This window comes from Pseudophaeobacter arcticus DSM 23566, assembly GCF_000473205.1.
GTDB classification, from domain to species: domain Bacteria; phylum Pseudomonadota; class Alphaproteobacteria; order Rhodobacterales; family Rhodobacteraceae; genus Pseudophaeobacter; species Pseudophaeobacter arcticus.
The window spans coordinates 1,205,216-1,261,119 of sequence record NZ_KI421507.1; the positions used below are offsets into that span (position 1 = coordinate 1,205,216).

Genomic DNA, 55,904 nt, shown 5'->3' on the forward strand with positions numbered 1-55,904 from the left:
CGATATCATGGTGCGCTCGGTGCTGCTGACGGGCTCGTTTACCACCTTTTTGTTTGTGGGGGCCAAATTTGGCGATGTCACCCTGGCCGCCAATCAGGTCTTGCTGCAATTTGTTGAAATCACCGCTTTTGCGCTGGATGGTTTTGCCTTTTCCGCCGAGGCCCTGGTGGGCGCAGCCATCGGGGCAAAACACCGGGGCAACCTGCGCCGGGCGGCCTGGATATCCTCCCAATGGGGGATGGGCTGCGCCGTGCTGCTGGCCCTTGGCTTTGCCCTTGGTGGGCCCTTTCTGATTGATCTGATGGCCAAGGCGCCCGAGGTCAGGGTCGCGGCGCGCAGCTATCTGATCTGGGCGGCCCTGCTGCCCATCATTTCGGTGGCCAGCTACATGTATGACGGCATCTATATCGGCGCCACCTGGACCGGCTATATGCGCCGCGCCATGGTGCAATCCGTGGCGCTATATGTGGTGGTGCTGATTGCCCTGGTGCCGATCTTTGGCAATCACGGGCTTTGGGCGGCGCTGGTCATTTTGAACCTGGCACGGGGCATGACGCTGGGGCTGCGCTACCCCCGGTTGGAAGCAGAGGTCGCCCCCTGATCAGATCAGCGCGTCAAGCGCCTCGGTTGGGCGGCCAATCACGGCCTCGTCGCCTTTGATTGCATCTTTTTTGATCGCAATGGGGCGTTCAATCAGGATGGGATGGGCCACCATGGCATCCAGCAGCTCGGCTTCGGGGCTGTCCTCATGCAGGTCCAGCTCCTTGAAAATCTTTTCGCCCCTGCGCATCATTTTGATTGCCGACAACCCAAGCGCGGCCTGCAGTGCTTTTAGCTCGTCGAGGCTTGGGCCGTCTTGCAGATAAAGCCGCACCTGGGGCGCCAGGCCCTTAGCCTCAAACAGCGCCAGGCCGGCGCGGGATTTTGAGCAACGTGGATTGTGCCAATAGGTGATCATAGCCAGTCTCCGCGTTTTGTCCCAACCGCAGCAGCAACGCTGTCAAACCCGTCGCGGGCCAGCAAGTGGTCCAGCTCCTGCGCGATCTCAGCCGCCAGCGACAGACCCCCATAGACCATGGCGGTATAAAGCTGCACTGCCGAAGCCCCGGCGCAGATCTTGGCATAGGCCTGCTCTGCGGTTGCGATGCCACCAACGCCAATCAGCGGCAATTTGCCCTCCAGCAGCTCAGAAAGCTGCGCCAGAACCCGGGTGGATTTTTCAAACAGCGGGGCGCCGGACAGCCCGCCGGCCTCATCGCGGTGGGCGCTTTGCAAGCCCTCGCGCGACAGGGTGGTATTGGTGGCAATCACCCCGTCAATGCCGGTTTCAACCGCAACAGCGGCAATATCTTCGATCCCGGCGCGATCCAGATCGGGCGCGATTTTCAGGAAGATCGGCACCCGGCGCTCCAGGCTGTCGCGGGTTTCAATGACGCCATTCAGCAGCGCCGACAGCGCCGCCTTGCCCTGAAGATCGCGCAGTTTTTCGGTATTGGGAGAGGACACATTGACGGTGGCAAAATCCAGGTAGGCACCACAATGGGCCAGCACCCGGGCAAAATCTTTTGCGCGATCATCGCTGTCCTTGTTGGCGCCCAGGTTCAATCCGATGACGGCCTGTTTGGGGCGTTTGGCCAGACGGGAGGCAATCACCTCCATGCCGTCGTTGTTAAAGCCAAAGCGGTTGATCGCGGCGCGGTCTTCGGTCAGGCGAAACAGGCGTGGCTTGGGGTTGCCGGGCTGGGGGCGCGGGGTGGCGGCGCCAACCTCGATAAAGCCAAACCCGGCCTGCGACAGCGGCGCCAGGGCCTCGGCATTTTTGTCAAAGCCAGCCGCCAGACCAACAGGGTTGGGCAGGGGGATACCGGCGATTTCACATGTCAGACGGGCAGAGGTCACAGGGCCAGGGGCTGGGGTCAATCCGGCGGTGAGCGCCTTGATCGACAGGCCATGGGCCACCTCTGGATCTACCCTGTGTAGGGCTTTCAGCGCCAGTTTCTCAGTCAGTTTCATCCAAAGGTCGCTCCGCTGTCGCCGGGTTTTGTGCGGATCAGCCGCGAGGTGGCAACGGCGGCCTGTCGGTGCACTACGGCTTTTTGATAGTCAGGATTGGTCACCATCGCCAAAAAGGCATGGGCGTCGGGGTAGCGGGCGACAAACACCTGGTCCCAGGCCTCATCCGAGGGGCCGATCAATGTGGTTTGAAATCCGCCGCGCCAGACGATCTTGCCCCCCAGCCCGGCAAAGATTGGGCCAGATTCGGCGCCGTAGTTCTTGTAGGCTTCAGCCCCGCTGAGACCTGCATTGGCCAGCGCGTGACCTTCGGGGTAGTCGGCCTGGGCCTTGAAACGCACCAGATTGAGCATCTCGATGGGAGCTCCGCGCTCCAGCGCTTTGAAGGCTGCAAACTGCGTAGGGGTCGGATCGACATAAGCGCTCATCCCCTCTCCTCTGGCCATCTCCTCGGGGAATTGATGCAGGCCCTGGACCAGCGGCAGCGGCTTGGCCCAAAGCACCTCTGAGAGCTGCATCTTGCGATAGAGATGCGGGAACTTGGCCCCCCCACGGGAGACCTCCCATTTCAGCGCCTCGCCCAGGGCCTCAGCCTGCAAGGCCAATAGCCACAGGCCGTCCACATTGGCAAAATGCTTGGCTGCGGTCTCGGCGGCCTGCGCGGCGGTGGAGAAATGAATAAACCCGTCACTCAGGTCGATGGGCGCGCCAAGGGTGTCGCCTTGGGACTGGAGGGCCGACCATTCGTCGGCGCGAAAGATTTTATAGATCAGCATATGGGTCTGATGCCTCGTTGCCGCGTTGGAATCAAGCCCGAAGCAGCGCCATCTGCTGCCGAATGCCAGGGCAGGTGGGCACAGCAGGCGCGGGGGGATGCTGAAATTGTGGCGCTGCACCTGATGTTTCCCCAGGGGAACCCGGCAGAGTTGTTTTTCCCCTTTGACTGGCACCGGCTTTGGTCGCACCATTGCGGGCAAAGAAAAGGCAAAATGGGAGTGATTATGATGTTTACGCGTTTCCTGACCTCGGTTGCGGCATTGGGGCTGACGGCTGGCATGGCGGCGGCTGATTTCAAGCTGACGATCCTGCACACCAATGATTTCCACGCGCGGTTTGAACCGATCAGCAAATATGACAGCGGCTGCCGCGACGGCGACAATGCCGAGGGCAAGTGTTTTGGCGGCTCTGCCCGTCTGGTGACGGCGCTGGCCGATGCCCGGGCGCGGGCTGAAAACTCCATTCTGGTCGATGGTGGCGACCAGTTCCAGGGCTCGCTGTTTTACACCTATTACAAGGGTAAAGTTGCGGCTGAGATGATGAACAAGCTCGGCTATGATGGCATGACCGTTGGCAACCACGAATTTGACGATGGCCCCGAGGTGCTGCGCGGCTTTATGGATGCGGTGGGCTTCCCGGTTCTGATGTCCAATGCCGATGTCTCGGGCGAGCCGCATCTGGCAGATGTGCTGCAAAAATCCACGGTGATTGAGCGCGGTGGCGAACAGATCGGCCTTATTGGTCTCACCCCCGAAGACACCCATGATCTGGCCAGCCCCGGCAAGAACATTTCCTTCTCTGATCCGGTAGCGGCCGTGCAGGGCGAGGTGGACCGGCTGACCGAGATGGGCGTCAACAAGATCGTGGTGCTGAGCCACTCGGGCTATGCGGTTGACAAGCGGGTGGCGGCAGAAACCACCGGCGTGGATGTGATCGTTGGCGGCCATTCCAACACCTACCTGTCGAATGTCTCTGACAAGGCGGCAGGTCCCTATCCCACTATGGTCAATGATGTGGCCATCGTGCAGGCCTATGCCTATGGCAAGTTCCTGGGGGAGCTGAATGTCACTTTTGACGATGCCGGCACTGTGACCATGGCCGCTGGTGAGCCGCTGATCATGGATGGCTCGGTGGCGGAGGACAGCGACACGGTTGCGCGTATCGCGGAACTGGCGCTGCCGCTGGATGAGATCCGCAACAAGGTGGTGGCCGAGGCCGCAAGCGCCGTAGACGGGGATCGCACGGTCTGCCGTATCCAGGAATGTGAGATGGGCAATCTGATTGCCGATGCCATGTTGTCGCGGGTCAAGGACCAGGGGGTGAGCATTGCCATCGCCAATTCCGGCGGCATTCGCGCCAGTTTTGAACCCGGTGCGGTCACCATGGGCGAGGTGCTGACGGTGCTGCCGTTCCAGAACACGCTCTCCACCTTTGAAATCACGGGCGAAGGCCTGGTTGCTGCGCTGGAAAATGGCGTCAGTCAGGTCGAAGAGGTCAAGGGGCGTTTCCCGCAGGTGGCGGGTCTGAAATTCACCTGGGATGGCACCGTGGCCGCCAATGAAGGCCGGGTGCAGCAGGTTCTGGTGCAGGAGGCTGACGGTTTTGCCCCGATCGACCCGGCCAAGACCTATCTGGTTGTGACCAACAACTACGTGCGCAATGGCGGTGACGGCTACAAGATCTTCGCCGGCGACGACAAAAACGCCTATGATTTTGGCCCGGATCTGGCCGATGTTCTGGCGGAATACCTGGCGGCTCAGGGGGCCTATCAGGCCTATACCGATGGGCGTATTGCGCAGAAATAGTGTTTCGCGCGCGAAACAGGTGACTGAAATCTTTAGGCCCCGCCCGCAGTGGTGGGGCTTTTTTGCGCGATGCCTGCCTCTCCGGTACTGGCCCCCCGATGCTTGCCCGCCCCCCAAAAATGCCCGACCAAGAAAAGACAAACCCCAAGGCCTCTGCCCCCAGATGGCATCTGGCTGGCGGTTGGCCGCCAAAACCGCTAGCCTGCCTGCATGTGTGGACGCTTTGCCCTGACCCTGCCCAATGACGCCATGGCGCATCTGTTTGCCGCCAGCCCGGCCAATGATCTGCCGGTGCTGCCCAACTATAATATCTGCCCCACCAACCCGGTGCATGTGATCAAGGCTGAAGGCGGGGGGCGCCAGCTCGTCGCCATGCGCTGGGGGTTTTTGCCGCAGTGGTACCAAAGTGAGACCGCCGGGCCGCTGTTGATCAATGCCCGCGCCGAAACCCTGGCGCAAAAGCCCGCCTTTGCCGAGGCCTGCCGGGCGCGTCGTTGTCTGATCCCGGCAACGGGGTTTTATGAGTGGGTCAAGGGGAGCGACGGCAATCGCCTGCCCTGGTATATCCATGCCACCGAGCCTGCACCGCTGGCCTTTGCCGGGATCTGGCAGAGCTGGGGGGGAGAGGCGCAGAAAACCTGTGCCATCGTCACCACCGCCGCCAATCAGACGATTTCTGCAATCCACCACCGGATGCCCTTGGTGCTGGAACCGCACCACTGGCCGCTGTGGCTGGGGGAGGCAGGCAAGGGCGCGGCGGCGCTGATGCAGCCAGGGCGCGAAGGACAGCTGCAGATGCACCGGGTTGCGCCGCAGGTGAACAGCAATCGCGCCGCGGGGCCAGAGCTGATCGAGCCCTTTTTTGAGGACCCAAGTCACGCGGATGCAGGAGCGGACGCTGCCCAGACCCAAGATTCGGCCTCGCCAGCAAAGACGATCCGCGCGCCCGAGCCCCGTCTGATCTGAACAGGTGATTTGCCCTCGCGGCACCGCCGGGGGCGCGGAGGTGAGATCTTTCTTTTATTCAGCGCTGGCGCAGAGTAAGCAAACCCTATGCCCAATCGCTATGAAACCCTGCATGACCTGATGGCCCATGGCTACGACACCGTCATAGATGTGCGCAGCCCCGCCGAATTTGCCGAAGACCACATCCCCGGTGCCATCAATCTGCCGGTTCTGAACAACGAAGAACGGGCCGAAGTCGGCACCATCTATGTGCAGGGCAGCCCTTTTAAGGCGCGCAAACTGGGCGCCGCGCTGGTGTTTCGCAATGCCGCCAACAATATTGAAACCAGCCTCAGCCACCATGAGGGCGGCTGGCGGCCCCTGGTCTATTGCTGGCGCGGCGGCCAGCGCTCTGGCAGTTTCTCCTGGATGCTGAGCCAGATCGGCTGGCGGGCTGGCCTGGTCGAGGGCGGCTATCAAAGCTACCGGCGGCTGGTGCATTCCTATCTTTACGATCAAAAGCTGCCGTTTCACCTGATGGCACTGGACGGCTATACCGGCAGCGCCAAGACCGAGCTGTTGCAGCGGGTGCGGGCCATGGGCGGGCAGGTGATTGATCTGGAGGCCTTGGCCAATCATCGCGGCTCGCTGCTGGGAGGGATGGCGCAACCGCAACCCTGCCAAAAGGGCTTTGAAAGCGCTTTGGCGCAGGCGCTGCTGCAGATGGATCCGGCCCGTCCGGTTCTGGTTGAGGCCGAGTCCAGCAAGGTGGGCGCGCGGATCCTGCCGCCCAGCCTGTGGCGGGCGATGAAACAGGCGCCCCGCATCGAGGTGCGCGCACCCGTCGCGGCGCGCTGTCGCTACCTGACGCAGGCCTATGACGATATCCTGTCCGATGGCGAGAGGCTGCGCCAGAAACTGGGCTATCTGCGCGGTCATCGCTCGAATGCGGTGATTGACCACTGGTTCGAACTGATCGCCACGGGCGATAAAGCGGCGCTGACCCTGGCTTTGATGCAGGATCACTACGATCCGTCCTATCAGAAATCCCGGCGTCTCAGCAGGGCTGCCGTGGGGGCTGGCGTGGTGGCCGAAATGGATCTGGGGCAGATGTCCGAGACGGATCTGGACCGGGTGGCGCAGCAGATCTTCGCTGTGCTGCAGGCCCCACAGGAGAAGCCGCTTTAGATCAGGCAAAGCTCCGCCGCGCCAGAGGTGAGGCTGCCAATTCTGGCCGCGTTGTAGCCCGCGCCCTGCAACTGTTTCAGCACCTCCTCCGCCGTCTCGGGCGCGACAGCCGCCAGCAGGCCGCCGGCGGTTTGCGGGTCAAACAGCAGATCTGCCTTGGACCCGCGCGGCAGCGCGGGCGCTATGGCGCGGTTTTCCTCAAACAGCGAGGAGCGGATGCCCCGCGCGCTGAGCTCCGCCGCCCCCTGCATCAGGGGCACCGCTGCAAGATCCAGCCGCGCGGCCAGACCAGAGGCCTCGCAGAGCCCCAGGAGATGCCCGGCCAGACCAAAGCCGGTGACATCGGTCATCGCATGGGCCGCGGCGAGAATACGGGCGGCCGCGCCCTGGGGCTGGCACATCTGGGTCAGGGCCGCCGCCACCCAGTCGCCTTTGGCCTCGCCGGCCATTTCTGCCGCCATGATCACGCCGGAGCCCAGCGGCTTGGTCAGGATCAGCACATCCCCCGGCTGCGCCCCAGCCAGGGTCACAGGCGCCGCGCTGCACAGCCCGGTGACGGTAAAGCCAATCGACAGCTCATCCCCGATCGAGGTGTGGCCGCCGACAATATCCGCCCCGGCGGCGTGAAAGATCTCGCCTGCGCTGGACATGATTTCAGCCAATGTCCGCTGTTGCAGGGCGGGGGACAGGCGGGGCAGGATCAGATTGGCTGTTGCCACCTGCGGGTCAGCCGCCATGGCCCAGATATCGCCCAGAGCATGCACCGCCGCAATGCGCGCCATCACCACCGGATCCAGGACCGAGCCGCGCAGATGATCGGTGGTGATCACCTGTTGCACCCCCCCCGTCTGCACCACTGCGGCGTCATCGCCGGGCAGGGCGGTGACGTCGTGGCGCTGCAGTGGCGCCATGGCAGAAAGCGCCGCCCGCAAAGCGCCGCGCCCGGCCTTGGCGCCACAGCCGCCGCACATGGGTTTGTCGCCCAGGGCCTCAGGCAGATCATAGGTATGTTCAGCGGGCAGTTTCATCTGCTCCATCTGGGGCAGGTGGCGGAACTGCTCCATAAAGGCCTGGTCAATCCGGTTCTTCCAGCCCCAGACCATGGCGCCGGAAAACTGCAGGCCAAAGCGATCCCCCAAAGCCTCTTTGCGGCCCATCGAGATCAGCTTGAGGTAGTCCTTTTGCGGCCTGTAGCGGCGCAGCGGATCGGCGGTCAGACGGGCGCGTAGGTTGTGATACAGGATCGGGGCCTGGCGCACCGCATAGACACCTGCCTTGGGGCGGGGGGAAAACCCGAGATGGGCGCAGTCGCCCACGGCAAAGACATTGGCGTCAGAGCTTTGCAGGGTCTCATCCACGGTGACAAAACCCTGATGCAGGCTGAGGCCAGAGCCGGCGATCCAGTCATGCGGGCGGGCGCCGGCGGCGCCGGTGGTGAAATCGGACAGTACCATACGCCCGTCCGCCAGATGGATCAGGCCCGGCTCGACCCGGTTGATGGCGGTATTTTCCACCAACGAGACCCGGTGTTCGCTAAAGGCGCGGCGCAGGCGTTTGGCGACCTCCGGGCTGGCCTGGCCCAGCACCGGGCCGCTGTCGATCAGGGTTGCCTGTCCCAATCGCCCCTGCTGCGACAGGGCATGGGCCATGGCCAGCACCAGCTCGGCACCGGCAACTCCGCCACCGATGACGGCGACATGCGCCGGCCCGCTGCCGCGGCGAAACACCTCCCAGGCGCTGGCAAAGGCCCCCAGCGGCTTGGCCGGGATGCCATGCGCGGCAAAGCCGGGAAGATCCGGCATTTCAGAGGTGATGCCAATGTCGATTGAGGCAAAATCATAGGCGATTGGTGCCCGGTCCGGCACATGGACCATGCGGGCCAGCGGATCAATCCCTTTGGCGGCCCCCAGCACCAGACGAGCACCCGAGAACCTTGCGAGTTTGACCAGATCAATATCAAGATCCTGGCGCTGGTAATGGCCGGCCACAAACCCTGGCAACATGCCGGAATAGGGCGCGGTGGGACCGGGGTTGATCAGGGTCAGCCGCGCCCCTGGCAGCGGGCGCATGCCCCATTTCAGCAAAACCAGCGCATGGGCATGGCCACCGCCTATCAGAACCACATCTTTGGTTGCCGGAAGAGGAGGGCTATACATGGGGCTGCGCCTTTGTGTCAGTCATTTTGTCAGTCCAGACCTTTTTAGGGTCGCCGGGGGGCAATGCCTTGAGCCAGAACAAAGTGACAGACCGTGGCTGGCGAAACAGCTGGTACACTGCGGGTAAAACCTGGCCAGATCAGACCAGAGGCGACCGGGGGTTGCCCCCCACTGCCGCCGCGCCAGGTCTCAGCCCTGTGCAGAATCTGCTTCGCTCTCGGTCTCGGGTTCGGTCACATCATGGGTGGCCCAGATACCATCTTCGCCAGCCTTTGGCAGGCTGGCCTTTGTTTCATGTCGGTGAATATGGACCTTGGCAATAAACAAGGCCGTGACCGGGGCGGTGAGAAACAAAAACAGGGTGATCATCAATTCGTGCAGCGACAGATGCCCCTCAACCACCGCGCCGTGCAACATCGAGGCCAGCAGCACACCACCAACGCCTAAGGTGGTGGCCTTGGTCGGGGCATGCAGCCGCGACATCGGATCGTTGAGCTTGAGCAGGCCATAGGAGCCGACAAAGCCAAAGATGCCCGACATGATCAAAAAGCCTGCAACCAGGTAGTCATATACCATCTCTCCGCCTCCCATCACTCGATAATATTGCCGCGCAGAATAAAGCGCGCATAGGCCACGGTTGAGACAAAGCCCAGCATGGCGATGATCAGCGAGGCTTCGAAATAGATCTCGCTGCCCAGAGCAAGCCCATAAAGCACCATCAGCGCCAGCCCATTGATGAACATGGAATCCAGCGCCAGGATCCTGTCGGCGATCTCGGCGGCAAAGATGATCTTCCACAGGTTCATCAGGATCGCGAGGGAAAAGCAGGTAAAGGCAAAGAGCGTGGCATAGGTAATAATCATTCAAAGATCTCCTTCAGGCGGCGCTCGTAACGCTGTTTGATCTCATCGCGAACCGCCCCCGGGTCTGGCGCATGCAGACAATGGACCAACAGGGCGTGCCCCTCGGCCGAGACATCCGCCGACACCGTCCCCGGCGTCATGGTGATGGTGCCGGCCAGAACCGAGATTGCCTCGGGGGTGAGCAGATCCAGCGGCACGGCGATCCAGGCGGGCTGGCGTTTGGCATTGGATTTAAACACCACGATGCGGGCCACAACCACGTTGGCAACAACGATATCATAGATCACAATCAGGATGTATTCGATGATCTTCAGCGGCTTTTTCAACCGCATCTGATGCGGCCAGTAGGGCTGAGTCAAAAAGGGGATCAGAAACCCCAGCAAAAAGCCAAAAACCAAAGAGTTCAGCGTCCAGGTGCTGGTCAGCAGCACCCAGACAAGTGTCAGCAGCAGGGTCAGGATCGGATGCGGCAGCAGCCGCCGTAGCAGTCTCATGGTGTGACCTTTCCGAGCACGGCTTTGATATAGATCTCGGGCGCAAAGAGCTGCGCGGCTGTCGCCTCGGCGTAGTGGCTGGCGGGGCCGGCAAAGACGGTCAGCAGGATCAGGCCGCTGAGCAGGGCAAAACAGGCGACAAAGGGCAGGGCCGCAGGGCGCTGGCTGGTGTTGTCGTCGTCCTGCTCGTTGGCCTCTTCCTCAAAGGGCTGGGGATCATCGGGGTGGTTTTGCGCGGTGATACTATGGCTCTTCCAGAACAACAGACTGCCGGCACGGGCCATGCCAAGGATGGTGATCAAAGATCCGATCAGGATTATGCCCCAGATCCACCAGACCAGATCGTGATCTCGCGCCGCATCCAGCACCAGCAGCTTGCCCAGGAAGCCGGACAAGGGCGGCATGCCCGCCATGGCAATGGCACCGGCAAAGAACAGCACCGCGATCAGCCCGCTTTGTGGCATCAGGCGCTGAGCGGTGATCTCGATCCCCTGGCGCTCGGCCACCAGATCGGCAACCAGAAACAGGAAGGCGGCGGCAAGGGTGGAATGAACCGTGTAATACAGCGCGGCGGCCACCCCGTCGGGGGAGAACAGCGCAATAGCCGTGAGCAGCGTGCCCATCGAAGTGATGGCGCCAAAGGCCACCAGGCGGCCAATGCGGTACGAGCCAAGGATACCCACGGCGCCAATCATCAGGGTGACCAGCGCGGCCGGCATCAGCCAGGCTCCGGCCAGCCCCTGGGTGATCGCCAGATCAGGACCAAAGACCAGCGTATACATCCGCAGGATGGCATAGGCGCCGACCTTGGTCATAATGGCAAAAAGCGCTGCAATGGGCAGCGGCGCATTGGCGTAAGAGGCCGGCAGCCAGAAATGCAGCGGAATGACAGCCGCCTTGATGGCAAAGACCAGCAAAAGCATCACCGCACCAACGCGCAGCAGGGCGGTGTCCGTCGCCGGGATCTCAGCCACCCGCAGCGCCAGATCCGCCATGTTGAGCGTGCCAGTGACGGAATAAAGCGTCCCCAGCGCAAACAGGAACAGGGTCGAGCCCAGGAGGTTATAGACCACATATTGCACCCCCGCCTGAAACCGGCGGGTGCCGCCCGAATGGATCATCAACCCGTAGGAGGCAATCAACAGAACCTCAAAGAAAACAAACAGATTAAAGGCGTCTCCGGTGAGGAAGGCGCCGATGATGCCCATCAGCTGAAACTGAAACAGAGCATGGAAATTGGCGCCGCGTTTGTCCCAGTCCGAGCCGATGACATAGAGGTTGATCACCAGCGCCAGCACCGAGGTCAGCAGCACCATCATCGCCGACAGGCGGTCCAGCACCAGCACGATACCAAAGGGCGCCGACCAGTTGCCCAGCTCATAGACCTGCACCTCTCCGGTGCTGGCCTGCGCCGCCAAGACCAGCGAGATGGCCACCAGCAAGACCGTGCTGGCCAGCGAGAAGATCCGCGCCAGATCCATATGGTGGCGCACCACCATGATGATGAAGGGGGCCACCAGCGCCGGCAGGACAACCGGTGCAATCAGGAAATGGTTCATGCGTCTTCCCCTTCGTCTTCGGGATGATGGGGCATATCAATCTTGTCATCGCGGGCCGACAGATAGGCGGCCAGGGCGATCATCACCACCACCGCCGTCATGCCAAAAGAAATCACGATGGCGGTCAGCACCAGCGCCTGTGGCAGCGGATCGGTATAGGGCACCTCGGCGTATTTATTCAGGATCGGCGGTGCATTGACCATCAGCCTGCCGGTGGCAAACAGAAAGATGTTCACCCCATAGGTCAGCAGCGACAGCCCCAGGATCACCGGAAAGGTGCGCCGCCGCAGGATCAGATAGATCCCCGCCGCAGTCAGCAGACCCACAGCTGAGGCCACCAGAAATTCGATATTCACAAACGCCATGGTCATGCCTCGCCTTTTGCTGTTGCCGGCTCACCTGCAGCCGCCTCAGCCGCGTGGTCGCGGGCCGGGTTGATATCCATCGCATGTTCCGAGGAAATCCCCGGCTGCCAGGCAAAGCGCGCCAGGCTTTCCAGCGCCAGCAGCACGGCACCAACCACAGCCAGGAAGACCCCGAGGTCAAACAGCGCAGCCGTTGCCCATTCGAACTCTTCCAGCGGTGCCCAGTGCAGATAGCCAAAGGCGCTGGTCAGGAAGGGCAGGCCACCAAACCAGGAGCCAAGCCCGGTGGCGGCGGCAATCAGCACCCCCGATCCGATGGTGCCGTGGTAGAACATCCGCTGGCGCTCGGAGGCCCAGCTAAAGCCAGAGGCCATATATTGCATCAACAGCGCGATGGCGGCGATCAGCCCGGCAATAAAGCCGCCGCCCGGCAGGTTGTGGCCGCGGAAAAAGATATAGGCCGCCACCATCAGCGCCAGCGGCATCATCACCCGGGTGGCGACAACCATCATCATCGGATGGGCATCGCCCGCCTGTGGCATATCGGGTTTGCGGTTCAGCAGATAGGCGCGCACCCGGGTTCCCAGCACCGCTTCGGTCAGGGCGTAGATCACCAGGGCGGCAATGCCCAGCACGATGATCTCGCCAAAGGTGTCATAGCCCCGGAAGTCCACCAGGATCACGTTGACCACATTGGTACCGCCGCCGCCTTTGTAGGAATTGGCCAGGTGGAACTCTGAAATGCTTGGCATCGCAAAGTCGCGCAGCATCAGCATATAGATCAGCGTCGCAGCCCCCAGCCCGGCAATCATCGCAATCCCGCCGTCGCGCAGCCGCACCCACAGCGGGGATTCGATGGGGCTGTCCTTGGGCATGAAGTTCAGCGCCAGCAGCAACAGCACCATGGTCACCACTTCAACCGACAGCTGGGTCAGTGCCAGATCCGGCGCCGAAAGATAGTTGAAGCCAAGCGAGACAACCAGGCCAACCACACCAATCAACACCAATGATAGCTGGCGCTGGCGGTGCTTTGCCACCACGGCAAGGGTGGCAACCATCAGGCTGAACCAGGCGATCACGGTGATCGGCCCGACGCCCTGCACCGCGCGGCTGGGGGCGCTCAGGGTGCCAGTTGCATAGGCATAGTAGCTGAGGCCGATGATGAAGAGCATCATCACAAAGGCATAGCGGGTTATGGCGCCATTATGCAGACCATCGGTGATCAGCTGTGACAGCCGGGTCAGGGCGCGCATCAGAGTGTCAAAAATCCGCTTGGCCTCGGGGCGTGGTGCCCGGTTCCAGGCGGCCATCAGCGGCGCGTGCAGTGTCAGCAAAAGCAAACCGCCGGCAACGGCCACCGCCGACATATACAGCGCCGGAGTCACACCGTGCCACAGCTTGAGCGAATAATGGGGCAGATCAGCGCCGCCAATGACCGCGCCAGCCGCAACCGCCACCAGCGGCCCGGCCAGATTGGCCGAAAACAGCCCGATCAGGATCACCAGCGTCATCAGCAGGCCCGGACCGGCCCACATGCCAAACCCCGGATCATGCGGCTGCGCCGGATAGTCTTCGCGGGGTTTGCCCAGAAACACATGGCCAATAAAGCGAAAGGAATAGGCGGCGGAGAACAGCGCCGCCAGCAGCGCCAGGCCCGGCACCACATAGTGTGAGCCACCCCAAAGCGTGTGCACGGTCTCTTCCAGCATCATCTCCTTGGACAGGAACCCGTTGAAGGGAGGAATGCCTGCCATCGACAGGGCCGCGACAATGGCAATGGTTGCGGTGACCGGCATCAGATGGCGCAGGCCCCCCAGACGTTTGATGTCGCGGGTATGGGCCTCGTGGTCGACAATGCCGGCCGACATGAACAGCGCCGCCTTGAATGTGGCGTGGTTGATGATGTGAAACACCGCCGTTACCGCCGCGATCTTGGTGCCAAAGCCCAGCAGCATGGTGATCAGCCCCAGATGCGACACGGTGGAAAAGGCCAAAAGCGCCTTTAAATCATCCTTGAACAGGGCAATCACCGCGCCCAGCAACATGGTGATCAGCCCGGTTGTCGCCACGATATAGAACCACTCGGGCGTGCCTGCCAGCACCGGCCAGAGCCGCGCCATCAGGAACAGCCCGGCTTTGACCATGGTGGCGGAATGCAGATAGGCCGAAACCGGCGTTGGTGCCGCCATGGCATGGGGCAGCCAGAAATGAAACGGGAACTGCGCCGATTTGGTGAAACAGCCCAAGAGGATCAGGATCAGGGCAGGCAGATAGAGCGGCGAGGCCTGTATCATGTCTTTGTGCTGCAAAATCACGCTCAGATCATAAGAGTCTGCGATATTGCCCAGGATCATCATGCCACCAATCATCGCCAGGCCACCAGACCCGGTGACCGCCAGGGCCATCCGCGCGCCCTGACGGCCCTCGGGCAGGTGCTTCCAATAGCCAATCAACAAAAAGGAAGACAGCGAGGTGAGCTCCCAGAAGACCAGCAAAAGCAATATGTTATCTGACAAAACGATGCCGACCATGGCGCCCTGAAACAGCAGCAGGTAGGTATAGAACTGCCCCATGGGATCTTCGCGTGACAGGTAAAACCGCGCATAAAGAATGATCAGCAATCCAATGCCAAGGATCATCGAGGCAAAAAGAAAGCCAAGCCCATCAAGAAAGAAATTGGCATTGAGGCCAAGGCCGGGCAGCCAGTCAACGCCGACCTGGATCACCTCGCCGCGAAACACCGCAGGGGCGTGCAGCAACAGGCCAACAAAGGCAAGAAATGTGGTGAGACCCGCAGCGGAGGCCGAGGCATTGCGCCCGGCACGGATCAAAAGAGCGGGGAAGACCGCCCCAAGAAACGGCAGGGCCGCAATCAAAAACAGGGACACGTGCAGTTCTCCTGGTTGGGCTTAGGCATGAGTCAAAGGCTTAGGCAATTTCTTGCAACTGTTCCAGCCCTGCGACCGCGTAAGTGTCTCATGAGTGAGGTTTTATTGTCGATTTGGGGGCATTTAGTCCTGCGGAGGCGCTTTTTGTAGGCCGGGGCCGCAATTTTTCGCCTGTGGCGTGTTTTTTCGACCCCGGTGGCGCAGGCGGTGGCTCAGGCGGCGGCTTTGCTTGGTGACGAGAAGTTGAAGAGCCGCAGCCAAGCCAGAGCTGAACAGCGCGGCAAAAAGCTGCTAAAAGCGATCAAGCCTGCTGTGGCACGACACCGGGGCAGCGCCACTTACCGTCACTCAGTTGCAGGGCAATATGGCACGACATGAACAGATGCAGGGAGCTCACCCTGAGGCAATGGGCGTTTCGCTGAGGTCACGGCGCCAGCTGCTGCTTGGCCTGGGGGGGATTGGCCTGGGGGGTATCGGGCTGGCTGCGGGCTTGGGCGCCTATTGGTGGCGCAGTCAACCAGTGGACCACGACCATCCGCGGCTGACACCTGCGGCGGCCTTTGCGGCAGCCAAGGCACAGGAGATCACTTTGATTGATATTCGCACGCCGCGCGAATGGCGCCAAACCGGTCTGCCGGTGGGGGCCATTGCAATCGACATGCGGCGCGATGATTTCTTGCAGGCTTTGAGTGTGGCGGTCGCCGGGGATCTTGCCAGGCCGGTTGCACTGATCTGCGCGCGGGGCGTGCGCTCGGCGCGGATGACGCGGGTGCTGGCGGCGGCGGGCTATAGCCGGATTATCGATGTGCCCGAGGGCATGTTGGGATCCGCAAGCGGCCCAGGCTGGATTGCAGCAGATCTGCCGGTGACCCAATGGCAGGGTTAGGGAGAGGGCTGGAGCTGGGGCGCAGGGTGGCCGGGCATTGCCGTTCAGCGCTGGCCCTGGCGACGCTGTCGCTGGGGGGGGCTCTCGGCGGCGTAGTGGGCGGCGTGCTGTCAGGCGTTCTGGTAGGCATACTGGGCGGTGCGCGCCCGGCTGAGGCGGGCTGTGGCCCGACCGTTGCGCAGGCCTGCGCCGTGTCGCAGGGCAGCTATCATATTGCACTGCCGGGGCCGGAACACAGGACGCCCATTGCGGCCGGCCAATCAGCGGCGATGCCCGCAGTGGTGTTTCTGCATGGCTACGGGGGATCAGGCCGTGCCGCGCTCAACCAGCGCGCCATGGTTCAGGGGCTGAAGGCGCGGGGCTATGCGGTGATCGCGCCAGATGCCTTGTCCCAGGACGGCGGTCCGCGCTCCTGGAACTTTTTTCCGGGCTGGCAGGGCCGCGACGAGGTTGAATTCCTGCAGGAGGTGGCGGCGGATGCGGCGGCGCGCTTTGACCTGGATCGCCAGACCATGATCCTGGCGGGGTTTTCTGCGGGTGGCTTTATGGTCAATTACCTGGCCTGCAGCGCGCCGGGGGCCTTTGCCGGCTATGCGCCCATTGCCGGTGGTTTCTGGCGCCCGCAGCCGGCGGCCTGCGCCGGAGAGATACGGCTGTTTCACAGCCACGGCTGGAACGATGGGGTGGTGCCGCTTGAAGGGCGTTTCCTGGGCGGTGGGAGGTTCCAGCAGGGCGATATTTTTGCCGGGCTGGAGCTGTGGCGCGCCACCAATCACTGTGCAGAAGAGGCCCCGGACAGGCGCTGGCAGGAGGGGGAGGTCTTGCGGCGTCGCTGGGACTGTGGTCCGGGAGCGGATATCGAGTTTCTGTTGTTCCCTCAAGGCCATCAGGTGCCGGACTGGTGGTCCGGCGCGGTGTTGGACTGGTTTGAAACGCCGCAACAGGAGGCCGGGTGAGGGGCGAAGTATGGCGCTGTGAGCTGCGCGGGTAATCCGCAGCGATCTGGCCTAGCGATCAGGCCCAGCGTGAAGGCCCAGCGTAAAGATCCAGATTGCGGGTCGGCCCTGCCGTCAGGGCAGGCAGGATGAGTGTCCTCAACGGTTTGCACAAAAACAGGGGGCGGGGCTCCCGCGCCTTTGCCTCTCATCTCAGATGAGAGACAAAGCCTTGGGCCGGGCCTCCGTCGCCCGGGGGGGCAACGGAGGCGGTTGCGCCTGTTTCACCTGCACAGAGCCAAGGGGAGGACGGCGCGAGGTTACTGCGCCGGATGTTGGTTGACCACATCGAGGTAGCGCTTTAGCTGCGCCCGGTAGCGGTGGGCGGCCTGGGTTATCTTGGGTTCCGAATAGACCACCGGGGTGGCCATCCAGCCGGCTTTTGATTTGCCCGCGCGCCGCCCGGAGAGCGCCGACAGGGGCACCGCGAGCACCAGTGACAGGGCAATGGGAACCAGCCAGAGCGACACCAGGCCGCTGCCAATCCCGCCCCACAGAGCCAGGCCGCTGAGGGTTTCAAGCGCGTGGCAGCTGAGCAGGGTTACAAGACCATATTGGCCGCCCGCCCGTGCCTGCGGCGACCAGCCGCGCTGCAAACCAAAGGTGGTGCGAAACACCGCGATCATCTGCTGCACCATGAGGATTGGCGCATATAGCACTGCCAGCAGGATCTCGACCCCTACGGAGGCGGCAAACCGCAGAGGCCCGCCATAGTCGGACAGACGTCCGCCGGTAAAGAACAGTGCCAGCACCGCCAGCAGCTTGGGCGCCAGAAGCATGGCATAGATCAACAGGATCACCAGCACATGGCGCGGCTCTGACATATCGGGCCAGGAGGGGCGCGAGGGGTTGGCGGCGCTGAAGTAATGGATCACCGAGCTCTCCTCGCCGCGGCCAATCAGCGCCCAGATCACCAGGAGCGCAAACCAGATCGGCGCCATCAGATAGCCAATGGCCCCGTGCAGCAGGTGAAACCGCGAGATGGCAAAAAAGCCGCGGGCGCCCAGCAGGTTGAGATGCTGCAGATTGCCCTGACACCAGCGCCGGTCGCGCAGAATGTGATCAATCAGCGTCGGTGGTGTTTCCTCGTAAGAGCCGCCCAGACGCGGCAGAAACCGCACCCGCCAACCGGCGCGGCGCAACAGGCCGGCCTCGACAAAATCATGGCTCATGATCAGCTTGTCACGGCCCCAAAAGCGCGACCGCAGCAGTGGCAGGCCGGCGCAGGCGGCAAAGGCCTGGGTCCGCATAATGGCATTGTGCCCCCAATAGTTGCCCTCAAACCCGGTCCAGCGGGCCAGACCTTCGGCCAGTGCCAGCCCATAGACGCCATTGGCAAACTGCTGCATGCGACCAAAAACAGATTGCGCACCAATGAGTTGCGGGAAGCTTTGGATCAGGCCGGCGCTGGGATCGCGCGACAGCGCATCCGTGAGCCGGGCGATGGCCCGTCCGGTCATCAGGCTGTCGGCATCCAGCACCAACATGGCCTCGTAGCCTGCGCCCCAGCGGCGCAGCCAGTCGCTGATATTGCCCACCTTGCGCCCGGTGTTCAAAGCGCGGCGGCGATAATACAGCGCCACGCCCGCAGGCAGGTCGGCGCGCAGGGCCTCGATGCTCAACCGCTCTTGGTCGGCGAGGGTCTCATCGCGGGTGTCGGACAGCACAAACATGTCATAGCTGTGCTGGCCGCCGCGCTGGTGCAGCTCTTCCAGCATGGATTGCACATTGCCCAGCACATACCAGGGGGTCTCATTATAGACCGGGACCAGCAGGGCAACCCGCATCGGCGCCGGCCTGGCTTCGGGGCGGTCGCGGTTGCGTTTGGACAGCGAATACAGCCCCAGGACCACTGTGGAGACCGAAAAGCAGATCCAGAAAAAGTTGAAGGCAATCAGCGCCAGCAGCACCAACTCCAGCGCCATAAAACCGCCCTTGGCAAACCAGCCCTGCATCACCCAGGTCAGCACCGCCGTGGCCAGCATGGCGGGGGAGAAGGCCAGCAGACGCCAGAGCGCGAGATGCTGTGGCGGCTCAAACCCCGGGGCGTTGTGGTCGTGAAACGGCCTGGCAAAATCCTGCTCGGGCATCTCCAGCGGTTGCAGCGGCGGCATCAGGGCTTCGCTGAGCGGCAGGGGCAGCGGCCGGGGAGGGGTCTGCAGCGGCGCCATCACGCGGTCCACCGATAAAGCCAGACTTCGCTGGCGGCGGCGCCATCCCGGCGCAGCTGCAAGCGCAGCTCAACATGGTTTTCCGCATTGGGGGCAAAGCTGAAGGCCAGCCGCAGCCCGCCGGTGGCGGGGTTGCGTTGCAGCACCCCTTCGCTGGTTTCCACATGGGGGGAGGAGAGATGCACTTCGATGTCTTCGGGATCGCCGTCCAGCAATGGGTGGGCCTCAAAATCCACCGTCATCAACCGGCCTGGTTCGCCAAAGATGCGCGCGCCTGCGGCGGTATCAATCACCCGTGCCAGATCCATCTGTGGGTCCTCGCCCCAGCTGAGCCGATAGGACAGCGGCAGTTCTGCGCCCGCAGGCAGGGTGTCCTGAGGCCGCCAATAGGCCACGATATTGTCGTAGATTTCCTTGTCGGCAGGGATTTCAACCAGGGTGACCGCGCCGTTGCCCCAATTGCCCTTTGGCTCCACCCAGAGACTGGGACGGCGGTGATAATTGGCCTCGAGGTCTTCAAAATCCTGCAGATCGCGCGAGCGCTGCATCAGGCCAAAGCCACGCGGGTTTTCATCCACAAAGGAGGAGACTTGCAAATGTACCGGGTTTGCCAGGGGCCGCCACAGCAGCTCGCCGTTGCCGTTGTGGATCAACAGCCCGTCACTGTCGTGCACATTGGGGCGGAAATCGTCAAACCGGTTGCGGTTGGTGCGGTCAAACAGGAACATCGAAGTGAGCGGGGCCAGCCCGGCGTGGGTCAGATCTTCGCGGGCAAACAGATGCGCCTCGACATCCATTACCGTGGTGGCGCCGGGGGTGACGGTAAAGCGGTAGGCGCCAGTGACCGAGGGCGAATCCATCAGCGCATGGACCACCATGCTGCGCTGATTGGGGCCGGGGGCTTCCAGCCAGAATTCAATAAAATCGGGGAATTCCTCGCCCATGGGGTCGCCGGTTTTCAGCGCCAGTCCGCGCGCCGACAGACCATAGGTCTGGCCGAGGCCGATGGCCCGGAAATAGCTGGCCCCCTGAAAGACGCAGAATTCGGTTTTCTTGTTCGGCAGATCCAACTGGGTGCGCAGGCGCAGGCCGCTATATCCCAATGCCCCCGTGGTGCTGAGAGGCGGCGCGATCTCGCCGCGATCAAACAGCGCCATGTCAAAGCCAAAGGCGCGGGTCATGCCGTCTTGAACGGTGTTCACCTGCACCGCATTGCGAAAATACAGGCCCGGCAGGAACAGATCGACGTTGTAGCTGCTATCGGTTTTGGACCAGATTGCATCCTCGGTGCGGAACCGGTGTGCCTTGTACTGATCATAAGACATATCCAACCAATCCTGTGGCACCTCTTGCCGTGGCTGGTAGTCCTGGCTGGCCAGGGCGCGGGCGCGGGCGATCACCTGGGCATGGTCAAAAGGCACAGGCTGAGGCGTATCTGCGGCGCGCGCCGGCAGCGTGGTGAGCAGGGTGCTGGAGAGCGCGGAAGCAACAAAGGCGCGGCGGCTGAGCGGGCTCATGCTTTGGCCCTCCAGGGGTGGGATTTGAACCAGCCTGCCGCATAGGCGCAGGCGATGATCAGGGCAAAGCCCAGGAGATTGGCCAGGGCGGTGATCGCGATACCGCGCTCGGTCTGATCCAGGGCAAACCCGATGAGCCGGGCCAGCGCCATGGAAAACACAAAGACGGCAAGGCTTTGCTGGCCGACCTTGGTGATGATCCCCAGCAGCCGTGCCCAGATCCGGGCGCCAAGGCTGTGACCAGAGGCAATCAGGCGCTTGCCACCCGTCCCGGCAATCAGCCAGCCAAGATAGGCCAGCGCCAGGAAATGCGCATAGCGCAGCAGGCCAAAATCGGTTTTTTCACGCCACTGGGCCGTGGTCTCCCACCAGGGGCGGATCATGTCGCCAAGATCGCCATTGGCCGCATCCACCCAGAGAAAGACCTTCCACGAGCCAAAGGGCGCCGACAGCACCAGAAAGGCAGCTGCGGCACCGCCCAGCATGGCCGAGACAGGCGGCCTGGGCAGCCAGCCCTTCATGAAGGCAAAGCCGGTAAAGAACAAAAGCTGCCAGCCAAAGGGGTTAAAGAACCATTCGCGCTGCGACCAGGGCTCCGCCGGGAGCGAGACACCATTGGGGCCAAGCCCGATCAGATAGGGGTTGGCGGCGAGCCAGATCAGCGCCGAGGTCAGCGCCACGGCCCAGAGGCCAATGCGTTCAACCCCCATCATCAGCGGCATCAGCGCCAGAACCACCAGATACATCGGCAGGATGTCAAAATAGTTCGGCACATAAGTCAGGGTGAACAGACCCACTATCTGTGGCGCGGGGTCGTTGAAGAAATGCTGCAGGTTCAAAGAGTTGATATATGACGTGTCAAAGCCGCCATAGGTATCCAACGCGGCCATGGTCATGGCGACAAAGAAGAACAGGCCGATGTGGGCCCAGAACACCTGCCAGCAGCGAAACACCACGCGCGCCGTGCCCAAAGCCCAGCCCTGCCGCGCGTAGGAACTGCCAAAGGCAATCGCCGAGGCCATGCCAGAGCAGAAGACAAAGATCTCGGTTGCGTCTGAAAAGCCAAACCGCGCCGGGATCCAGCCGGTCCAGCGGTTGCCGGGAATATGGGCCGCCAGAATGATGAACATGGCAATGCCGCGGTAAAAATCGAGCCGGGGATCGCGTTGACGCTTGGGGGGCGCTTGGTTCAGATCGGCAGAACCGGGGGAGGCCGTCTGGTTGGCCGCAGGACCCGGATCCTGGTGCAGCGTAGGGAAGGGCGAAATCTTCGCCATGGGGAATTCCTTATTGGTCTTTTGAAGCCAGTTCTGAAGCCGGTTTTGACCCCGATTCTAAATCGAAACTATGGGGTTTTGGGTCCAGCATCTGTCTGTGCTCTCTGAGCTGTTTTTCAGATCTTTACCAGCGGTTATTCTGCAGGCACGCTATGGGCATCCGGCGTGCCACGGGCCTGGGAAATCAAGCTGCGCCGGGCCAGGGCATAGTTGTCTTCGCCACCGGCGCGTTTGGCACGGCGATCATCCAGGATGGCTTCGACCGCGTCAAATTCTCCGGCCCGCAGACCGGCGTCGATGGTCATACGTTCAAATACATCGCGCTGGGCATGGCTGCCGCCCGCCAATTGCATGGTGCTGCGGGCGCGCGACAGATGGGTAAAGGCCTGGGCGTAATTGCCATCGCCAAAGGCCTCCAGCCCATTGGCAGCGTCGCAGCCCGGGGTGGCCATGCGGTCCTGAGCCTCGGTTTTGCGGGCCTTGGCATCGGCGTGAATGCGGCTGACCAGGCGGCGGGTTTCCGCCTGTCGGTTGTGACCGGCCAGGGCCAGCAGGTAGTGCAAATCGGCAAAGATCAGGCTGCCGTCCTCGGTGCGATTGGCGCAGAGCTCGGAGAGCTCTTCCCAGCGATTGCCAACGCAGACCCCTTCCAGTTCCAGCCGCATCAACAGCGAGGTGGCATTGGAGATGTCGCGGTAGTCGTCGGTCTTGTCCTTGCGCACCTCGGTGTCATAGAGCATCAAAGCCTGATCTATCTGGCCAAGATCCAGATGCATCAGCGCCTTGTGCCACCAGACGTGAAAGCGAAAGTTGTTGCAATGGGCCCAGGCCTCTTCGCGCCCTGTCAGCCATTCCAGCCCCTGGGCAGCATTGCCGGTCATTTCGTGCACATGGGCGACGGCATGCAGCCCCCAGGCATCATCGGGGGCCATCCACAGCGCCTGACGCCCGGCAATCCCTGCCTTCTCGTAAGACCCGGTTTCCTCCAGCGCAAAGGAGTGACAGCCCAACAGGTAGCCGCGCGCGGCGTGATCCGGCGCATAGGCGGGCATCACCCGCTCCACCGAGGCGCGCATGCCGGTACAGTCACCAAGGATAAAGCGGATCCCATGGCTGAGCTTCATCGCCAGGGCATCCGCAGGATCCACATCGAGGATCTGTTCCATCAGCGCCACCGCCCGCGAGGGACGCCCCGCCAGCCAGGCCTCAAGCGCATCGACATATTTGCGTTCACGCGGCAGGGCGGCCTCATATCCCAACTGGGCGGCCTGTTGGGCCTCCTGGGCCATGGGCAACAGCTCGGAGCGGCCCAGCATCAGCACCGACAGCCCCTTGATGGCCTGGGCCTGGGCAAAGTCCGGCGCGGCGGCAAGAACGGCGCCCAGGTGATCTGCGGTGGCTGCGGAATGGGCCAGAACCCCCATCTGTGCTGCGTCCCAGCTTGCTCGGGTGGTGGCACTGCTGAGGCTGGTGTCTTGTCCAAAAATATCTTGCGTCATTGAGAGTCCAATCGCTGCCGGTGTTCACAAAATCACTGTTGTTGCTCAAAGACTAAACCAGTGCGCAGGCGCGCGCGACGGCGCTCGCGGTTTGGTGATGACGCGTGTGGGCTTCGTGCGGAAAGGCGCGGATTCCAGCGCCTGAACAGGCGGTTTTTTGCGCCTTTTGACCATTGCGTGACCAATAGCAGGCCAGCCGCCGCCGGGGAAGCGGGGGCTGGCGAGGTTTTGTAACATAAATCCGTCAGCCGTTTGAGATCCGGTTTGAGAGGTCTGGACAGATCAGGCCAGGTTAAGCCAAGTCTGGACAGGTCAGATCAGGTCTCGGCAAAGGGATCTTCGGCCAGAAGAATTTCCTCCGTCGCCGCGCCGCATTGGGGCGGGGCGTGGCGATAGGTCACCGGAGTGCGGGAGAAATTCAGCGGATTGCCCAAGAGCTGCACCGGCCCTGCGGTAGACTGCATTTCAATCGCCATGTCGCGGGCGGCAACCTGATCGGAGGCAAAGACCCGGTCCAGGGTCTGCACCGGACCAGCAGGCACCTTGCGGGCTTCCATTCCGGCGATGACCGCATCCATGGTAAAGCGTTTCAGTGCCGGCTGCAGGATATCATTCAGCGCGCCGCGATGCTGCAGGCGGGCCGGATTGGTGGCAAAACGCGGATCCTCGGCCAATCCTTCCAGCCCGAGAAACTCCATAAAGCGGCGGAACTGGCTGTCATTGCCCACCGCCAGGATCACATGGGCATCGGAGGTTTCATACAGGCCATAGGGCACGATGCTGGGATGTTCATTGCCGCGTCGCTGGGGCAGCTCGCCGGTATTGAGATAGGCAACGCCCTCGTTGATCAGCCAGGCCACCTGGGCATCCACCAGCGCCAGATCAATCTGCTGGCCTTCGCCGGTCAGGGTCTTGTGGTGCAGGGCGGCAAGAACGCCGATGGTGGCATACATGCCGCACATCACATCGGCGATGCCAACGCCGGCTTTCACCGGCTGGCCCTGTGGTTCTCCGGTCAGGGACATCAGGCCGCCATAGCCCTGGGCCATCAGGTCATAGCCGGGTTTCGAGCTGTTGGGGCCGGTCTGGCCATAGCCGGAAATGGAGCAATAGATCAGGCCGGGAAACTCGGCGCGCAGGCTGGCGTAATCCAGCCCGTATTTGGCCAGCCCGCCGGGTTTGAAATTTTCCACCAGAATATCGGCCTCTGCCGCAAGGCGACGGATCACGGCCTGACCTTCGGGGCTGGCGATATCCAGGGCAATGGAGCGCTTGTTGCGGTTGGCGGCCATAAAATAGGCCGACAGATCAGAGCGTTTGCCCGCCTCGTCTACCACATAGGGGGGGCCCCATTGGCGGGTGTCATCACCGCCTGTCTTGGGGTTTTCCACCTTGACCACGATGGCGCCGAGATCGCCCAGCATCTGGGTGCAGGTGGGGCCTGCCAGAATGCGGGACAGGTCCAGCACCTTGATGCCTTTCAGGGCGCCATGGGTGAGGCAGCTCTGGGGCGAGCTTGACTGTGGTTTACTTGGCTGTGGTTTGCTCGACTGTGGTTTAGATGCGTCCATCATATCCTCCGGGGGTGATTTCGGCAGAAATGACAGTGAAGCGCTCCGAGGCCAAGGCCTGTTGCAGGGCCTGGTTCAATTCCGTGCGGTTCCGCACCGTTACGCCATTGCCACCAAAGGCGCGGCCGATGGCGGCAAAATCATGGCGGCCCAGATCAACACCGACATTGGCCAGCTGGCGGCCCCGCTGTTTCAGCTCGATCAGCGCCAGGCTGGCATCGACAAAGACCACAAAGATCGGCGCAACGCCCAGCTCGGCGGCGGTGGCCAGGTCCCCGGCAACCATCAAAAAGCCGGCATCCCCGGAGAAGCTGACAACCGGACGATCGGGCTCTGCCAGTTTGCGGCCAATGGCCATGGGCAGGGCGCAGCCCATGGTGCACAGGCCAGAGGATTGGATCAGGGCGCGCGGCGCGCTGCAGGTCCACATCTGGCTGAGCAAAATGCGATGGGCACCGCTGTCTGCGCAGGCCAGGGTGGTTTGGGGCAGGGTGGCGCGGCATTCGGCAATCACGCCGGCAGGCCCCCAGTCATCGCTGGTGGGAAAGGCCGCTGCAAGATCTTGGCGCACCTGCGCCGGGGTGGCGCAGGGCCATTTGGGCAGGTCTTTGGTTTCCCCTGACGGGAGCAGCGCCGCAAGCGTGGGTTTCAGGGCTGCGACCAGCGCCAGGCTGGCCTGGTGCATATAGTGGCTATTGGGTTCAGGCGTGATGTCGATCATCCGCTGCACCGCAGGATCCCAGATATTGCGCCAGCCCGGGCGCATCTCGATCGGGTCATAGCCCAGGGCCAGGATCAGATCGGATTGTTGCACCAGGGGCAGCAGGTATGTGTCCGCCAGTGGTGACAGCCCGGCGGCGCCCAGACACAGCGGGTGGGTTTCCGGCAGAATGCCCTTGGCCTTGTAGGTGGTGACAAAGGGGATCTGGTGTTGCTCGAGGAAGGTCTTGATCTCGGGGGCGGCTTGTTCTTGCAGGGCGTCGAGACCGATGATGGCGATGGGACGCTCGGCGGCGCTGAGCCAGGACAGCGCCTGCGCCAGCGTGGCATCTTCTGGCCGGGTCAGGGCTGCAGGCGCGCGGCGGGAGCCGCGATCTCTGGCGGGGGCGTCTGCAACCGAGATCGGCACGTCAATATGCACCGGACCATTGCGCGGCTGGGTGGCGATGGCGATGGCCTTGTCGGCGATCAGGTCCGCAGCCTCGGCATTCAGCCGGAAGGTGGCCTTGGTTATCGGGGAAAATACCGCCCGGTGATCCAGAACCTGATGGGTATAGCTTTGTTCCTCGGCGGCATCGACGCAGCCGGTGAGCACCAGCATCGGCACCCGGTCCTGATGCGCATTGGCCACCACATTGACACCGTTGAGCGCGCCGGGGCCGAGGGTGGCAACCAGAATGACCGGGGCGCCGTCGCTGTGGTGCAGGCCTTCGCCCATAAAGCCGGCGGCGTTTTCATGTTTGGCCAGGTGAAAGGCGATGCCGGCCTTGACCAGCGCATCCACCAGGGTCAGCACCTCGCCACCGGGCATGCCAAAGGCGTGACGGCAGCCAGCCTCGTAGAGGCGGCGGGCCAGGACGTCTGCGGCGCGAAGGGTCTGTGTCATGTTTTGATTTCCCACTATGTCGGTGGCTAGAATTCGCGGGTTGCGCGCCTGGGCGCAAGCCATATCACGGCTCTGTGACGGGCTGTGAGGCGATGAATGACCCCGGCAGCGCCAAAGGACACCGAGACCACGGTCCGTGTGGGATTGTCCATGTGGGATGATCCAAGTGTTGCACCGCCTAGCGCAGGGCCTTGCGCGCAATGGCGGCAAAGCGGCGGTCCAGTTCGGCAGAGATCCGCAGCAGCGGACCGCCGCCTTCGTTGACATAGGGGGCAAAGACAAAGCTTGGCCTCTTATAGGCGAGATGTGAGTGATCTGCGCCTGCCTCGGTAACATAGAAGCGGATCGGAGCCTCGATCATTGCGGCGGTGGAGAGGGCCAGAACGCGCACTGCGTAGTCGTTGTTGAAGACCCCCACCACCCGGTTGCCGGGGATGGAAATGCCGCGGGCGGCTGCTGCCTGTGTTGGGCCGGCCTGGGTCACCACCACAAGCCCCTCGGCCTTTACTGCAGTGCTCAGATCCCGCAGCAGGGTTTCATATGATTTCTCGCTTTCAAAGATCACCCAGCCTTCGCGTTTGCCAATTTCGGTAGCCCGGGCGGGCTGGGGCAAAGAACTGAAGATGAGGATCACGGCCAGAATCACAGCCGGTGTCAAAGCCAGTGTCACGGCCAAGCGGGCGGCCATCAACGAGGCTGGGGAAATAGCCTGTGACAGCGAGAGGCGCAGGGGCTTGCGTATCCGGGACAAGGGAGAGCGTGATTGGCACAGAGCGCGCATATGAAAGACCACCTGGAAAGACCCCCTGGATTAAACTGGCCGCAGATTAGCAGAGATCTGCAGACCATCTTTTCACATTGCAGTGTATTTTTTTGGGCCGTCAAGTTGGGCCGTCAAGGGGGCCATCAGGTGGGGCGGGAGTGGGCGGCAGGATGGCGCCGCGAGGACAGGCAGATCAGGCCCGGAAAGGATCCGGGCCTGTCTCTTGCAACCTGTGTCTTGCAGCCTATGCGGTTGCAGCCTGTGCAGTTGCCGCTTGTAGCGGGATCTAACGGTAGACGATCCGGCTATACAGCAATCCGGCCACCGCCTGTTTTGGTGACCACAACCACCGAGGGACGTGGTGGCATCTTTGGATCAAAGTCGGGCCAGCGGGTGGCCGGATCTTCGAAAGTAGAGGCGCGCTCAAACCCTTTGAGCGCCTTGGTGCCATCGGTGCCGGGGTGTTGCACCGCAAGGAAGAGCGTTTCGCTATCCTCGGTGAAATATGGCCCGCAGAGTTCCCCACCGACGGGGCAGCGGAAGAACAGTTTTGAGTGGCCCCGCAGCTCCCCTTCGGTTTCCAGCGCATAGAGCCCGTCGGATTTGCCGGTCTTGTCCCATTTGCTGCCCTGATCAGTGGAGATCCACAGGCGGCCATCGGCGTCAAAGGCGCAGTTGTCGGGCGAGCCAAACCAGCCGTTTTTGCTGGTCTCGGGGTTCCACTGGGCGCCAACTGCGGAAATCTCTGGATCGCCGCATTTCACCAGGATCGACCAGCTGCCCGTGGTGGCCGCATGATCGCCTGCCTCTTCCTTGATTTCGATGATATGACCAAAGTTGGATTTGGCACGCGGGTTTGCCGCGTTGACCTGCTCGTCCTTGCGCTTGGAGTTGTTGGTCAACATGATGTAGGCGGTGCCGTCGCCGCGTGGCTGGGCATCCTCGGGGCGGTCCATTGGTGTGGCGCCAAGCGCATCTGCCGCCAGACGGGTATCAATCAGCACGTCAGCCTGGCTGGCAAAACCGTTTGCAGCGGTCAGCGGCCCCTCGCCATGCACCAGTGGCAGCCAGTGCACGGTGCCATCGGCATCAAAGCGGGCAACATAGAGGATACCGTCGCTCAGCAGGGTGGAATTGGCACCATTGGTGTCGGAGACAGACCCGTTGGAGACATATTTATACTGATAATCAAAGCGGTTATCATCCCCCATATAGACAACCAGCTTCCCGGCGGAGGAAACTGTGGTTTCGCAGCCCTCATGGCGGAAACGGCCCAGGGCAGTGTGTTTCACCGGCTTGGCCTCGGGATTGCGGGGGTCGACCTCAACCACCCAGCCAAAGCGGTTTGGCTCGTTGGGTTCCTTGTCGATGTTGAACCGGTCATAGTGCTGCCCCCAGGCGTACCAGCCGCCGGGCACGCCATAGCGTTTCTTGCTGGCGGCATCCTCGTGGGCGGTGAGATCCGGATTGCCGTCGCTGTCCTGCACATCGGTCCAGAAATAGCCGTGGAAGTTCTCTTCGGCCATCAACCAGGTGCCCCAGGGGGTCATGCCGCCGGCACAGTTGTTGAGCGTGCCGATTACGGCTTTGCCGGAAGGGTCGGCCTTGGTCTGCATCCGGCGATGGCCTGCTGCGGCACCGTCAATGGTCATCTCGGTGTTCAGTGGTGTGATGCGGCGGTTAAAGGCACCATCGCGGACAACGGCCCATTTGCCGCTGGCGTCGCGCATGATCTCAACCACGGTGCCGCCATGAGCGGCCATCTCGATGTCGATCAGCTCTTTGGTCATGCCGGCAAAGCCCTGATTGTCCTGGCGGCCAAGGCCGGGGAACATGACTTCTTCGTTGGTATATTCGTGGTTCACACAGAGCAGCCCACGGGTGCCTTCGGCATTCAGGGGGGTGAAGCCGACATAGTCGTTGTTGTAGCCAAACTGCTGCAGCTGAGCCTGGGCGCTTTGGTTCATCACGTCAAATTCGGGGGCCTCTGCGGTGATCGGGTCGCCCCAGCGCAGCAGCACATCGGCCTCGTAGCCCTTGGCGATGTGATGGGTCTCATCATTGCCCCAGGTCAGTTCATCAAAGCGATAGCGGCTTTCGGTCTGGCGCGCCGCTGTGGCGCGGTTGGGGGCGATCAGGGCAGAGGTGCCAAACAGGCTGGCCGCAGCCGAGACCCCCAGCATGCCGCGCAGCATATCGCGGCGGCCATAGCGGGTATTGATCACATCACCAATGGTCGCTTCCAGATTGGGGTTTGTCGGGATGTCGTCAAAGGCCTCATAGGCTTCGGCCTTGTTGCCGATTTCTGGATCGTTGATGATTTGCTTGCGGTCCATGGCTTGCTCTCTTTGTCAAAACGGTCTGCGCAGGAAACATCTGGCAGTTGCCCGCAGATTGGGGCAGGTTTGTAACAGCTAGGTTATGATTGGTCGCGCATTATTCAAATGTCACAAAGCCTTTGATCGGCGCCGGGCAATTTGACTGGCGCTGGGCTAAGCGGGGGAGTGGCGGGGCCTGACCCCGGGCTAGGCGGCGCTGCGAAAGCCTTCGATCAATTGGCGCAGCCCCAGGGCGGCTCCGGCAAAGATCGCCAGAAAGGTCACCGGCGCAGAAAGCGACAGCAGGGAAAAGGCGCTGAGCCCTTGGCCCACGGTGCAGCCCATGGCGATGACGGCGCCGGCCCCCATGATGGCGGCCCCAAAGATCTGGCGCCGCAGCTCCCGAGGGTCGTCGCAGGCCTCCCAGCGAAAATGGCCCTTGATCAGCGAGCCAATAAAGGCGCCCAGCCAGACCCCGGTGATCGACCCCACCGCAAACGAGAGCGGTCGCAGGCTGCCGGTCATGGTCCAGAGGATGGTTTCCCCCAGGGGGGCGGAAAAGGAATGCGACACCACCGGCAGGGCTTCAAAGCCATGGGTGTTGATATAGCTGGTCCCCGCCCATCCCGACACCACTGCCAGCCCCACGACACAGGACCAGAACAGGCTTTTGCCATCGCGACGGAATTCAATATCCCAAAGGCTGACGACAGTCAGCACAGCCCCGGCAAGGATGCCGATGCCGGAAAGCGGCAAAGTGGTCAGCGCCGCCAGATGATGGGCCAGCCCCGGCGGCAGTTCGCTGGTGACATCCTGCTGCTCAAACACCAGGTTGCGCAGCGGCGCCAGGGGGCCAGAGAGCACCACATAGGTGGAGATCCCCATCACCAGGACAATGACAAAACTGCGCAGATCCCCACCGCCAAGCCGGGCAATGGCGCCGTAGCCACAGTTGCCGCTCAGCGCCATGCCATAGCCGAACATCAGACCGCCGATGATCGAGGCCATGGGCATCCAGCGCACCGAAAGATAAAAGGATTGCGAGGCATCAAACAGCCCCAACCCGATGAGGGCGAAACTGCCCATGATCGCGGTGCCAATGGCCAGCCCCCACATGCGCATCCGGTGGGAAGAGCCGCCATAGAGCAGATCTTCGATGGCGCCCAGGGTACAGAACCGACCCAACCGGGCCGCCAGTCCCAGCAATATGCCGCCGAATAGCCCGATGCCGGTGACCAACTGGTGATCGCTGAACAGATCAAACATGGGCAACTCTCCTCCTGGGCTGGCGATGGGGGGCGATCTGCAGCGCGGCGCAGCTCCGTTGGAGCCGCTGGCCTCCGCTGCGCTGGCCTCCGCTGCGGCAGCGCCGCTGATGCCTCGGTGGGCTCAGTGAAGCGTCATTGGAGGACCCATTGCAATGGGTTTTGCATCCATGCCAGCGCGCTGGGCGTCAATTTCAGGTGATGTGGCCCTAGCTGGCGTCGTCGGCGCAGAACAGATCGTAGACCACTTCGAGAATGCGGCGTGGGCGGTCATCCGCAAGACGGTAATAAATCGCCTTGCCGTCCCGGCGTGGCACCACCAGCCCTTCGAGCCGCAACCGCGACAGCTGCTGCGAGACCGCCGCCTGACGTGCGGCCAGCAGGTCTTCCAGCTCGGTGACCGATTTTTCACCGGTGACCAGGTGGCACAGGATCATCAATCGCCCCTCATGGCTGATCGCCTTGAGGAAGTTTGATGCCTTGGTGGCATTGTCCACCATGTTGTCCAGCTCTTCCGGGGCCATATCGGCCGAAAATTGCGGTAGTGCCATAGTTTTGTCTCCTGTGGTGGCGGCGCAACCCAGCGCCGCAACTCCCAATTCGGTCTTGTGTCGGCTAGCTCTCGGGCAGGTCAGCCCCTTCGGCGGGTAACCCCAGATGCCGGCTCATCAGCTGGGCGATCAGAGGCCAGAAAAAGTCTTCCCCTGGATAGCCTTCCAGCCGGGCCATCTCATGACCGTCGTTCACAATCAAGAAGGTCGGGGTGAAAGTGACCCGACGTGTGACCTTCAGGTCATCCGGTATCGCCCGCAGGTCCACCCGGCGCAGGGGGGCAAAAGCGCCCTCGCGGGTCTTGGGGTAGATGGGGCCGATTTCATCGTTCCAGCGTTTGCACCATTCACAGCCGGCCTGTTCGACCATGATCAGCTCGCGGCCCGTAGCGGCCTCTGTTACAGTCCCCCCGGCAAGCGCGGGCTGCGGCGCGGCGAGGGCCAGGCCAACAGAGACCAGGCCAACAGAGACGAGGCCCACAGCGACCAGGCCTGCGGTGAACAGGCCTGCCACGCCGGACCAAACCGTGGCTGCAATACTGCGGCGCGTTGCAAAAGGCGAAACGTGATTATTCATGACCTCAACCGTTGACGGCATCCGCAATTTGCGGCTTGATACTACATAATTTGAATATGTGAATAACACAAGTCTTGCGCCAAGACAGCCTGAGGCGCGGAGGATCATAAAACCGTGATGCTGGAAATTTCATACCTAGGCGCTGCCTTTGCCGGATTGTTGAGCTTTTTCACCCCCTGTATCCTGCCGATGGTGCCGTTTTACCTGTCCTATCTGGGGGGGCTCTCGATGGCTGAACTGCGCAGCGACGGCGAGATAGCTGCGGGGGCGCAGCGGCGCATGGTCCTGGCCGCCCTGTGCTTTGCTGCCGGGGTGACCTCGGTCTTTATGCTGATGGGCATGGGGGCCACGGCGCTGGGGCAGCTGTTCGGGCAGTATATGGAGATCCTGTCCTACGCGGCGGCGGCGATTCTGGTGGTCTTTGGCCTGCACTTTCTGGGGGTGATTCGTATCGCTTTGTTGTACCGTGAGGCACGGGTGGAAAGTTCCGCCGATCCATCGAGCCTGGCCGGGGCCTATCTGATGGGGCTGGCCTTTGGCTTTGGCTGGACGCCCTGCGTGGGGCCGGCCCTGGCCTCGATCCTGATGGTGGCCTCGGGGCTGGGCGATATCTGGCGCGGCGGCGCCTTGTTGTTTGTCTATGGCGCGGCCATGACCTTTCCCTTTGTGGTGGCGGCGCTGTTTGCCAAGCCGTTTTTGGCCTGGGTGGCGCGTCACCGGGCGGCCTTTCACTGGGTCGAAAAGATCATGGGCGCCATGCTGATCCTGTTTGCCTTCCTGATCGTTACCGGAGGCGTGCGCTGGATTGCCGAAGTGATGATCCGCTGGATGCCAAGCTTTGCCACAATTGGATAGTGACCAAGACTGAATGCGAGATTTTGGGAGAGAAACATGAAGAACTGGATGTTGAAACTTGCCGCTCTGGCGCTGGCGCTGCCGCTGGTTGCAACGGATGTTGCGGCGGTGGAGCTGGGCGATGACGGGCTGCATAAAACGCCCTGGATGCGCGAGACCTTCAAGGATCTGCGCGAGGATCTGGCAGAGGCCAACAGCGAAGGCAAGCGTCTGGTGCTGTTCTTTGAGCAGCGTGGCTGCATCTACTGCACCAAGATGCACACCGAAGTTTTCCCCCGTCCCGAGGTGAGCGGCTATATTGCCGAGCACTACTTTGTGGTGCAGATGAACCTCTACGGCGATGTGGAGGTCACCGATTTTGATGGCGAGGTGTTGTCGGAAAAGGACATGGCACGCAAATGGGGCGTCTTGTTCACTCCGACGATTCTGTTCCTGCCAGAAGAGGTAGAGCAGGGGCAGACGGCGCCCCAGGCTGCGGTGGCGACAATGCCCGGCGCCTTTGGTCCGGGAACAACACTGGACATGTTCACCTGGGTGAACGAAAAGCGGTATCTTCTTGACAATGGGGAAGATTTTCAACGTTATCACGCGCGCCGTATCTCGGAGCGCAACAATGGGTCCGCAGACTGAACGCAGGTGAACAGCTATAATAATTCACACTATTGAATTTGTTGTTGCGTTTTGCGGGGCGGGTGCCCTACGGTATACAACAGCTAAGCCCGCGCAGCACGCGGGTGGCAGCCAACGGGAGGAACCATGAAGAGACTATCTCTGACACTGGCCGTGAGCCTGATCGGGAGTGCAACCCTGGCGGCAGAGGTCGCGCCAAAGGATGTGCAATTTGACGAGGATGGCGCCGTTGCGACCTCCTTGACCGGCAAACCAGGTGATGCGGCAAGCGGTGCTGTCATCGCAGGCACCAAATCGCTGGGTAACTGTGTTGCCTGTCATCAGCTGACAGCCCTTGCGGATGTGCCGTTTCACGGCGAAATCGGCCCCTCGCTGGATGGCGCCGGGGATCGCTGGACCGAAGCAGAGCTTCGCGGCTTGATGACCAATGCCAAAATGACTTTTGAAGGCACGATGATGCCGGCCTTTTACAAGGTCGACGGCTTTCTGCGTCCTGGTGATGCCTATACCGGCAAGGCTCCAACCGAGGCGCTGACGCCCATCCTGTCTGCACAGGAAATCGAAGATGTGATCGCGTTTATCGCGACCCTAAAAGAAGAGTAAAGCGCGGGCGACAGCCCAGCCGCTTTGCGAAACGTCAAAGGAGACATATGATGGAGTTCTCACGCCGTGAGACCCTGGGCCTGGCCCTGGGTGCTGCTGTGATGACGGTGCTGCCGCTGCGGGTCAGCGCCAGCGCCGAGGATCGGATTGCCGAATTTACGGGTGGTGCCGACATGGCCGACACCGGAATTGAACTGATTGCGCCGGAGATTGCTGAAAACGGCAATACCGTGCCAATCGAAGTGAACGCCCCGGGCGCCACTGCGATCATGGTTCTGGCCACTGGTAACCCAACGCCGGGTGTTGCAACCTTCACCTTTGGCCCCCTGGCCGGCAGCCAGGCTGCTGCGACCCGGATCCGCCTTGCGGGGACCCAGGATGTTGTGGCCATCGCCAAATTGGCCGACGGCAGCTTTGCCAAGGCCAGCGCATCTGTAAAAGTGACCATCGGCGGTTGCGGCGGCTAAGCATTCTGCCCCGCTGATACCCGATTGCGGCCTGCAATATGGCCTGAATACGAAGGAGTTAAAGACATGGCATCCGGTGTAAAACCCCGCGTCAAAGTCCCCAAGACGGCAAGTGCTGGTGAGGCGATCACCATCAAGACCCTGATCAGCCACCAGATGGAAAGCGGTCAGCGCAAGGATAAAGAGGGCAACGTCATTCCGCGCTCGATCATCAATCGCTTTACCTGTGAATTCAACGGCCAGCTGGTCGTGGATGTTGCGATTGAACCTGCGGTTTCAACCAACCCCTATTTCCAGTTCGAGGCTCTGGTGCCAGAGGCCGGCGACTTTGCCTTTACCTGGTATGACGACGATGGCTCCGTTTATGAGACATCCAAATCGATCGCTATCGCCTGATCCCTTCCGGATCTCAAAGGCACGGCATCCTGGCCGCATATGTGGCCAGGGTGGATACCCAAGGGAGGACAAGGAATGAACTATAAGGCGCTTACCGCCATTGCTGTCGCACTAAGCCTGCCGCTTTCCGCCAATGCGGATGCGGATAACGACACGCTGGTGCTCAACGATGAACAAACTCTGGTGACCAAGACCGCGGCACCGGCCCATGTGGCCGATGTTCTGGACGAGGTGATGTCAGGGTGGCACTTCCGTTCGGATGAGACCCAGGCCCTGCAGATGGACGATTTTGAAAATCCCGCCATGGTCTTTGTCGATAAGGCCTTTGATGCCTGGAACACCGTCGATGGCTCTGAGGGCAAATCCTGCGCCTCCTGTCATGACGACGTGGAGGAAAGCATGGCAGGGGTGCGTGCGGTCTATCCTAAATGGAACGAAGAGGCCGGCGAAGTCCGTACTCTGGCGATGCAGATCAATGACTGCCGCGAGAACCAGATGGGCGCCAAGGCGTGGAAATACACCGGCGGCGATATGACCGCGATGGAGGCGCTGATTTCGGTGCAATCGCGCGGTATGCCGGTCAATGTTGCCATCGACGGCCCGGTCCAGTCGGTTTGGGAGCAGGGCAAAGAGATGTATTATGCCCGCACTGGCCAGCTGGAACTGTCCTGTGCAAATTGCCACGAGGACAGCTATGGCAAGATGATCCGCGCGGATCACCTGAGCCAGGGCCACATCAACGGCTTTCCGACCTACCGTCTGAAAAACGCCAAGCTCAACAACGTGCAGGCCCGCTTCAAAGGCTGCGTGCGCGATACCCGCGCCGAGACCTACAAGCCCGGCTCGTCCGAGTTTGTCGCGCTTGAGCTCTATGTCGCGTCGCGCGGCAATGGCCTGTCCGTCGAAGGTCCCTCGGTCCGTAACTAATCAAACCAACACCCCGCGTCTTTGCAGGCGCGGGGTGTTTTGCTTCAAATAAATTCATAGATGCGAATATGAATCATATTTGCCGCTCATGATCGCACAGGATGACAGATAGACATGATCTCGCGCCGTGACTTTTTGCAGGTATCGATGGCCGCTTCCGCCCTGGTTGGCGCATCCGGTTTTGGCAACTGGGGCCGTCTGGCCGCGCAGCAAAGCCTGACCCAGGATCAGCTGCTGCAGTTTGACACCTTTGGCAATATCAGCCTGATCCACATCACCGATATTCACGCGCAGCTGAAACCGATCTATTTCCGCGAGCCTTCGATCAATCTTGGGGTTGGGGGCAACAAGGGCCATGTGCCCCATATCACCGGCGCTGACTTTCGCCGCGCCTATGGCATCACCGATGGCAGCCCTATGGCCTATGCGCTGACCCATGATGACTTTTCTTCACTGGCGCAGGGCTATGGCCGGGTTGGCGGCATGGACCGGGTGGCCACGGTGATCAATGCCATCCGGGCTGATCGCCCCGATGCGCTGTTGCTGGACGGTGGCGACACCTGGCATGGCTCCTACACCTGTCACCACACCGCCGGGCAAGATATGGTCAATGTGATGAACGCGCTCAAGCCCGATGCGATGACCTTCCACTGGGAGTTCACCCTGGGCTCTGACCGGGTGAATGAGATCGTCGAGGGCCTGCCGTTTGCGGCGCTTGGCCAGAACATCTTTGATTCCGAGTGGGACGAGCCGGCGGAACTGTTCAAACCTTACAAATTCTTTGACCGTGGCGGCGCCAAGGTGGCGGTGATTGGTCAGGCCTTCCCCTATATGCCCATTGCCAACCCCGGCTGGATGTTCCCCGAGTATTCCTTTGGGATCCGCGATGAACACATGCAGGAAATGGTCGATGAGGTCCGCGCCGCCGGGGCTGATCTGGTTGTTTTGCTGTCGCACAATGGCTTTGACGTGGATAAAAAGATGGCCAGCGTTGTCACCGGCATTGATGTGATCCTGTCGGGCCACACCCATGATGCGCTGCCAGAGCCGGTTTTGGTTGGCAAAACCCATATCATCGCCTCCGGCTCCAACGGTAAATTTGTCAGCCGCATTGATCTGGATGTGCGCGACGGCCAGATGATGGGCATCCGCCACAAGCTGATCCCGATCTTCTCGGATGTGATTGCGCCGGATCCGGTGATTACCCAGCTGATCGACGCGCAGCGCGCGCCCTATGCGGATCAGCTGTCAGAGGTGATCGGCAAGACCGACTCGCTGCTGTATCGGCGCGGCAATTTTAACGGCACCTGGGATGATCTGATCTGCGATGCGCTGCTCAGCGAGCGTGAGGCGGATATCGCCATGTCGCCCGGTGTGCGCTGGGGGCCGTCGCTGGTGCCTGGGGATGACATCACCCGCGAAGACATCTGGAATGTCACCTCGATGAGCTACGGCGCTGCCTACCGGTCGGAAATGACAGGGGAATTCATCAAGGTGATCCTGGAAGATGTGGCCGATAACATCTTTAACCCCGATCCCTATTACCAGCAGGGCGGCGACATGGTGCGCATTGGTGGCATGGGCTACCGGATTGATATCACCAAGCCACAGGGCGAACGCATCAGCGAAATGACCCTGTTGAAGACCGGTGAGACAATCGAGGCCAGCAAATCCTACATGGTTTCCGGCTGGGCCAGCGTCAACGAGGGCACCGAAGGTCCAATGATCTGGGATGTGGTCGAAGATCACATCCGCAAACAGGGGACGGTCTCCGTCACCCCCAACACATCGGTCAATGTGGTCGGCGCCTAGGCCCGATCTGGAGGTGCTGCCGGAGATCCCCCTCTCGCAGCATCTCTTCCTGATCAAAAATTTTTGCGCTGATGAATTCATTAACATGAATTTATCGATGTAAGGAGAAAAGAAAATGAGCGATAAAGCAGATGATTTTGCGCCATCGCGCCGCCAGTTTCTGGCCGGTGCAGCCGCAACCGGAGTAGGGGCTGCCGCCGTTGCCGCCGGACAGGTGGCCCAGGCCGCGACGCCGGATCCCCTGATCACCGAAGTGCAGGACTGGGCCAGCGGATTGGGCGATGGTGTTGATGCCACCCCCTATGGGTTGCCGATCCAGTTTGAACAGGACGTGGTGCGCCGCAATGTGGAATGGCTGACGGCGGATACAATTTCCTCGATCAACTTCACGCCAATTCACGCGCTGGATGGCACCATCACCCCGCAGGGCTGCGCCTTTGAGCGTCACCACTCGGGGGCGATTGAGTTGCGCAAGGAAGATTACCGGCTGATGATCAACGGGCTGGTGGATACACCGCTGGTGTTCTCTTACGCCGATCTGGAGCGCTTCCCGCGCGAAAACCGGGTGTATTTCTGCGAATGCGCCGCAAATTCGGGGATGGAATGGGCGGGCGCCCAGCTGAATGGTGCCCAGTTCACCCATGGCATGATCCACAACATGGAATATTCTGGCGTCTCGCTACGCACCTTGCTGCAAGAGGCGGGCCTGGGGGCCGCAGGCGATTTCAAGGATAAATGGGTCTATGTCGAAGGCGCTGATGCCTCGTCGAATGGCCGCTCGATCCCGCTGGAAAAGGCGCTGGACGATGTGCTGGTGGCCTTCAAGGCCAATGGCGAGGCCCTGCGCAAAGAGCACGGCTATCCGGTGCGTCTGGTTGTGCCCGGCTGGGAAGGCAACATGTGGATCAAGTGGCTGCGCCGCATCGAGGTCATGGATGGCCCGGTGGAAAGCCGCGAAGAGACCTCAAAATACACCGACACCATGGCAGATGGCTCGGCCCGGAAATGGACCTGGGAGATGGATGCGAAATCCGTCGTCACCAGCCCCAGCCCGCAGTCGCCCATCACCCATGGCACCGGTCCGCTGGTGATCACCGGTCTGGCCTGGTCGGGGCGTGGCGCCATCACCGGGGTGGATGTCTCGGTTGATGGCGGCAAGAACTGGAGCAAGGCCCGTCTGGGCGCGCCGGGTGTCGATAAGGCGCTGACGCGGTTTTACCTCGATATCAACTGGGACGGCTCGGAAATGCTGTTGCAGTCCCGTGCGCGGGACAGCTCGGGCTATGTGCAGCCGACAAAGACAGAGCTGCGCGCAGTGCGCGGTCTGAACTCGATCTATCACAACAACGCCATCCAGACCTGGTGGGTCAAAGCCGATGGGGAGGCAGAAAATGTCGAAGTTTCCTAAAGTTATCGCCGGAGCGGCGATCGCATTCGCGCTCACCCTGCCGGCCTATGCCGGGACATATGGCCTGGGTCGTGTGGCCCTGCCGGAAGAAATTGCCGCCTGGGATCATGACGTGTCACCAGATGGCACCGGCTTGCCCGTGGGATCGGGCGATGTGCTGGCTGGCGAGGAAATCTTTGCCGAAAAATGCGCCGTCTGCCACGGCGATTTTGCCGAGGGCGTCGACAACTGGCCCAAACTGGCCGGGGGGCAGGGCACCCTGGACCATGAGGATCCGCTGAAAACAGTGGGCTCTTACTGGCCCTATCTGTCGACCACCTGGGACTATGTGAACCGCTCGATGCCCTTTGGCGCGGCGCAGACGCTGGAACCAGATGAGGTCTATGCCATCGTGGCCTATATTCTCTATTCCAACGATCTGGTGGATGACGATTTTGTGCTCTCGAACGAGACATTCACCGATGTCACCCTGCCCAATGCCGAAGGCTTTTTTGTCGATGACCGGCTACAGAGCGAGGCCCATTTCTGGAAAGCTGAGCCTTGCATGTCCGACTGCAAAGACAGCGTCGAAATCACCATGCGGGCGCGGGTTCTGGATGTGACACCCGAAGAGACTGCGACCGCTGAGGCCACTGTTGAAGAAGCCGCTGCGGAGCCTGATGCTGCGGAACCTGTTGCGGCAGAGCCTGTTGTAGCAGAGGCAGCCGAGCCCGTGGTTGAAGAGGTGGCGCTGGACCCGGAACTGGTGGCCCAAGGCGCCAAGGTGTTCAAAAAGTGCAAAGCCTGTCACAAAATCGGCGAGGGGGCCAAGAACAGCACGGGCCCCATCCTGAACGGTATCTTTGGCTCCACGGCAGGCATGGTGGAGGGGTTCAAATACTCCAAGCCGATGCTGGCCGCGCGCGAAGAGGGGCTGGTCTGGAACGAAGAGGCCCTGGCAGCCTTTCTGACCAAGCCCAGGGCGTTCATGAAGGGCACCAAGATGTCATTTGCCGGGCTGCGCAAGGAAGGCGATATCGAAGCGGTTGTGGCCTACCTCAGAAGCTTTGACTAACCTCCCTGGGATCATGACCTGAACAGGCGGGGACAAAACCCGCCAATATGCGAACAGCCCACCAAAATGGGAACACCCCACCAAAATGGGAACAGGGGGCGGATCAGTCCGCCCCTTTGCTGTTGTCCGCCGCCGCTGTTGTCCGCTGCGGACCCTCTACGCTGGATGGGGGCAAGGCGGGGAGTCGTGAGGGAATTTCCACCTATCAAAGCGCCGGTTCGGGGCGGGTTTGGCCCCGAACCAACGACATAGGGCGCGGTGTTTTGCCTCCTCGGCGCCGGTGCAGGAGATCTGGAAAAATTGAATAGAAATGTCGCGAGCTTAACCTCTTGATCACCAATTTTGGACAGGTTGCCCAGACGCGCCCGTTCCAAGCAGACCAAGAGGTAGTATATGAGCGACTGGACTTCCGGCTATGTAGCCGAGGTTGACTATACACATGATTTTTTTCATGAAATGACACCGGCAGTCATGGCCCTGGCTGCAACTTCAAAGGGTCAGAAACACAATCTGGCGCAGACAGATCTCAGCTATTGCGAACTGGGCTGTGGTCAGGGGTTCACCGCCAATCTCTTGGCAGCCGCCAACCCGCATATTCAGTTTCACGCAATGGATTTCAACCCGGCCCATATTGCAGGCGCCCGGGATCTGGCTGCTGAGACTGATTTGGACAATGTTCATTTCTACGAGCGCTCCTTTGCTGATTTTGAGCAAGAAGAGAGCCTGCCCAAGCAGTTTGACATCATTGCCCTGCACGGGGTGATGAGCTGGGTCTCGCAGGAAAACCAGCAGCATATCGTTGCCTTTATCCGCCGCCGTTTGAAACCTGGCGGCATGGTCTATGTCAGCTACAATTCCCTGTCGGGCTGGGCCGCGATGATGCCGCTGCGGCGTATTCTGCTGGACCGCGCCACCCAGGGCACTGGTCCCCTGGAGGACAGGATTGCAGAGGCGCTGCGCTTTGCCGGGCAGCTGGAAGGGGCAGGAGCCAGGTTTTTTAAAGCCAATCCCATCGCTGGCAGCCGATTGGAAAAATCCAGAAAAATGTCCCGCAACTATCTGGCGCATGAGATGTTCAATGCCGACTGGACACCGTTTCATTTTGCCGATCTTGCCGGTGATCTGTCAGCGGCCAAGCTGAACTTCCTTAGCTCGACCAGTCTTCTGGACCATGTCGACGACATTTGCCTGACGCCGCAACAACGCGCGATGCTGGAGGCCGAAAGCGACCCGGTGCACCGCGAAAGCCTGCGGGATGTTTTGGTGAATGAGCAGTTTCGCTCGGATTTGTTTGTAAAGGGCGGGCGCAGCCATACCGAACGCGGTGCCATTGGGGCCTGGTTTGCGACCCCGCTGGCGCTGACGCAGCGCTATAATGGCGGCGCTTTGAGGCTCAGCTGGCGCTTGGGGGAGATCGCTTTGGACCCGGCGCAATATGGGCCCATTCTGGAGGCCCTGCAGGCGGGGCCAGCCACTGTGCGCCGCCTTTTGGACCAAGGCGCCTTTGGCCAGATGACCTGGGGCGAAATCTCGCGGCTGCTGCGGCTGCTGATCGGGTCGGGAACCCTGTCACCCTGTCTGCCACTGGAGGGCATCAAGGCGCGCGAGGCGCGCTGTCAGGCCTTTAATCTGGCGGTCTGCAAACGGGCCGAAGACAGCGACACACTGCGTTTTCTGGCCTCTCCGGTCACCGGTGGCGGGCTGGAACTTGACCGGTTCGAACAGCTGTTCCTATTGGCCTATAGCGAAGGCAAGGCGGCGCCGGTTGACTGGGCTGCCCTGGCCTGGAGCATCCTCTCTGCGCAGGGGCAGCGGCTGCATCATGACGGGCAGGTGCTGGAGCAGGCGGAGGAAAACCTGGCGGTATTGCAGGCCCGCGCCAGTGCCTTTGCGGCACGGCGGCTGCCCCTGTGTAAAGCGCTGGGGCTGATCCCGGCGTCGGCTGAGGGGGCAATTGCCGCAACCACAGCAGAGCCAACCCGTGAGGCCGCCGCCTAGCGCTGGAGGCCACTATGGGATAACAGGCTGAATGGGATAACAGGCTGAATATGCAAAAACCGCAGCGAACAGGCTGCGGTTTTTTGCGTTTTGCGCTCTGGCCAAGAGGCCTGCGACTTAGGGTCCTGACCCTAGCTCCAGCCCTTGCGGAAAAAATGCGGCGAGGCGCCAAATTTTCGTTTGAACTGGCGCGAGAAATGCGTCGAGCTGTTAAAGCCAGAGGCCAGCGCTATTTCGGTGACGCTCATCGAGGTTTCGTTCATCAGGGCAAAGGCATGGGCAAGGCGCATGTCGAAATAGACATGCATCGGGCTTTGATCCAGATAGCGCGAGAACAGGCGTTCGAGCTGGCGCCGCGAGATGTCGAGCTGTGTACAAAGTTCACCAATGGACAGCGGGTCCTCGATGGCGGATTGCATCAGTTGCAGCGCATTCAAAAGCCGTTGGTTGCGGCTGCCGATGGCCACGGCATAGTTGGATTTCTGCGGTGTGGCCAGACCACCAGAGCGCACATGCAGGCACATGTCAGCAACGATGATCGCCAGCTGTTTGCCATGGCGCGCTTCGATCAGGTTGAGCATCAGATCGGTGGCCGCATTGCCGCCGCCACATGTCATCAGGGGGCCGCTGATCTCAAAGCTGTTGGCCGAGGGGGTCAGGTCGGGAAAACTCTCCTGAAACCCCGGTTGGTTTTCCCAGTGCAGGGTAAAGGCCTGATCGCGGATCAATCCGGCCTGGGCCAGGGCAAAGGCGCCGGTGCAGATGCCGCCGATCGAGCGGCCAAACCGGCTCTCGCGGCGCAGCCAGTTCAGGGTGGCATCGCCTGCGGTCGACTGCGGCTCGACCCCGGCACAGACAAACCCCAAAGCATCCGAGGGCAGCGGCTGGAGCGCCATATCCGGTGTCACCATCATCCCGTTGGAACAGCGGATTGGGGTGCCGTCCTCGGTGAGGATAAACCAGCGATACAGTTTGGAATTGGTGACCTGATTGGCGATGCGCAGAGGTTCGATTGCAGCGGCAACCGGCAGCATTGTGGCCTTGGGCAACAACAGGAAATAAAAATCCTGCGGCGCGCCGGAATGGGGAACTGCCAGAGTGGCCGAGGCACCTTTTTGAACAAAATTATCTTCTGTCATGGCTATGTCCTGGTTCAAAAGGCGGAAAGACCCGTTACGGCAACAGGGGATCTGGTAAAAGCATCTCCAGGCTGCGCGATTTGCGACATCTGCGTCATCGTGGAAGGATCCCGGCTTTCACCTGTCCTGCATTGCGTTTACTGTGCCTTTGCGCCTGTCTGCCCTGAAATTGCGACTGCGTTCCGATGTTTTGCGACGCCTGTGCCACAGGTCCCGCCTCATTGGGGGGCGGAGAGGGGATAGGGGGGTAAAAACAAAAGCCACCTCTTGCAGGCCCAAGAGGGCGATACTAAGACTCAGGTAATACTCTGTCTGGTATGGTGCCGGACAATACACAACGCAGGCAGGTTCGCATGATTGATCCCAGAGAAACTTATATGAATACCCTCGTGCCCATGGTGGTCGAGCAGACCAGTCGGGGTGAGCGGGCCTATGATATCTTTTCCCGCCTGCTGAAAGAGCGGATTATCTTTCTGAATGGTCCGGTCCATGATGGCATGTCCTCGCTGATCGTGGCGCAGCTCTTGCACCTTGAGGCCGAGAATCCTTCCAAGGAAATCTCGATGTACATCAACTCCCCCGGCGGTGTTGTGACCTCGGGGCTGTCGATCTACGACACAATGCAGTATATCAAACCCAAGGTTTCGACTTTGGTCATCGGTCAGGCGGCCTCGATGGGGTCGCTGCTGCTGACCGCTGGTGAGGCTGGCATGCGGTTCTCGCTGCCCAACTCCCGCGTTATGGTGCACCAGCCCTCGGGTGGGTTCCAGGGCCAGGCCACCGACATCATGATCCATGCCGAAGAGACCCTGAAGCTGAAGCGTCGTCTGAACGAGATCTACGTCAAGCACACCGGCCAGGAGCTGGCAAAGGTGGAAGCGGCGCTGGAGCGTGACAACTTTATGGACCCCGAAGAGGCCAAGGCCTTTGGCTTGATCGACGAGATCGTCGAAAACCGCGCCAAGGATGACGACGAAGAAAGCTAAGGCGCGCCGTTACGAGACAACATGTGCCCCGGTTTTTGTGGGGCACATATTTTGACATTGTGGCCGCCGAAGGGCTGTCATAAGCTGACTGATAGGCGCGGCACCCGGAGAAACCGGCGCTGCGAGCGGACTGAAAGGTAGACCATGGCGACGAATTCGAGTGGCGACAGCAAGAACACGCTTTACTGCAGCTTCTGTGGCAAAAGCCAACATGAGGTACGTAAACTGATTGCGGGTCCCACCGTGTTCATCTGCGACGAATGCGTTGAGCTGTGCATGGATATCATCCGTGAAGAAACCAAGGCCTCTGGCCTGAAGGCCACCGATGGTGTGCCCAGCCCCAAAGATATCTGCGAAGTTCTGGATGACTATGTGATTGGTCAGGCGATGGCAAAAAAGGTTCTGTCGGTGGCGGTGCATAACCACTACAAGCGTCTGAACCATGCGCAAAAGGCCGGCAATGATATCGAGCTGGCAAAATCCAACATCCTGCTGATCGGCCCCACCGGCTGCGGCAAGACGCTGCTGGCCCAGACCCTGGCGCGGATCCTGGATGTGCCCTTTACCATGGCGGATGCCACCACATTGACCGAAGCCGGTTATGTGGGTGAGGACGTCGAGAACATCATCCTGAAGCTGTTGCAGTCCTCTGAATACAATGTGGAACGCGCCCAGCGTGGCATCGTCTATATTGACGAAGTCGACAAGATTACCCGCAAGTCGGAAAACCCGTCGATCACCCGCGATGTGAGTGGTGAAGGCGTGCAGCAGGCGCTGCTGAAGCTGATGGAAGGCACGGTGGCCTCGGTGCCGCCGCAGGGCGGGCGCAAGCATCCACAGCAGGAATTCCTGCAGGTGGATACCACCAATATCCTGTTCATCTGCGGTGGCGCCTTTGCCGGTCTTGACCGGATCATCGCGCAGCGCGGCAAGGGCTCTGCCATGGGCTTTGGCGCTGATGTGCGCAACAATGATGACCGCGGCGTTGGTGAGATCTTCCAGGAGCTGGAGCCAGAAGATCTGCTGAAATTTGGTCTGATCCCGGAATTTGTCGGCCGTCTGCCGGTTCTGGCGACGCTGGAAGATCTGGATGAAGACGCGCTTGTCACCATCCTGACCAAGCCAAAAAATGCTTTGGTGAAACAATATCAGCGTCTGTTCGAGCTGGAAGATACCGAGCTGGACTTTACCGATGAGGCGCTCAGCGCCATCGCCAAACGTGCGATTCAACGTAAAACCGGTGCCCGTGGTCTGCGCTCTATCCTGGAAGATCTGCTGCTGGAAACCATGTTCGAGCTGCCCGGGATGGATAGCGTTACCAAGGTGGTGGTCAATGAGGAGGCTGTGACCTCTGATGCGCAGCCTTTGATGATCCATACGGATGCTGAAAAAGAGCCGGCCTCGGCGAGTTAAGCAATTGAGACCGGGGTGTTGATGCAGCCCAATTGGAATGGCCGATGTTTAACGACATTGGCCATTTTTATTTTGTAGAGTGTGGATGAGAAGGGGCTTTGCCCCCTCGTGCCCGATGGGCACTCACCCCCAGGATATTTTGGGCCAAATGAAAGGATCACAGATGGCTAGGATTACGCGAATTTCGTCCGGTGGCGAATTTGAAAAGACGGTTGGCTATTGCCGCGCCGTGGTTGCGGGCGGATTTGTGCATGTGGCCGGCACCGTGGGCCAGGGCGAGGATGTGGTGAGCCAGTGTCGCTCGGCCCTGGAGATTATCCGCAAGGCTCTGGGCGAGGCGGGGGCCGGGTTTGCCGATGTGGTACGGGTGAATTATTACCTGCCGGACCGGCAGGAGTTTGAGGCCTGCTGGCCGATACTGGCAGAGGCTTTTGGCGCCAACCCGCCTGCGGCCACCATGATTGAGGCTGGGTTGATTGATCCAAAATACCGGATCGAGATCGAGCTGACCGCTTTGGCGCCAGCGGCGTGATGTAGCCCTGCCCGTTCTGACTGGGTGAACATACCCAAATTACGACAGAACAAGCCTTTCTACACAGGGAAGACCCTGAGGGAAGGCGCGCTGATATCTGGTTCTCGCGTTGCACAAGAACAGGCGCAATGCGCGACTTGAGCGATGCCAAGGTGATGGCAAGGTCTCTGCCAGCAGTTTTCCCCAGGGCCGGTCGCTGGAGCTTGTGGCCCGGCACTGTGATCAGCCCGGTGATCCGGTGATCCGGGGCTTTGATGCGGTCAAGGCCGATGAATTCCATATCGATCATCTTGCTCACCCGCTTTGCAAACCGGCTGACCTGATGCGAGCAGCGGGCCGAGGCTACCAAACCTTAAGGCATAGGCTGTAGTTCTGCTAAAACCCGCCGGGGCCGCGGCATGCCGCGCGCAAGCCACTGGACCTTGGCGGGAAACTGCGTCATACGGTTAGGGAAATCTTCGGAGGCATTCATGGGAATTCTGAACACTCTTTTACGCGCTGTGACCTGGTGGAATGGTCAGACGCTGAATACCCAGATCTTTACCGCCCGCAAGGGGATCAAGGTGGGAGAGGATGACCAGGGCAATGTGTTCTACCACAACGCCGATGACAGCCGTCGCTGGGTCATCTTCAACGGCGAAATCGAAGCCTCGCGCATTGGTGCGGATTGGCATGGCTGGCTGCACCGTACCTTTGACGAGTTGCCCAGCAAAAAACCTCTGGTTCACAAGGTCTGGGAAAAGCCGCATCAGGAAAACCTGACAGGCACCCTGAAGGCCTATGCGCCGGTGGGCTCGATCCGCAGTGGGACCAGCCCAGAGCCGCGCAGCGACTACGAGGCCTGGGCCCCGGAATAGGACCTGACCGCAGGACCACAGGGCGCATATATCACTGGACCCAAGGGCGGAATGCTCTTTGGTCCTTTCCTCTTTTTGACCCATAGATCTAGGCAGACACGCAATGTCGCATAACACAACTGAAGTTCTGACAGGCGGGCTGGTTCTGGCTGCGGCCATCGGATTTGCCGTCTATGCCGGGCAGGTCGCCGGGCTGTCGACAGCCCGCAGCGGCTATGAGCTCACGGCGTCTTTCCGGTCCCTGGAAGGCGTGGGCGTCGGCACCGATGTCCGCCTTGCCGGGGTCAAGATCGGGACCGTCACCGGGGTGGATCTGAACGCGGAAACCTTCCGGGCGGATACCCGATTTTCGGTTCTTGAGGGCATTCAGGTGCCAGATGACAGTTCGGTGATCATCTCATCCGAAGGTCTGTTGGGCGGGAATTTTGTCGAGGTGATGCCCGGGGGATCACCGTTCAATTTTGAACCAGGAGACGAGGTTCTGGACACCCAGGGGGCAGTCAGTCTGATTTCGCTCTTGGTTAAGTTTGTCTCCGGCAGCGGGGGTGACTCGTGATGTCTTGGCGTGGGGGTTCCGGCCTGCCTGGCAGCCTGTCTCGCGGCCTGCCTGGCAGCCTGCGGGCCATGGCCCTGGGTGTCGTCGCCCTTGGCCTGAGCGCCGCTGTGGCCCCGCAGCCGCTCTTTGCGCAGGAGCCTGCGGAACGCGGAGTGGCAGCAATTCTGCGCGGGCTGGATAAGGTCAACGGGCATCATACCGACGTTGAAATCCAAGTTGGTGGCAGCGCCGAGATCTACGGGTTGATCGTCACTCTGAGGGAGTGCCGCTATCCGGTGTCCAACCCGACCGGGGATGCCTATGCCTATTTGACCATCCGGGATCCGTTGAGTGGTGAAGTGTTTTTTGACGGCTGGATGATTGCCTCCAGTCCGGCGCTGTCGGCGCTGGATCACGCCCGCTATGACGTCTGGGCCATCCGCTGCAACAGCAGCGCGGGCGAGGGCAGCTGAGGCGCGGTGAAATCCGCCTCTTTCTCTAACGCCTGTTGCAAGCGCGCCTTATAGGCGGCGCGGCTGATTTCGATGGCCCCCAGCGAGGCAAGGTGCGGCGTCAGGAACTGGGTGTCGCAGAGCTGAAACCCGGCTTGGCGCAGCCGGTCGATCAGATAGGCCAGGGCAATTTTGGACGTATCGCGCTGGCGCGAGAACATGCTTTCGCCAAAAAATCCCGCCCCCAAAGAGACGCCATAGACCCCGCCGACCAGCCTGTCCTGATCCCAGACCTCAAGCGAATGTGCATGTCCCAGGGCATGAAGGTCCTGATAACGTGCATATATCTCATCGTTGATCCAGGTCTCCTCGCGGTCGGCGCAGGCCGCGACCACGTCGCCAAAGGCACGGTTCACCGATATCTCATAGGCGCCCTGACGGATGGTCTTTGCCAGAGAGCGCGAGATGTGGAAACCATCAATGGGAAAGATGCCACGACGTTTGGGGTCAACCCAAAACACCTCGTCATCTTCGCGGTGCTCGGCCATCGGGAAAACTCCGATGGAATAGGCATGCAGCAAGAGTTCCGGGGTTAGGCGCATCAATTTTCCTAAAAAAGGAAAGGGGAGGTGGGGTCCCTGGTCATTGCATCAGGAGGGCGCGCCAGGGGGGAATTGCAAAGGGGGCGCTCCGGTAAGAACGCCCCCATCCACCGGGGGTTAGCCCCCGAGGTTTTCTTCCAGCCAGCGTTCCAGCCAGTGAATGCCATAGTTGCCCGACTGTATATCAGGCTCTTGCAGCAGGGCGTCGAACAGCGGCACGGTGGTGTCGATACCATCGACGATCAGCTCCCCCAGGGCGCGGCTGAGCCGTGCCAGGGCTTCGGGGCGGTCGCGGCCATGCACGATCAGCTTGCCAATCAGGCTGTCGTAATAGGGCGGGATCGAATAGCCGTCATAAAGCGCCGAATCCATCCGCACCCCCAGCCCGCCTGGCGCATGAAAGGCGGTGATCTTACCGGGGCAGGGAGAGAAGTTTGGCAGTTTTTCCGCGTTGATGCGGACCTCGATGGCATGGCCGTTGATCTGCAGCTCGTCCTGGGTGAAGGAGAGCGGCAGCCCTTCGGCAACGCGGATTTGTTCGCGCACCAGATCAACACCAAAGATCGCCTCGGTCACCGGGTGTTCCACCTGCAGGCGGGTGTTCATCTCGATGAAATAGAACTCGCCGTCCTCATAGAGGAATTCGATGGTGCCAGCACCGGAATAGCCCATCTTGCCGATGGCATCGGCGCAGATCCCGCCGATGCGGGCGCGTTCTTCGGCGCTGATGCAGGGGCCGGGGGCCTCCTCAAACACCTTTTGGTGGCGGCGTTGCAGCGAACAGTCGCGTTCGGCCAGATGCACACCGTTGCCCTGACCATCGCCAAAAACCTGAATTTCGATGTGACGCGGCTTCTGGAGGTATTTCTCCATATAGACTTCGTCATTGCCAAAGGCGGCCTTGGATTCAGAGCGCGCGGTCTGGAACGCCTGCACCAGATCAGCAGCGGTTTCGGCAACTTTCATGCCGCGACCGCCGCCACCAGCTGTGGCCTTGATGATCACCGGATAGCCCATGTCGGCGGCAACCGTCTTGGCGGTTTCCACGTCGGGCACACCACCGGCAGAACCGGGCACGCAGGGGATGCCTAGCATCTTTGCGGTGTCCTTGGCGGTGATCTTGTCGCCCATCTGGCGGATGTGTTCCGCCGAAGGACCGATAAAGGTGATACCGTGGTCTTCCAGAATTTGCACAAAATTGGCGTTTTCCGACAGGAAGCCATAGCCCGGGTGGATTGCCTGAGCGCCGGTGATCTCGCAGGCCGAGATAATGGCCGGGATCGACAGGTAGCTTTGAGCGCCCGAGGGCGGGCCGATACAGACGGATTCGTCAGCCATACGCACATGCATCGCATCGGCATCTGCGGTGGAATGCACCGCAACCGATTTGATGCCCATCTCGCGGCAGGCCCGGATCACGCGCAGCGCAATCTCTCCGCGGTTGGCAATCAGGATCTTGTCAAACATGGGCTGCCCTTACTCGATGATGGCCAGCGGAGATCCGAATTCGACGGCGGCGCCATCTTCAACCAGGATGCGCTTGACGGTACCGGATTTTGGCGCCGGGATATGGTTCATGGTTTTCATCGCTTCGACGATCAAAAGGGTATCGCCCTCATTGACCTGTTTGCCAACAGCGATAAAGGCCGGCGCACCGGGCTCGGCCTGCAAATATACGGTGCCAACCATGGGGGAGGTGACGGCGCCGGGGTGGCTGGCCGGATCATCTGCCGGGGCTGCGGCGGCGGGAGCTGCTGCTGCAGCAACCGGTGCGGCGGCCACAGGCGCGGCCACCTGTACAGGGGCTGCGGCTGCGACGATGGCCTGGCGCGATACGCGCACATTCAGGCTGTCGTCTTCGCTATAGTCGCGCTTGACCTCCAGTTCGGTCAGGTCGTTGTCCCGCAGCAATTCGGCCAGTGCCTTGATGAATGCCACATCTGCTTCGTGCGTTTTGTTTGTCATTGTGTCCTCAGCCGGTTCCGACAGATCTGCCACAGGTTTGCCACGTGGGCAGCCTGGAAATTAACAGCGCTTATAGGGGAAGCGTTACCACAAGGAAAGCACTGTCGAATACGGTCATAAAATGGGCAGGCTTGGCGGGATTCGCAATCTCTGAGCCAAAGTTTTCATCATGGATCGCCAATTATAGCGGCATGCCGCTCAGCTTGGCGACCAGTTCCGGCAGCTTGCGGGCGTTGAATTTCTGCAAAAGGCGGGCGCGATGGGTTTCGATCGTGCGATAGGACAGATCCAGCTTTAGCCCGATTTCCTTGGCCGAGAGCCCCTTGCAGGTCAGGATCGCCACCTCGCGTTCGCGCGGGGTGAGGCTGACCACCGGGCGATCTTCGGAGATATCGGCAAAGGACCAGATGCCAGTGCGAAATGGGTCATCCGGCGTGATTGAGCGTCCCCGGACCCGACACCAGAACAATTCACCCGAGTGACGGCGCATGATGCGTTCATCATTATAGAGCCCGGTCTTGGCGCCTTCGTCCTGTTGCAGCAATTGCCCGATACGGTGGTAATCTTCCCGGCTGGGGTAAAGTTCGGCGATCAGCACATCAGCGTGATCCGCAGGGGTGCCGCCAAAGGTGATGGCAAACTGCTGGTTACACCGTTTGATCACACGGTTCTCCAAAACGGCGAGGCCCACAGGGGCGTGGTCAAAGGCAATATCGCTCATGGCTTCTATTAACCGGGTATTTTTGCGGAATTGAAGGGAAAGCGACACCGTGGAAGGGTGTTTTTTGACAGGCTCTGTGTTGCGTGGCTCCGGGGAGGGGCCCAAGAGCCGACCAATCAGGAGGAGAACAGGCGATGAATATCGCGCAATGGCTGTATCGGCAGGCGCAGGCAGAGGGCGCCCGCCCGGCGCTTTACCTGGGGCAGGAGCTGGTGGCCGATTATCAAAGCTTTCATCACAAAGCCGCCGCGCTGGCGGGGTGGTTGCTGGCGCAGGGGGTGCAGCCCGGCGACCGGATCGCCCTGTTTCTGAAGAATTGCCCGGACTATCTGATCACGCTTTATGGCATCTGGTATGCCGGCGCTGCCGCGGTGCCAATCAACGCCAAGCTGCATGGGCGCGAGGCGCAGTTCATCCTGCAGGATGCCGCCGCGCGGATGGTTTTTACCTCTCCGGGACTGGATCGCTCTTTGGCGGCGGCCGGGGTTGAAACACCAGTGGTTTCCATCACGGCAGAGGCCTATCGGCAGGCCATGGGCTCTGCGCCCATAGCCGAGCCTGTGTTGCGGGATCCGCAGGATCTGGCCTGGCTGTTTTATACCTCTGGCACCACCGGCCAGCCCAAGGGGGTGCAGATCACGCATCGCATGCTTGTGGCGGTCTCGTTGAGCTACTTTGCGGATGTGGATGCGGCGACTGGCGCTGATCAGATCCTCTATGCTGCCCCGATGAGCCACGGGGCGGGGCTGTACAATATGCTGCATGTGCTGGTGGGGGCGGCGCATGTCTGCCCGGTGTCAGGTGGCTTTGACGAGATGGAGATCTTTGATCTGGCAGCGCATTTTGGCCGGGTGCAGATCTTTGCCGCCCCCACCATGGTGACGCGGATGACAGCGGTGGCAAAGGCGCAGGGCAGGTCGGGCGCGGGGCTGCGCAGTGTGATCTATGCGGGCGGGCCGATGTATCTGGCCGATATCATCGAGGCCGAGGCGCATTTTGGCCCGATCTTCATCCAGATCTACGGCCAGGGCGAATGCCCGATGGGCATTACCGCGCTGAAACGGGCCGAGGTCAGCGACCGCAGCCATCCCGACTGGAAATCCCGGCTCACTGGCGTTGGCCGCGCCCAAAGCGGTGTCGAGTTGCGCATTGGCACGCCAGAGGGGCAGCCCCTGCCTGCGGGGGAGCTGGGAGAGATCATGGTGCGTGGTGATGCGGTGATGCCGGGCTATTGGAACAACCCGGCGGCAACAGCGCAGACCCTGAAGGATGGCTGGCTGATGACCGGCGATATGGGGGTTCTGGACGCGGCTGGCTATCTGACGTTGCAAGACCGCTCCAAGGATCTGATCATTTCCGGTGGCTCCAATATCTACCCCCGCGAGGTCGAGGAGGTGCTGTTGATGCACGGCCAGGTGCAGGAGGTTTCTGTGGTGGGGCGGCCCCATGCGGATTGGGGCGAAGAGGTGGTGGCCTTTGTGGTGGGAGAGGCCACAGAGGCCGAGCTGGACGCCCTGTGCCGCGACCAGATTGCCCGCTTCAAATGCCCCAAGGCCTATGTCTTTGTTCAGGAGCTGCCCAAGAACAACTACGGCAAGGTGTTGAAGACCGAATTGCGGGCACGTCTCGTCGCTGAGGCCCCCTAGGTCTTTGACTATTGGAAAAAAAAGACCGGCTTCCCACAGAGAAGCCGGTCAGGGAGGTTGCATCTGCTAGGGACCAGAGCAACGGGGAGTAAACTGTTGTCTGGCGATCAGATCGCCAGATATTCTGCGCGCAGATCGGCGTTTTCCAGAACCTCGGCGGCGGTGCCGTCAAAGACAATGCCGCCGGTGTCGAGGATCACCGCACGATCCGCCAGTTCCAGCGCCCGGACGGCGTTTTGTTCCACCAGAATGGTGGTCATGCCCTGTTCCTTGACGTGGATGAGGGTCTTTTCGATCTCATCCACGATGACCGGCGCCAGGCCCTCATAGGGTTCGTCCAGCAGCAGCACCTTGATATCCCGGGCCAGGGCGCGGGCGATGGCCAGCATCTGCTGTTCGCCGCCCGACAGGGTGACGCCCTCTTGCTTGCGACGCTCACCAAGACGCGGGAACAGATCATAGAGCCGCTCGATCGACCAGCCGATGGGGGGCGCGATCTGTGCCAGCTGCAGGTTTTCCTCAACCGTAAGACCGGCAATGATGCGGCGATCTTCGGGCACCAGGCCCAGACCTGCGGCTGCGGCTTCGTGGCTTTCCATCAGGTGCAGCGGCTGGTGGTCCAGCCAGATCTCGCCCTGGGTCACCATGGGGGAGCCGGTGCGCGCGATGGAGCGCAGGGTTGAGGTCTTGCCGGCACCGTTGCGGCCCAGCAGTGCCAGGATTTCGCCCTCATGGACGTTAAAGTTGATGCCCTGCACGATATAGCTTTCGCCATAATAGGCATGCATGTCCCAGACCGACAGAAAGGCCGGGGCGGTGGTCGCCGCATTGGCGTTCTTGGAAAAGTCGGGTTTGACGTTCATCTGTCTTGTCCTTTCTTACCCTGACCCATCCTGACGCGGGATTGCCGCGCACCAGGATAGGGTGGGAGTGTCCGTTTTTACGCCGACTCGCCGAGATAGGCTTCGCGCACTTTTGGATTGCCACGGATGTTTTGTGGATCATCCTCGACCAGAGGTGTGCCCTGGGCCAGAACGGTGATCCGATCCGCAAGAGAGAACACCACATGCATGTCGTGTTCGATGATGGCGATGGTGATGTCGCGCTGTTCCTTGATCTCTTTCAGCAGATCAATGGTGTTGTTGGTATCCGCCCGCGCCATCCCGGCGGTGGGTTCATCCAACAACAGCAGACGTGGCTCTTGTGACAGGCACATGCCGATCTCAAGGCGCCGTTTGTCCCCCCGCGACAGCGAGGCAGAATGCATATGGCGCTTGTCTGCCATGTTCATCTCCACCAGCATGGCTTCGGCCTTTTCCAGTACGTCCGTTTCACTGGGAACCGAGGTGATTGCATTCAGGGAAAATGCGCCGTCCCGTTTGGCAAAGCAGGGGATCAGCATGTTTTCCATTACCGTGAGATCGCCAAAGATCTCGGGGGTTTGAAAGACGCGGCTGATGCCCATCTGGTTGATCTCAAAGGGCTTGCGCCCCAGCACCGACTGGCCGTCGAACATTACCGACCCGGTATCCGGGATCAGCTTGCCCACCAGACAGTTCAGCAGGGTGGATTTGCCCGCGCCATTGGGTCCGATAATGGCGTGGACGGTGTTTTCCTTGACGCTGAGATTGACATCTCCCAGCGCTTGCAGGCCACCAAAGCGTTTGCCTACGTTTTTGACTTCAAGAATACCCATCAATCCGTCTCCTTATTCCGCAGGGGTTTTTGTGGCAGAGGTGGAGTCGTCTTTGTTCTTGCGACCCTTCACCCATTTGCCGATGCGTTGACCACCTTCGACCAGACCTCCGGGGAGGAAGACCACAACCAGCATGAACAGGATACCCAAAGTCAGATGCCAGCCTTTGCCGATGAAAGGATGCACGATGAAGACGACAGAATCTTCCAGCCCGTCGGGCATAAAGGCGAACCAGTTATGCAACACGGTGTCATTGATCTTGGAGAAGATGTTCTCAAAGTATTTGATGAAACCAGCGCCCAGAACCGGGCCGATCAGAGTGCCCGCACCGCCGAGGATGGTCATCAGAACAACCTCGCCCGAGGCGGTCCACTGCATGCGCTCGGCACCAGCCAGAGGATCCATCGAGGCCATCAGACCACCGGCCAGACCCGCATACATGCCAGAGATCACAAAGGCGGCAAGTGTGTAGGGTTTGGTGTTGAGACCAGTGTAGTTCATCCGCTGCTGGTTGGACTTCACAGCCCGCAGCATCATGCCAAAGGGCGAGCGGAAGATGCGGATCGACAGGTAGAAGGCCGCCAGCAGAACCAAGGCACAGAGGTAGTATCCGGCGTTGAACTGGAAGGTCCAGGGGCCAACAACCATTTCAAAGGTTGAACGCATTTCCAGACCAAACAGGCTGGTCACCGGAATTGATCCGTCAGCGGTGGCCGAAACGCCCAGGATACGGGGATCATCCAGCGTCAGCTGCAGACCGGTTTCCCCATTGGTGATGGGGGTCAGAACCGAATAGGCCAGGTTAAAGGACATCTGCGCAAAGGCCAGCGTCAGGATTGAGAAGTAGATGCCCGAGCGCCGCAGCGAGACAAAGCCAATGAGCAGCGCAAACAGCCCCGAAATTGCCACCGACAGCAGGATGGCAGGCACCACGTTCATGGATAGCAGTTTGAACATCCAAACGGCAGAGTAGGAGCCGACCCCCAGAAAGGCCGCGTGACCAAAGGAGAGATAGCCGGTGAGGCCAAAGAGAATATTGAAACCGATGGCAAAGATGCCAAAGATCACAAAGCGTTGCATCAGATCCGGGTAGCCCGCATTGAACTGCGCCATGGCGCTGCCCGTGGGGAATGGATTGAGGATGAAGGGAGCACAAAGCGT

Annotated in this window: 53 protein-coding genes and 1 pseudogene (2 of these 54 running past the window's edge); 24 read left to right on the forward strand and 30 right to left on the reverse strand. The window is 60.9% G+C overall.

Annotated features, from left to right (window positions below; translation table 11 throughout):
- Positions 1-601, forward strand: the final stretch of a protein-coding gene (locus tag ARCT_RS0109680) for an MATE family efflux transporter (protein WP_027239890.1). 719 nt of this gene lie to the left of the window's left edge; 601 of the gene's 1,320 nt are visible here — the last part of the coding sequence; its start codon lies off the left edge, out of view; its stop codon occupies positions 599-601.
- Here ARCT_RS0109680 and arsC read toward each other — a convergent pair whose 3' ends face one another.
- From arsC to ARCT_RS25770, 4 genes and pseudogenes are all read right to left on the reverse strand, one after another.
- Positions 602-958: an arsenate reductase (glutaredoxin) gene (gene arsC / locus ARCT_RS0109685; RefSeq protein ID WP_027239891.1), complete on the reverse strand. Its 357-nt coding sequence runs from the start codon at positions 956-958 to the stop codon at positions 602-604.
- A complete protein-coding gene (locus tag ARCT_RS0109690; RefSeq protein WP_027239892.1) occupies positions 955-2,013 on the reverse strand; it encodes a quinone-dependent dihydroorotate dehydrogenase in 1,059 nt (352 codons plus the stop codon). Before ARCT_RS0109690 ends, arsC begins: the two co-directional genes overlap by 4 nt.
- Positions 2,010-2,459 (reverse strand): DUF1330 domain-containing protein, encoded by a 450-nt coding sequence (locus ARCT_RS0109695; RefSeq protein ID WP_379652497.1) that lies wholly within the window; start codon positions 2,457-2,459, stop codon positions 2,010-2,012. The genes ARCT_RS0109690 and ARCT_RS0109695 overlap by 4 nt, the downstream gene beginning before the upstream one ends.
- Positions 2,454-2,789: pseudogene (locus tag ARCT_RS25770) on the reverse strand (DUF952 domain-containing protein); the annotation flags it as partial. The pseudogene ARCT_RS25770 and the gene ARCT_RS0109695, both read right to left, overlap by 6 nt.
- 228 nt (positions 2,790-3,017) lie before the next feature.
- On the opposite strand from ARCT_RS25770, the gene ARCT_RS0109705 reads away from it, so the two are divergent.
- From ARCT_RS0109705 to mnmH, 3 genes are all read left to right on the forward strand, one after another.
- Positions 3,018-4,595 (forward strand): bifunctional metallophosphatase/5'-nucleotidase, encoded by a 1,578-nt coding sequence (locus tag ARCT_RS0109705; protein ID WP_027239893.1) that lies wholly within the window; start codon positions 3,018-3,020, stop codon positions 4,593-4,595.
- Between the two features lie 210 nt (positions 4,596-4,805).
- Positions 4,806-5,561, forward strand: a complete 756-nt coding sequence (locus tag ARCT_RS25775) for an SOS response-associated peptidase (protein ID WP_051360643.1) — start codon at positions 4,806-4,808, stop codon at positions 5,559-5,561.
- 87 nt (positions 5,562-5,648) lie between these two features.
- Complete coding sequence (mnmH, locus tag ARCT_RS0109715) at positions 5,649-6,728, forward strand: tRNA 2-selenouridine(34) synthase MnmH (RefSeq protein WP_027239894.1); 1,080 nt, start codon at positions 5,649-5,651, stop codon at positions 6,726-6,728.
- On the opposite strand, the gene selD is transcribed toward mnmH, so the two are convergent.
- From selD to ARCT_RS0109750, 7 genes are all read right to left on the reverse strand, one after another.
- Positions 6,725-8,884 carry a selenide, water dikinase SelD gene (gene selD / locus ARCT_RS0109720; RefSeq protein WP_027239895.1) on the reverse strand — a complete coding sequence of 720 codons (2,160 nt, stop codon included), beginning with the start codon at positions 8,882-8,884 and terminating at the stop codon, positions 6,725-6,727. The genes mnmH and selD overlap by 4 nt on opposite strands.
- 189 nt (positions 8,885-9,073) lie before the next feature.
- Positions 9,074-9,460, reverse strand: a complete 387-nt coding sequence (locus ARCT_RS0109725) for a Na+/H+ antiporter subunit G (protein WP_027239896.1) — start codon at positions 9,458-9,460, stop codon at positions 9,074-9,076.
- A gap of 14 nt (positions 9,461-9,474) precedes the next feature.
- The gene (locus tag ARCT_RS0109730; RefSeq protein ID WP_154665334.1) at positions 9,475-9,747 is read right to left on the reverse strand and encodes a K+/H+ antiporter subunit F; all 273 of its coding nucleotides are present in this window, start codon (positions 9,745-9,747) and stop codon (positions 9,475-9,477) included.
- The gene (locus tag ARCT_RS0109735) at positions 9,744-10,241 is read right to left on the reverse strand and encodes a Na+/H+ antiporter subunit E (protein WP_027239898.1); all 498 of its coding nucleotides are present in this window, start codon (positions 10,239-10,241) and stop codon (positions 9,744-9,746) included. Before ARCT_RS0109735 ends, ARCT_RS0109730 begins: the two co-directional genes overlap by 4 nt.
- Positions 10,238-11,800 carry a monovalent cation/H+ antiporter subunit D gene (locus tag ARCT_RS0109740; protein WP_027239899.1) on the reverse strand — a complete coding sequence of 521 codons (1,563 nt, stop codon included), beginning with the start codon at positions 11,798-11,800 and terminating at the stop codon, positions 10,238-10,240. The genes ARCT_RS0109735 and ARCT_RS0109740 overlap by 4 nt, the downstream gene beginning before the upstream one ends.
- A complete protein-coding gene (locus tag ARCT_RS0109745; protein WP_027239900.1) occupies positions 11,797-12,150 on the reverse strand; it encodes a Na+/H+ antiporter subunit C in 354 nt (117 codons plus the stop codon). Before ARCT_RS0109745 ends, ARCT_RS0109740 begins: the two co-directional genes overlap by 4 nt.
- A gap of 17 nt (positions 12,151-12,167) precedes the next feature.
- Complete coding sequence (locus ARCT_RS0109750; protein ID WP_027239901.1) at positions 12,168-15,053, reverse strand: monovalent cation/H+ antiporter subunit A; 2,886 nt, start codon at positions 15,051-15,053, stop codon at positions 12,168-12,170.
- Between the two features lie 382 nt (positions 15,054-15,435).
- Here ARCT_RS0109750 and ARCT_RS0109755 point away from each other — a divergent pair, with 382 nt between their 5' ends.
- Both ARCT_RS0109755 and ARCT_RS0109760 read left to right on the forward strand, forming a co-directional pair.
- The gene (locus ARCT_RS0109755; RefSeq protein WP_027239902.1) at positions 15,436-15,939 is read left to right on the forward strand and encodes a rhodanese-like domain-containing protein; all 504 of its coding nucleotides are present in this window, start codon (positions 15,436-15,438) and stop codon (positions 15,937-15,939) included.
- Positions 15,927-16,895: an alpha/beta hydrolase family esterase gene (locus ARCT_RS0109760; RefSeq protein ID WP_051360645.1), complete on the forward strand. Its 969-nt coding sequence runs from the start codon at positions 15,927-15,929 to the stop codon at positions 16,893-16,895. The genes ARCT_RS0109755 and ARCT_RS0109760 overlap by 13 nt, the downstream gene beginning before the upstream one ends.
- A gap of 299 nt (positions 16,896-17,194) precedes the next feature.
- Here ARCT_RS0109760 and mdoH read toward each other — a convergent pair whose 3' ends face one another.
- The 9 genes from mdoH to ARCT_RS0109805 form a co-directional block, all read right to left on the reverse strand.
- Positions 17,195-19,048 (reverse strand): glucans biosynthesis glucosyltransferase MdoH, encoded by a 1,854-nt coding sequence (mdoH, locus tag ARCT_RS0109765; RefSeq protein ID WP_027239904.1) that lies wholly within the window; start codon positions 19,046-19,048, stop codon positions 17,195-17,197.
- Positions 19,049-19,104: 56 nt separating this feature from the next.
- Positions 19,105-20,622: a glucan biosynthesis protein gene (locus ARCT_RS0109770; RefSeq protein WP_027239905.1), complete on the reverse strand. Its 1,518-nt coding sequence runs from the start codon at positions 20,620-20,622 to the stop codon at positions 19,105-19,107.
- The gene (locus tag ARCT_RS0109775; RefSeq protein WP_027239906.1) at positions 20,619-21,899 is read right to left on the reverse strand and encodes an OpgC family protein; all 1,281 of its coding nucleotides are present in this window, start codon (positions 21,897-21,899) and stop codon (positions 20,619-20,621) included. Before ARCT_RS0109775 ends, ARCT_RS0109770 begins: the two co-directional genes overlap by 4 nt.
- A gap of 134 nt (positions 21,900-22,033) precedes the next feature.
- A complete protein-coding gene (locus tag ARCT_RS0109780; protein WP_027239907.1) occupies positions 22,034-23,398 on the reverse strand; it encodes a tetratricopeptide repeat protein in 1,365 nt (454 codons plus the stop codon).
- Between the two features lie 317 nt (positions 23,399-23,715).
- A complete protein-coding gene (locus ARCT_RS0109785; protein ID WP_051360649.1) occupies positions 23,716-24,969 on the reverse strand; it encodes a CaiB/BaiF CoA transferase family protein in 1,254 nt (417 codons plus the stop codon).
- A complete protein-coding gene (locus ARCT_RS0109790) occupies positions 24,956-26,575 on the reverse strand; it encodes a thiamine pyrophosphate-binding protein (RefSeq protein ID WP_027239909.1) in 1,620 nt (539 codons plus the stop codon). The genes ARCT_RS0109785 and ARCT_RS0109790 overlap by 14 nt, the downstream gene beginning before the upstream one ends.
- Before the next feature lie 178 nt (positions 26,576-26,753).
- Positions 26,754-27,263 carry a DUF302 domain-containing protein gene (locus ARCT_RS0109795; protein WP_036784711.1) on the reverse strand — a complete coding sequence of 170 codons (510 nt, stop codon included), beginning with the start codon at positions 27,261-27,263 and terminating at the stop codon, positions 26,754-26,756.
- Between the two features lie 380 nt (positions 27,264-27,643).
- A complete protein-coding gene (locus tag ARCT_RS0109800; protein ID WP_027239911.1) occupies positions 27,644-29,674 on the reverse strand; it encodes a PhoX family protein in 2,031 nt (676 codons plus the stop codon).
- A 189-nt stretch (positions 29,675-29,863) separates the two neighbouring features.
- Positions 29,864-30,922 (reverse strand): YeeE/YedE family protein, encoded by a 1,059-nt coding sequence (locus ARCT_RS0109805; RefSeq protein WP_027239912.1) that lies wholly within the window; start codon positions 30,920-30,922, stop codon positions 29,864-29,866.
- Here ARCT_RS0109805 and ARCT_RS28785 point away from each other — a divergent pair.
- Positions 30,921-31,052 (forward strand): hypothetical protein, encoded by a 132-nt coding sequence (locus tag ARCT_RS28785; protein ID WP_276202240.1) that lies wholly within the window; start codon positions 30,921-30,923, stop codon positions 31,050-31,052. The genes ARCT_RS0109805 and ARCT_RS28785 overlap by 2 nt on opposite strands.
- A gap of 78 nt (positions 31,053-31,130) precedes the next feature.
- On the opposite strand, the gene ARCT_RS0109815 is transcribed toward ARCT_RS28785, so the two are convergent.
- The gene (locus ARCT_RS0109815) at positions 31,131-31,472 is read right to left on the reverse strand and encodes an ArsR/SmtB family transcription factor (RefSeq protein WP_009808677.1); all 342 of its coding nucleotides are present in this window, start codon (positions 31,470-31,472) and stop codon (positions 31,131-31,133) included.
- A gap of 64 nt (positions 31,473-31,536) precedes the next feature.
- On the reverse strand, positions 31,537-31,917 hold the full coding sequence (locus ARCT_RS28645) for a hypothetical protein (protein ID WP_379574550.1): 381 nt from the start codon (positions 31,915-31,917) through the stop codon (positions 31,537-31,539).
- A 249-nt stretch (positions 31,918-32,166) separates the two neighbouring features.
- On the opposite strand from ARCT_RS28645, the gene ARCT_RS0109825 reads away from it, so the two are divergent.
- The 10 genes from ARCT_RS0109825 (at position 32,167) to ARCT_RS0109875 (ending at position 42,199) form a co-directional block, all read left to right on the forward strand.
- Positions 32,167-32,904: a cytochrome c biogenesis CcdA family protein gene (locus tag ARCT_RS0109825; RefSeq protein ID WP_027239914.1), complete on the forward strand. Its 738-nt coding sequence runs from the start codon at positions 32,167-32,169 to the stop codon at positions 32,902-32,904.
- Between the two features lie 36 nt (positions 32,905-32,940).
- Positions 32,941-33,534: a thioredoxin family protein gene (locus tag ARCT_RS0109830; protein ID WP_027239915.1), complete on the forward strand. Its 594-nt coding sequence runs from the start codon at positions 32,941-32,943 to the stop codon at positions 33,532-33,534.
- Positions 33,535-33,660: 126 nt separating this feature from the next.
- Entirely contained in the window at positions 33,661-34,137 is a 477-nt protein-coding gene (gene soxX, locus ARCT_RS0109835; protein WP_027239916.1) for a sulfur oxidation c-type cytochrome SoxX, read from the forward strand.
- A 50-nt stretch (positions 34,138-34,187) separates the two neighbouring features.
- The gene (gene soxY / locus ARCT_RS0109840) at positions 34,188-34,604 is read left to right on the forward strand and encodes a thiosulfate oxidation carrier protein SoxY (RefSeq protein ID WP_027239917.1); all 417 of its coding nucleotides are present in this window, start codon (positions 34,188-34,190) and stop codon (positions 34,602-34,604) included.
- Between the two features lie 66 nt (positions 34,605-34,670).
- Entirely contained in the window at positions 34,671-35,000 is a 330-nt protein-coding gene (gene soxZ, locus ARCT_RS0109845) for a thiosulfate oxidation carrier complex protein SoxZ (protein ID WP_027239918.1), read from the forward strand.
- Between the two features lie 75 nt (positions 35,001-35,075).
- Positions 35,076-35,927 carry a sulfur oxidation c-type cytochrome SoxA gene (soxA, locus tag ARCT_RS0109850; protein ID WP_027239919.1) on the forward strand — a complete coding sequence of 284 codons (852 nt, stop codon included), beginning with the start codon at positions 35,076-35,078 and terminating at the stop codon, positions 35,925-35,927.
- Between the two features lie 114 nt (positions 35,928-36,041).
- Positions 36,042-37,739, forward strand: coding sequence for a thiosulfohydrolase SoxB (gene soxB, locus ARCT_RS0109855; protein ID WP_027239920.1), 1,698 nt, complete (start codon positions 36,042-36,044; stop codon positions 37,737-37,739).
- A gap of 115 nt (positions 37,740-37,854) precedes the next feature.
- Positions 37,855-39,147 carry a sulfite dehydrogenase gene (soxC, locus tag ARCT_RS0109865; RefSeq protein ID WP_027239921.1) on the forward strand — a complete coding sequence of 431 codons (1,293 nt, stop codon included), beginning with the start codon at positions 37,855-37,857 and terminating at the stop codon, positions 39,145-39,147.
- Positions 39,131-40,201 (forward strand): c-type cytochrome, encoded by a 1,071-nt coding sequence (locus tag ARCT_RS0109870; RefSeq protein ID WP_027239922.1) that lies wholly within the window; start codon positions 39,131-39,133, stop codon positions 40,199-40,201. The genes soxC and ARCT_RS0109870 overlap by 17 nt, the downstream gene beginning before the upstream one ends.
- A 393-nt stretch (positions 40,202-40,594) precedes the next feature.
- Positions 40,595-42,199, forward strand: coding sequence for a class I SAM-dependent methyltransferase (locus ARCT_RS0109875; RefSeq protein ID WP_027239923.1), 1,605 nt, complete (start codon positions 40,595-40,597; stop codon positions 42,197-42,199).
- Positions 42,200-42,330: 131 nt separating this feature from the next.
- Here ARCT_RS0109875 and ARCT_RS0109880 read toward each other — a convergent pair whose 3' ends face one another.
- Positions 42,331-43,338 carry a GlxA family transcriptional regulator gene (locus ARCT_RS0109880; RefSeq protein ID WP_027239924.1) on the reverse strand — a complete coding sequence of 336 codons (1,008 nt, stop codon included), beginning with the start codon at positions 43,336-43,338 and terminating at the stop codon, positions 42,331-42,333.
- 353 nt (positions 43,339-43,691) lie between these two features.
- Here ARCT_RS0109880 and ARCT_RS0109885 point away from each other — a divergent pair, with 353 nt between their 5' ends.
- From ARCT_RS0109885 to ARCT_RS0109915, 6 genes are all read left to right on the forward strand, one after another.
- Positions 43,692-44,324 carry an ATP-dependent Clp protease proteolytic subunit gene (locus ARCT_RS0109885; protein WP_027239925.1) on the forward strand — a complete coding sequence of 211 codons (633 nt, stop codon included), beginning with the start codon at positions 43,692-43,694 and terminating at the stop codon, positions 44,322-44,324.
- Between the two features lie 144 nt (positions 44,325-44,468).
- A complete protein-coding gene (gene clpX / locus ARCT_RS0109890; RefSeq protein WP_027239926.1) occupies positions 44,469-45,737 on the forward strand; it encodes an ATP-dependent Clp protease ATP-binding subunit ClpX in 1,269 nt (422 codons plus the stop codon).
- Between the two features lie 163 nt (positions 45,738-45,900).
- Positions 45,901-46,269, forward strand: a complete 369-nt coding sequence (locus ARCT_RS0109895; RefSeq protein WP_027239927.1) for a RidA family protein — start codon at positions 45,901-45,903, stop codon at positions 46,267-46,269.
- Between the two features lie 470 nt (positions 46,270-46,739).
- Complete coding sequence (locus ARCT_RS0109905; RefSeq protein ID WP_027239929.1) at positions 46,740-47,126, forward strand: NADH:ubiquinone oxidoreductase subunit NDUFA12; 387 nt, start codon at positions 46,740-46,742, stop codon at positions 47,124-47,126.
- A 103-nt stretch (positions 47,127-47,229) separates the two neighbouring features.
- Positions 47,230-47,682, forward strand: coding sequence for an outer membrane lipid asymmetry maintenance protein MlaD (gene mlaD / locus ARCT_RS0109910; RefSeq protein WP_027239930.1), 453 nt, complete (start codon positions 47,230-47,232; stop codon positions 47,680-47,682).
- A 68-nt stretch (positions 47,683-47,750) separates the two neighbouring features.
- Complete coding sequence (locus ARCT_RS0109915) at positions 47,751-48,134, forward strand: DUF2155 domain-containing protein (RefSeq protein WP_379574548.1); 384 nt, start codon at positions 47,751-47,753, stop codon at positions 48,132-48,134.
- Here the strand turns inward: ARCT_RS0109915 and aat are convergent.
- From aat to ARCT_RS0109935, 4 genes are all read right to left on the reverse strand, one after another.
- A complete protein-coding gene (gene aat, locus ARCT_RS0109920) occupies positions 48,083-48,715 on the reverse strand; it encodes a leucyl/phenylalanyl-tRNA--protein transferase (protein WP_027239932.1) in 633 nt (210 codons plus the stop codon). The genes ARCT_RS0109915 and aat overlap by 52 nt on opposite strands.
- A gap of 117 nt (positions 48,716-48,832) precedes the next feature.
- Positions 48,833-50,182 (reverse strand): acetyl-CoA carboxylase biotin carboxylase subunit, encoded by a 1,350-nt coding sequence (accC, locus tag ARCT_RS0109925; RefSeq protein ID WP_027239933.1) that lies wholly within the window; start codon positions 50,180-50,182, stop codon positions 48,833-48,835.
- A gap of 9 nt (positions 50,183-50,191) precedes the next feature.
- A complete protein-coding gene (gene accB, locus ARCT_RS0109930) occupies positions 50,192-50,680 on the reverse strand; it encodes an acetyl-CoA carboxylase biotin carboxyl carrier protein (protein ID WP_027239934.1) in 489 nt (162 codons plus the stop codon).
- A 181-nt stretch (positions 50,681-50,861) separates the two neighbouring features.
- Positions 50,862-51,401: a LuxR C-terminal-related transcriptional regulator gene (locus ARCT_RS0109935; RefSeq protein ID WP_027239935.1), complete on the reverse strand. Its 540-nt coding sequence runs from the start codon at positions 51,399-51,401 to the stop codon at positions 50,862-50,864.
- A 134-nt stretch (positions 51,402-51,535) separates the two neighbouring features.
- Here ARCT_RS0109935 and ARCT_RS0109940 point away from each other — a divergent pair, with 134 nt between their 5' ends.
- Complete coding sequence (locus ARCT_RS0109940; protein ID WP_027239936.1) at positions 51,536-53,047, forward strand: class I adenylate-forming enzyme family protein; 1,512 nt, start codon at positions 51,536-51,538, stop codon at positions 53,045-53,047.
- A gap of 107 nt (positions 53,048-53,154) precedes the next feature.
- On the opposite strand, the gene ARCT_RS0109945 is transcribed toward ARCT_RS0109940, so the two are convergent.
- The 3 genes from ARCT_RS0109945 to ARCT_RS0109955 all read right to left on the reverse strand — a co-directional run.
- A complete protein-coding gene (locus ARCT_RS0109945) occupies positions 53,155-53,910 on the reverse strand; it encodes an ABC transporter ATP-binding protein (RefSeq protein ID WP_027239937.1) in 756 nt (251 codons plus the stop codon).
- Positions 53,911-53,987: 77 nt separating this feature from the next.
- The gene (locus ARCT_RS0109950; protein ID WP_027239938.1) at positions 53,988-54,743 is read right to left on the reverse strand and encodes an ABC transporter ATP-binding protein; all 756 of its coding nucleotides are present in this window, start codon (positions 54,741-54,743) and stop codon (positions 53,988-53,990) included.
- 12 nt (positions 54,744-54,755) lie between these two features.
- Positions 54,756-55,904: the 3' portion of a branched-chain amino acid ABC transporter permease gene (locus ARCT_RS0109955; RefSeq protein WP_027239939.1), read on the reverse strand. Its footprint extends 54 nt past the window's final position; the window shows 1,149 of its 1,203 coding nt (coding positions 55-1,203); its start codon lies beyond the right edge, outside the window; its stop codon occupies positions 54,756-54,758.

Excerpts from the sequence above, each read along its gene's own strand:
- ARCT_RS0109695 (WP_379652497.1), bottom strand. The coding sequence starts at position 2,459 with ATGGCCAGAGGAGAGGGGATGAGCGCTTATGTCGATCCGACCCCTACG.
- selD (WP_027239895.1), bottom strand. The coding sequence starts at position 8,884 with ATGTATAGCCCTCCTCTTCCGGCAACCAAAGATGTGGTTCTGATAGGC.
- ARCT_RS0109830 (WP_027239915.1), top strand. The coding sequence starts at position 32,941 with ATGAAGAACTGGATGTTGAAACTTGCCGCTCTGGCGCTGGCGCTGCCG.
- ARCT_RS0109785 (WP_051360649.1), bottom strand. The coding sequence starts at position 24,969 with ATGGACGCATCTAAACCACAGTCGAGCAAACCACAGCCAAGTAAACCA.
- ARCT_RS0109895 (WP_027239927.1), top strand. The coding sequence starts at position 45,901 with ATGGCTAGGATTACGCGAATTTCGTCCGGTGGCGAATTTGAAAAGACG.
- soxX (WP_027239916.1), top strand. The coding sequence starts at position 33,661 with ATGAAGAGACTATCTCTGACACTGGCCGTGAGCCTGATCGGGAGTGCA.
- accB (WP_027239934.1), bottom strand. The coding sequence starts at position 50,680 with ATGACAAACAAAACGCACGAAGCAGATGTGGCATTCATCAAGGCACTG.
- ARCT_RS0109755 (WP_027239902.1), top strand. The coding sequence starts at position 15,436 with ATGCAGGGAGCTCACCCTGAGGCAATGGGCGTTTCGCTGAGGTCACGG.
- ARCT_RS0109805 (WP_027239912.1), bottom strand. The coding sequence starts at position 30,922 with ATGTTTGATCTGTTCAGCGATCACCAGTTGGTCACCGGCATCGGGCTA.
- ARCT_RS0109790 (WP_027239909.1), bottom strand. The coding sequence starts at position 26,575 with ATGACACAGACCCTTCGCGCCGCAGACGTCCTGGCCCGCCGCCTCTAC.
- ARCT_RS0109880 (WP_027239924.1), bottom strand. The coding sequence starts at position 43,338 with ATGACAGAAGATAATTTTGTTCAAAAAGGTGCCTCGGCCACTCTGGCA.
- ARCT_RS0109690 (WP_027239892.1), bottom strand. The coding sequence starts at position 2,013 with ATGAAACTGACTGAGAAACTGGCGCTGAAAGCCCTACACAGGGTAGAT.
- ARCT_RS28785 (WP_276202240.1), top strand. The coding sequence starts at position 30,921 with ATGGGCAACTCTCCTCCTGGGCTGGCGATGGGGGGCGATCTGCAGCGC.
- aat (WP_027239932.1), bottom strand. The coding sequence starts at position 48,715 with ATGCGCCTAACCCCGGAACTCTTGCTGCATGCCTATTCCATCGGAGTT.
- ARCT_RS0109825 (WP_027239914.1), top strand. The coding sequence starts at position 32,167 with ATGCTGGAAATTTCATACCTAGGCGCTGCCTTTGCCGGATTGTTGAGC.
- ARCT_RS0109950 (WP_027239938.1), bottom strand. The coding sequence starts at position 54,743 with ATGGGTATTCTTGAAGTCAAAAACGTAGGCAAACGCTTTGGTGGCCTG.
- ARCT_RS0109795 (WP_036784711.1), bottom strand. The coding sequence starts at position 27,263 with ATGGCCGCCCGCTTGGCCGTGACACTGGCTTTGACACCGGCTGTGATT.
- ARCT_RS0109945 (WP_027239937.1), bottom strand. The coding sequence starts at position 53,910 with ATGAACGTCAAACCCGACTTTTCCAAGAACGCCAATGCGGCGACCACC.
- ARCT_RS0109775 (WP_027239906.1), bottom strand. The coding sequence starts at position 21,899 with ATGGCGAAGATTTCGCCCTTCCCTACGCTGCACCAGGATCCGGGTCCT.
- ARCT_RS0109935 (WP_027239935.1), bottom strand. The coding sequence starts at position 51,401 with ATGAGCGATATTGCCTTTGACCACGCCCCTGTGGGCCTCGCCGTTTTG.
- ARCT_RS0109740 (WP_027239899.1), bottom strand. The coding sequence starts at position 11,800 with ATGAACCATTTCCTGATTGCACCGGTTGTCCTGCCGGCGCTGGTGGCC.
- ARCT_RS0109875 (WP_027239923.1), top strand. The coding sequence starts at position 40,595 with ATGAGCGACTGGACTTCCGGCTATGTAGCCGAGGTTGACTATACACAT.
- ARCT_RS0109915 (WP_379574548.1), top strand. The coding sequence starts at position 47,751 with ATGGCCCTGGGTGTCGTCGCCCTTGGCCTGAGCGCCGCTGTGGCCCCG.
- ARCT_RS0109780 (WP_027239907.1), bottom strand. The coding sequence starts at position 23,398 with ATGACGCAAGATATTTTTGGACAAGACACCAGCCTCAGCAGTGCCACC.
- ARCT_RS25775 (WP_051360643.1), top strand. The coding sequence starts at position 4,806 with ATGTGTGGACGCTTTGCCCTGACCCTGCCCAATGACGCCATGGCGCAT.
- ARCT_RS0109725 (WP_027239896.1), bottom strand. The coding sequence starts at position 9,460 with ATGGTATATGACTACCTGGTTGCAGGCTTTTTGATCATGTCGGGCATC.
- mdoH (WP_027239904.1), bottom strand. The coding sequence starts at position 19,048 with ATGCCGCCGCTGCAACCGCTGGAGATGCCCGAGCAGGATTTTGCCAGG.
- soxY (WP_027239917.1), top strand. The coding sequence starts at position 34,188 with ATGGAGTTCTCACGCCGTGAGACCCTGGGCCTGGCCCTGGGTGCTGCT.
- ARCT_RS0109705 (WP_027239893.1), top strand. The coding sequence starts at position 3,018 with ATGTTTACGCGTTTCCTGACCTCGGTTGCGGCATTGGGGCTGACGGCT.
- soxB (WP_027239920.1), top strand. The coding sequence starts at position 36,042 with ATGATCTCGCGCCGTGACTTTTTGCAGGTATCGATGGCCGCTTCCGCC.
- ARCT_RS0109800 (WP_027239911.1), bottom strand. The coding sequence starts at position 29,674 with ATGGACCGCAAGCAAATCATCAACGATCCAGAAATCGGCAACAAGGCC.
- ARCT_RS0109815 (WP_009808677.1), bottom strand. The coding sequence starts at position 31,472 with ATGGCACTACCGCAATTTTCGGCCGATATGGCCCCGGAAGAGCTGGAC.
- ARCT_RS0109870 (WP_027239922.1), top strand. The coding sequence starts at position 39,131 with ATGTCGAAGTTTCCTAAAGTTATCGCCGGAGCGGCGATCGCATTCGCG.
- ARCT_RS0109770 (WP_027239905.1), bottom strand. The coding sequence starts at position 20,622 with ATGAGCCCGCTCAGCCGCCGCGCCTTTGTTGCTTCCGCGCTCTCCAGC.
- clpX (WP_027239926.1), top strand. The coding sequence starts at position 44,469 with ATGGCGACGAATTCGAGTGGCGACAGCAAGAACACGCTTTACTGCAGC.
- mnmH (WP_027239894.1), top strand. The coding sequence starts at position 5,649 with ATGCCCAATCGCTATGAAACCCTGCATGACCTGATGGCCCATGGCTAC.
- ARCT_RS0109760 (WP_051360645.1), top strand. The coding sequence starts at position 15,927 with ATGGCAGGGTTAGGGAGAGGGCTGGAGCTGGGGCGCAGGGTGGCCGGG.
- soxZ (WP_027239918.1), top strand. The coding sequence starts at position 34,671 with ATGGCATCCGGTGTAAAACCCCGCGTCAAAGTCCCCAAGACGGCAAGT.
- ARCT_RS0109885 (WP_027239925.1), top strand. The coding sequence starts at position 43,692 with ATGATTGATCCCAGAGAAACTTATATGAATACCCTCGTGCCCATGGTG.
- ARCT_RS0109905 (WP_027239929.1), top strand. The coding sequence starts at position 46,740 with ATGGGAATTCTGAACACTCTTTTACGCGCTGTGACCTGGTGGAATGGT.
- accC (WP_027239933.1), bottom strand. The coding sequence starts at position 50,182 with ATGTTTGACAAGATCCTGATTGCCAACCGCGGAGAGATTGCGCTGCGC.
- ARCT_RS0109735 (WP_027239898.1), bottom strand. The coding sequence starts at position 10,241 with ATGAGACTGCTACGGCGGCTGCTGCCGCATCCGATCCTGACCCTGCTG.
- soxC (WP_027239921.1), top strand. The coding sequence starts at position 37,855 with ATGAGCGATAAAGCAGATGATTTTGCGCCATCGCGCCGCCAGTTTCTG.
- arsC (WP_027239891.1), bottom strand. The coding sequence starts at position 958 with ATGATCACCTATTGGCACAATCCACGTTGCTCAAAATCCCGCGCCGGC.
- mlaD (WP_027239930.1), top strand. The coding sequence starts at position 47,230 with ATGTCGCATAACACAACTGAAGTTCTGACAGGCGGGCTGGTTCTGGCT.
- ARCT_RS0109730 (WP_154665334.1), bottom strand. The coding sequence starts at position 9,747 with ATGATTATTACCTATGCCACGCTCTTTGCCTTTACCTGCTTTTCCCTC.
- soxA (WP_027239919.1), top strand. The coding sequence starts at position 35,076 with ATGAACTATAAGGCGCTTACCGCCATTGCTGTCGCACTAAGCCTGCCG.
- ARCT_RS0109940 (WP_027239936.1), top strand. The coding sequence starts at position 51,536 with ATGAATATCGCGCAATGGCTGTATCGGCAGGCGCAGGCAGAGGGCGCC.